Annotated in this window: 49 protein-coding genes (2 of these 49 cut by a window edge); 33 read left to right on the top strand and 16 right to left on the bottom strand. The window is 73.6% G+C overall.

The window, feature by feature from the left end:
* A protein-coding gene (ptsP, locus tag ACFSBI_RS05030) for a phosphoenolpyruvate--protein phosphotransferase (protein ID WP_377932744.1) crosses the window boundary here: on the top strand, positions 1-447 show its final stretch. The gene continues 1,215 nt to the left of window position 1, outside the view; 447 of the gene's 1,662 nt are visible here — the last part of the coding sequence; its start codon lies off the left edge, out of view; it ends in the stop codon at positions 445-447.
* A 78-nt stretch (positions 448-525) separates the two neighbouring features.
* Here the strand turns inward: ptsP and ACFSBI_RS05025 are convergent, their stop codons facing one another.
* Entirely contained in the window at positions 526-2,313 is a 1,788-nt protein-coding gene (locus tag ACFSBI_RS05025) for an NHL repeat-containing protein (RefSeq protein WP_377932654.1), read from the bottom strand.
* Between the two features lie 190 nt (positions 2,314-2,503).
* Here ACFSBI_RS05025 and ACFSBI_RS05020 point away from each other — a divergent pair, with 190 nt between their 5' ends.
* The gene (locus ACFSBI_RS05020) at positions 2,504-3,997 is read left to right on the top strand and encodes an alkaline phosphatase PhoX (RefSeq protein WP_377932653.1); all 1,494 of its coding nucleotides are present in this window, start codon (positions 2,504-2,506) and stop codon (positions 3,995-3,997) included.
* A 75-nt stretch (positions 3,998-4,072) separates the two neighbouring features.
* Here ACFSBI_RS05020 and ACFSBI_RS05015 read toward each other — a convergent pair whose 3' ends face one another.
* From ACFSBI_RS05015 to sdhC, 5 genes are all read right to left on the bottom strand, one after another.
* Complete coding sequence (locus tag ACFSBI_RS05015) at positions 4,073-5,293, bottom strand: hypothetical protein (RefSeq protein WP_377932651.1); 1,221 nt, start codon at positions 5,291-5,293, stop codon at positions 4,073-4,075.
* Between the two features lie 127 nt (positions 5,294-5,420).
* The gene (locus tag ACFSBI_RS05010; protein ID WP_377932742.1) at positions 5,421-6,182 is read right to left on the bottom strand and encodes a succinate dehydrogenase iron-sulfur subunit; all 762 of its coding nucleotides are present in this window, start codon (positions 6,180-6,182) and stop codon (positions 5,421-5,423) included.
* A 47-nt stretch (positions 6,183-6,229) separates the two neighbouring features.
* Entirely contained in the window at positions 6,230-8,050 is a 1,821-nt protein-coding gene (gene sdhA / locus ACFSBI_RS05005; RefSeq protein WP_377932740.1) for a succinate dehydrogenase flavoprotein subunit, read from the bottom strand.
* Positions 8,051-8,160: 110 nt separating this feature from the next.
* A complete protein-coding gene (locus ACFSBI_RS05000; protein ID WP_377932649.1) occupies positions 8,161-8,616 on the bottom strand; it encodes a succinate dehydrogenase hydrophobic membrane anchor subunit in 456 nt (151 codons plus the stop codon).
* Positions 8,616-9,050: a succinate dehydrogenase, cytochrome b556 subunit gene (gene sdhC / locus ACFSBI_RS04995; RefSeq protein ID WP_377932647.1), complete on the bottom strand. Its 435-nt coding sequence runs from the start codon at positions 9,048-9,050 to the stop codon at positions 8,616-8,618. Before sdhC ends, ACFSBI_RS05000 begins: the two co-directional genes overlap by 1 nt.
* 142 nt (positions 9,051-9,192) lie before the next feature.
* Between sdhC and ACFSBI_RS04990 the strand changes: the two genes are divergently transcribed.
* The 10 genes from ACFSBI_RS04990 to ACFSBI_RS04945 all read left to right on the top strand — a co-directional run bounded on the left by ACFSBI_RS04990 (position 9,193) and on the right by ACFSBI_RS04945 (position 19,981).
* Complete coding sequence (locus tag ACFSBI_RS04990; RefSeq protein ID WP_377932645.1) at positions 9,193-10,344, top strand: mannose-1-phosphate guanylyltransferase; 1,152 nt, start codon at positions 9,193-9,195, stop codon at positions 10,342-10,344.
* A 44-nt stretch (positions 10,345-10,388) separates the two neighbouring features.
* Positions 10,389-10,802: a cytidine deaminase gene (locus ACFSBI_RS04985; protein ID WP_377932643.1), complete on the top strand. Its 414-nt coding sequence runs from the start codon at positions 10,389-10,391 to the stop codon at positions 10,800-10,802.
* A gap of 309 nt (positions 10,803-11,111) precedes the next feature.
* Positions 11,112-12,218, top strand: a complete 1,107-nt coding sequence (locus ACFSBI_RS04980; RefSeq protein ID WP_377932641.1) for a BMP family lipoprotein — start codon at positions 11,112-11,114, stop codon at positions 12,216-12,218.
* A gap of 93 nt (positions 12,219-12,311) precedes the next feature.
* Positions 12,312-13,826, top strand: coding sequence for an ABC transporter ATP-binding protein (locus ACFSBI_RS04975; RefSeq protein ID WP_377932639.1), 1,515 nt, complete (start codon positions 12,312-12,314; stop codon positions 13,824-13,826).
* Entirely contained in the window at positions 13,823-15,115 is a 1,293-nt protein-coding gene (locus ACFSBI_RS04970) for an ABC transporter permease (RefSeq protein WP_377932637.1), read from the top strand. The genes ACFSBI_RS04975 and ACFSBI_RS04970 overlap by 4 nt, the downstream gene beginning before the upstream one ends.
* Positions 15,112-16,398: an ABC transporter permease gene (locus ACFSBI_RS04965; RefSeq protein WP_377932635.1), complete on the top strand. Its 1,287-nt coding sequence runs from the start codon at positions 15,112-15,114 to the stop codon at positions 16,396-16,398. Before ACFSBI_RS04970 ends, ACFSBI_RS04965 begins: the two co-directional genes overlap by 4 nt.
* Positions 16,399-16,518: 120 nt before the next feature.
* Positions 16,519-17,193 carry a DUF4232 domain-containing protein gene (locus tag ACFSBI_RS04960; RefSeq protein ID WP_377932633.1) on the top strand — a complete coding sequence of 225 codons (675 nt, stop codon included), beginning with the start codon at positions 16,519-16,521 and terminating at the stop codon, positions 17,191-17,193.
* Positions 17,194-17,232: 39 nt separating this feature from the next.
* On the top strand, positions 17,233-18,525 hold the full coding sequence (locus tag ACFSBI_RS04955) for a thymidine phosphorylase (RefSeq protein ID WP_377932631.1): 1,293 nt from the start codon (positions 17,233-17,235) through the stop codon (positions 18,523-18,525).
* A 41-nt stretch (positions 18,526-18,566) separates the two neighbouring features.
* A complete protein-coding gene (locus ACFSBI_RS04950) occupies positions 18,567-19,694 on the top strand; it encodes an adenosine deaminase (protein WP_377932738.1) in 1,128 nt (375 codons plus the stop codon).
* Positions 19,695-19,702: 8 nt separating this feature from the next.
* Positions 19,703-19,981 (top strand): PTS sugar transporter subunit IIB, encoded by a 279-nt coding sequence (locus tag ACFSBI_RS04945; protein ID WP_377932629.1) that lies wholly within the window; start codon positions 19,703-19,705, stop codon positions 19,979-19,981.
* 61 nt (positions 19,982-20,042) lie between these two features.
* Here the strand turns inward: ACFSBI_RS04945 and ACFSBI_RS04940 are convergent, their stop codons facing one another.
* Together ACFSBI_RS04940 and ACFSBI_RS04935 are read right to left on the bottom strand one after the other, a co-directional pair.
* A complete protein-coding gene (locus tag ACFSBI_RS04940; protein WP_377932736.1) occupies positions 20,043-21,716 on the bottom strand; it encodes a phospho-sugar mutase in 1,674 nt (557 codons plus the stop codon).
* Positions 21,713-22,552 (bottom strand): purine-nucleoside phosphorylase, encoded by an 840-nt coding sequence (locus ACFSBI_RS04935; RefSeq protein ID WP_377932627.1) that lies wholly within the window; start codon positions 22,550-22,552, stop codon positions 21,713-21,715. Before ACFSBI_RS04935 ends, ACFSBI_RS04940 begins: the two co-directional genes overlap by 4 nt.
* 85 nt (positions 22,553-22,637) lie before the next feature.
* On the opposite strand from ACFSBI_RS04935, the gene ACFSBI_RS04930 reads away from it, so the two are divergent.
* Positions 22,638-24,074: an NAD(P)H-quinone dehydrogenase gene (locus tag ACFSBI_RS04930; protein WP_377932625.1), complete on the top strand. Its 1,437-nt coding sequence runs from the start codon at positions 22,638-22,640 to the stop codon at positions 24,072-24,074.
* Positions 24,075-24,150: 76 nt separating this feature from the next.
* Here the strand turns inward: ACFSBI_RS04930 and ACFSBI_RS04925 are convergent, their stop codons facing one another.
* Positions 24,151-25,980 (bottom strand): acetyl/propionyl/methylcrotonyl-CoA carboxylase subunit alpha, encoded by a 1,830-nt coding sequence (locus ACFSBI_RS04925; RefSeq protein WP_377932623.1) that lies wholly within the window; start codon positions 25,978-25,980, stop codon positions 24,151-24,153.
* An 86-nt stretch (positions 25,981-26,066) separates the two neighbouring features.
* Positions 26,067-26,690, bottom strand: coding sequence for a Maf family protein (locus ACFSBI_RS04920; RefSeq protein WP_377932621.1), 624 nt, complete (start codon positions 26,688-26,690; stop codon positions 26,067-26,069).
* 209 nt (positions 26,691-26,899) lie between these two features.
* Here ACFSBI_RS04920 and ACFSBI_RS04915 point away from each other — a divergent pair, with 209 nt between their 5' ends.
* From ACFSBI_RS04915 to ACFSBI_RS04900, 4 genes are all read left to right on the top strand, one after another.
* Complete coding sequence (locus tag ACFSBI_RS04915) at positions 26,900-28,054, top strand: class I SAM-dependent RNA methyltransferase (RefSeq protein WP_377932619.1); 1,155 nt, start codon at positions 26,900-26,902, stop codon at positions 28,052-28,054.
* Between the two features lie 136 nt (positions 28,055-28,190).
* Positions 28,191-28,850: a response regulator transcription factor gene (locus ACFSBI_RS04910; RefSeq protein ID WP_377932734.1), complete on the top strand. Its 660-nt coding sequence runs from the start codon at positions 28,191-28,193 to the stop codon at positions 28,848-28,850.
* Entirely contained in the window at positions 28,840-30,093 is a 1,254-nt protein-coding gene (locus ACFSBI_RS04905) for a sensor histidine kinase (RefSeq protein WP_377932617.1), read from the top strand. The genes ACFSBI_RS04910 and ACFSBI_RS04905 overlap by 11 nt, the downstream gene beginning before the upstream one ends.
* Entirely contained in the window at positions 30,090-31,115 is a 1,026-nt protein-coding gene (locus ACFSBI_RS04900) for a hypothetical protein (protein ID WP_377932615.1), read from the top strand. The genes ACFSBI_RS04905 and ACFSBI_RS04900 overlap by 4 nt, the downstream gene beginning before the upstream one ends.
* A gap of 452 nt (positions 31,116-31,567) precedes the next feature.
* Here the strand turns inward: ACFSBI_RS04900 and ACFSBI_RS04895 are convergent, their stop codons facing one another.
* On the bottom strand, positions 31,568-31,768 hold the full coding sequence (locus ACFSBI_RS04895) for an acyl-CoA carboxylase subunit epsilon (protein ID WP_377932613.1): 201 nt from the start codon (positions 31,766-31,768) through the stop codon (positions 31,568-31,570).
* A complete protein-coding gene (locus ACFSBI_RS04890) occupies positions 31,765-33,366 on the bottom strand; it encodes an acyl-CoA carboxylase subunit beta (protein WP_377932611.1) in 1,602 nt (533 codons plus the stop codon). Before ACFSBI_RS04890 ends, ACFSBI_RS04895 begins: the two co-directional genes overlap by 4 nt.
* Before the next feature lie 86 nt (positions 33,367-33,452).
* On the opposite strand from ACFSBI_RS04890, the gene ACFSBI_RS04885 reads away from it, so the two are divergent.
* Positions 33,453-34,226, top strand: coding sequence for a biotin--[acetyl-CoA-carboxylase] ligase (locus ACFSBI_RS04885; protein ID WP_377932609.1), 774 nt, complete (start codon positions 33,453-33,455; stop codon positions 34,224-34,226).
* A gap of 3 nt (positions 34,227-34,229) precedes the next feature.
* Positions 34,230-34,763, top strand: coding sequence for a PH domain-containing protein (locus ACFSBI_RS04880; protein ID WP_377932607.1), 534 nt, complete (start codon positions 34,230-34,232; stop codon positions 34,761-34,763).
* Between the two features lie 2 nt (positions 34,764-34,765).
* Here ACFSBI_RS04880 and ACFSBI_RS04875 read toward each other — a convergent pair whose 3' ends face one another.
* Complete coding sequence (locus ACFSBI_RS04875) at positions 34,766-35,224, bottom strand: GtrA family protein (protein ID WP_377932605.1); 459 nt, start codon at positions 35,222-35,224, stop codon at positions 34,766-34,768.
* Between the two features lie 99 nt (positions 35,225-35,323).
* Here ACFSBI_RS04875 and ACFSBI_RS04870 point away from each other — a divergent pair, with 99 nt between their 5' ends.
* From ACFSBI_RS04870 to ACFSBI_RS04855, 4 genes are all read left to right on the top strand, one after another.
* Entirely contained in the window at positions 35,324-36,442 is a 1,119-nt protein-coding gene (locus ACFSBI_RS04870) for a 5-(carboxyamino)imidazole ribonucleotide synthase (protein ID WP_377932603.1), read from the top strand.
* 124 nt (positions 36,443-36,566) lie between these two features.
* A complete protein-coding gene (gene purE / locus ACFSBI_RS04865; protein WP_377932601.1) occupies positions 36,567-37,067 on the top strand; it encodes a 5-(carboxyamino)imidazole ribonucleotide mutase in 501 nt (166 codons plus the stop codon).
* 170 nt (positions 37,068-37,237) lie between these two features.
* Entirely contained in the window at positions 37,238-38,629 is a 1,392-nt protein-coding gene (locus tag ACFSBI_RS04860) for an LCP family protein (RefSeq protein WP_377932599.1), read from the top strand.
* A gap of 82 nt (positions 38,630-38,711) precedes the next feature.
* A complete protein-coding gene (locus ACFSBI_RS04855) occupies positions 38,712-39,839 on the top strand; it encodes a hypothetical protein (RefSeq protein WP_377932597.1) in 1,128 nt (375 codons plus the stop codon).
* A 57-nt stretch (positions 39,840-39,896) separates the two neighbouring features.
* On the opposite strand, the gene ACFSBI_RS04850 is transcribed toward ACFSBI_RS04855, so the two are convergent.
* Positions 39,897-41,987 carry a DUF6541 family protein gene (locus ACFSBI_RS04850; RefSeq protein ID WP_377932595.1) on the bottom strand — a complete coding sequence of 697 codons (2,091 nt, stop codon included), beginning with the start codon at positions 41,985-41,987 and terminating at the stop codon, positions 39,897-39,899.
* A gap of 131 nt (positions 41,988-42,118) precedes the next feature.
* On the opposite strand from ACFSBI_RS04850, the gene ACFSBI_RS04845 reads away from it, so the two are divergent.
* The 7 genes from ACFSBI_RS04845 to ACFSBI_RS04815 all read left to right on the top strand — a co-directional run bounded on the left by ACFSBI_RS04845 (position 42,119) and on the right by ACFSBI_RS04815 (position 51,494).
* Positions 42,119-42,649, top strand: coding sequence for a hypothetical protein (locus ACFSBI_RS04845; protein WP_377932593.1), 531 nt, complete (start codon positions 42,119-42,121; stop codon positions 42,647-42,649).
* The gene (locus ACFSBI_RS04840; protein ID WP_377932591.1) at positions 42,646-44,637 is read left to right on the top strand and encodes an LGFP repeat-containing protein; all 1,992 of its coding nucleotides are present in this window, start codon (positions 42,646-42,648) and stop codon (positions 44,635-44,637) included. Before ACFSBI_RS04845 ends, ACFSBI_RS04840 begins: the two co-directional genes overlap by 4 nt.
* Positions 44,638-44,789: 152 nt before the next feature.
* Positions 44,790-45,770 (top strand): glycosyltransferase, encoded by a 981-nt coding sequence (locus ACFSBI_RS04835; RefSeq protein ID WP_377932589.1) that lies wholly within the window; start codon positions 44,790-44,792, stop codon positions 45,768-45,770.
* On the top strand, positions 45,767-46,609 hold the full coding sequence (locus ACFSBI_RS04830) for a glycosyltransferase (RefSeq protein WP_377932588.1): 843 nt from the start codon (positions 45,767-45,769) through the stop codon (positions 46,607-46,609). The genes ACFSBI_RS04835 and ACFSBI_RS04830 overlap by 4 nt, the downstream gene beginning before the upstream one ends.
* 192 nt (positions 46,610-46,801) lie before the next feature.
* Positions 46,802-47,959: a UDP-galactopyranose mutase gene (gene glf / locus ACFSBI_RS04825; protein WP_377932586.1), complete on the top strand. Its 1,158-nt coding sequence runs from the start codon at positions 46,802-46,804 to the stop codon at positions 47,957-47,959.
* Positions 47,956-49,773, top strand: coding sequence for a CDP-glycerol glycerophosphotransferase family protein (locus ACFSBI_RS04820; RefSeq protein ID WP_377932584.1), 1,818 nt, complete (start codon positions 47,956-47,958; stop codon positions 49,771-49,773). The genes glf and ACFSBI_RS04820 overlap by 4 nt, the downstream gene beginning before the upstream one ends.
* Positions 49,770-51,494, top strand: a complete 1,725-nt coding sequence (locus ACFSBI_RS04815) for a hypothetical protein (RefSeq protein ID WP_377932582.1) — start codon at positions 49,770-49,772, stop codon at positions 51,492-51,494. The genes ACFSBI_RS04820 and ACFSBI_RS04815 overlap by 4 nt, the downstream gene beginning before the upstream one ends.
* 98 nt (positions 51,495-51,592) lie before the next feature.
* Here ACFSBI_RS04815 and ACFSBI_RS04810 read toward each other — a convergent pair whose 3' ends face one another.
* Positions 51,593-52,996 (bottom strand): SDR family NAD(P)-dependent oxidoreductase, encoded by a 1,404-nt coding sequence (locus tag ACFSBI_RS04810; protein ID WP_377932580.1) that lies wholly within the window; start codon positions 52,994-52,996, stop codon positions 51,593-51,595.
* 147 nt (positions 52,997-53,143) lie between these two features.
* Between ACFSBI_RS04810 and ACFSBI_RS04805 the strand changes: the two genes are divergently transcribed.
* Both ACFSBI_RS04805 and ACFSBI_RS04800 read left to right on the top strand, forming a co-directional pair.
* A complete protein-coding gene (locus tag ACFSBI_RS04805) occupies positions 53,144-54,460 on the top strand; it encodes a UDP-glucose dehydrogenase family protein (RefSeq protein WP_377932578.1) in 1,317 nt (438 codons plus the stop codon).
* Between the two features lie 89 nt (positions 54,461-54,549).
* Positions 54,550-56,535 carry a glycosyltransferase family 2 protein gene (locus ACFSBI_RS04800; protein ID WP_377932576.1) on the top strand — a complete coding sequence of 662 codons (1,986 nt, stop codon included), beginning with the start codon at positions 54,550-54,552 and terminating at the stop codon, positions 56,533-56,535.
* A gap of 3 nt (positions 56,536-56,538) precedes the next feature.
* Here the strand turns inward: ACFSBI_RS04800 and ACFSBI_RS04795 are convergent, their stop codons facing one another.
* The gene (locus ACFSBI_RS04795) at positions 56,539-56,970 is read right to left on the bottom strand and encodes a type II toxin-antitoxin system death-on-curing family toxin (protein WP_377932574.1); all 432 of its coding nucleotides are present in this window, start codon (positions 56,968-56,970) and stop codon (positions 56,539-56,541) included.
* 131 nt (positions 56,971-57,101) lie between these two features.
* Here ACFSBI_RS04795 and ACFSBI_RS04790 point away from each other — a divergent pair, with 131 nt between their 5' ends.
* Positions 57,102-57,254: the beginning of a DUF6630 family protein gene (locus ACFSBI_RS04790; protein WP_377932572.1), read on the top strand. The gene runs 276 nt beyond the window's last position; only the first 153 of its 429 coding nucleotides appear in the window; it begins with the start codon at positions 57,102-57,104; its stop codon lies beyond the right edge, outside the window.

The raw sequence follows: 57,254 nt of genomic DNA, 5'->3' as shown, positions 1-57,254 counted from the left end.
GGCTCCATGGTCGAGGTGCCGTCGGCGGCGCTGCTGGCCGGCCAGATCCTCGAGACCAGCGACTTCGTCTCCATCGGCACGAACGACCTGACCCAGTACACGCTGGCCGCCGACCGGCTGCTCGCGAGCGTCGGGCACTTCCAGGACCCGTGGCACCCCGCCGTGCTGCGGCTCGTCGCGGAGGTCGGCAAGGCGGGCGCCGAGAGCGGGAAGAGCGTCGGCATCTGCGGCGAGGCCGCGGCCGATCCGGCGCTCGCGGTCGTGCTCGTCGGGCTCGGCGCGAAGAGCCTCTCGATGACGCCGGCGGCGCTCGCCGACGTGCGGGCGGAGCTGCTGACGGTGACGATGGAGCAGGCGCAGGCCCGCGCGCAGGCGGCCCTCAGGGCGTCGAGCGCCGCGGCCGCGCGCGAGGCGGCGTCCGCCGCCGCGGAGCCCGCGAACGCCTGAGCGGGCGTCCTCGCCGCCCGGTGACGTCTTCGGTCCTGCTCGGAGCCGAGGACGTCACCGCGCGGCGAGCTCCGCGGGCTACTCGTCCGCGACGAGCTCGAGGACGCCCACCCGGTTGCCGCCGTGGGCGCCGACGTACGTGCTGCCGTCGCTGAACGCGAGCCCCTCGCCCTCGCCGGGGTTCATCAGGTCGAACGCGGCGGTGCCCGTGCCGGCCGCGACCACCGCGCCGTCGGTCACGGCGAAGCGGGCGATCCGGTTGCGGCCTCGCAGGCTCGTGTAGACCCACAGCTCGCCGTCGATCATCTGGAGCCCCTGCGGGAGCCCGGAGATCGAGATCGACGCCGTGCGCTGGATCGTGCCGTCGAAGCCGACCGACGACAGCGTGTAGGCGCCCTTCGTGCCGGCGAAGACGAGCAGGCGACCGCCCGCGTCGTCGACGGCGACCATGCCGTTCGGGCCGAGGATCGTCAGGTCCCCGACGGTCCGCTTCACGGCGAGCGCGGGATCGGTCGCCCCCGGGTCCAGCTCGTACACCGTCGTCGGCGACGTCGGGCCGCCGTTCGCGGCGTACAGCTGCCCGGTCGTCGTCGAGAAGCTGAGCGCCGCCCCGTGCCCGATCGGCAGCACGCCGAGGGTGCGCACGATCGTGCCGCGTCCGTCGTAGACGTCGATGCGGGAGGAGCCCGACCCCACGTCCGTCGCCACGTAGAACAGGCCGTCGTGCACGGCGAGACCCTGCTGGTTGCCGGCCGCGACGGCGAAGAGGTCGCGGACGCGGTACGGCAGGTGGTCCTTCGAGACGGTCAGCGTCCTGGTGCGGGTCGTCGTCGGGCCCTCCGGGCCGCGCAGCCTGAGCGTGACGGTGTAGATCCCGGGCACGATCGCGCCCTGCACCCGCCCGTCCCAGACGAAGCGCCGGGCGGCGCCGTCCGGCACCTTCCACGATCTGACGACTCCGGACCGCCCCTCGATCGTCAGCCTGCCCGTGACCTTCGCGGAGGACCCGCCGCTCGCGGTGCCGGAGGTCGTGAGGGTGACGGCGTCCAGCAGGCCGTCGACGACGGGCTGCACGGTGTCGGCGGAGCGGGCGAGGCGGAGCGCGCCGACGCCGGTGGGCGCGAGCGCCACCGTCGTGGTCCGCTTCGCAGCACCGGCCGGTCCGCGCACCGCCGCGGAGAGCCGTCCCGACCCGAACGGCATCGTCGTGACGGGGATGCGCGCCCGCCCGCCGTGCAGGGTCCGGGTCCGGTGGCGCGCGCCGACGTCGAGCCGGAGCGCCCCCCGCACCGGCAGGGCGGCGCCCGTCTCGTCAGTCGCGACCACGGTCGCGTCGACGGCGTCGAGCACGCCGTCGCGGTAGGGGTAGACCGTGCGGGCGACCGGCTTGATCGCGACCGACACCGGCTCGCCCGAGCCGACGAGGACCGAGGTCCTCGAGCGGACGGCGGGCTCGGCGACGCGTCGGGCCTCCAGGCGCCAGCGCCCCTCGGTCAGCTTCCCGACCGGCACGCGGACGGTGCGCTGCCAGCCCGCGCCCGTCCGCTTCAGCGCGACCGTGCTGATGGGCACGTCGCGGGCGCCGCGGTGCGCCACGACCTCGACCCGCCCCTCCTGCCCGGAGCGCACCCGCAGCGGCACGGAGTCGCGCAGCCCGTCTCGGGCGGGCAGCGTGAGCACGGCCTCGCCGAGCACCGCGGTGCTCAGCCCGGTACCCGCGGGCCACCTCTGCGGGGCGGCCGCCGGCGTCGCGCTCGGGCTCGGGGTCGGTGCCGCCTCGGCCGGGACGGCGGTCAGCAGGGCGAGGCCGAACGCGAGCACCGTCGCCGCGATCGCCCCGGTCGCGCGTTCCGGTCGTCCCACCATGGTCCGGTCACGGTAGGGAGCGGCCCGCACTCAGGGGGTGTGCCACGCGGAGGGGGCGGCGCATCGCGGCCCGCTCCGGGTTCACCCGTCGGGCGCGGCGAGGACATCGGCCGTTCACCCGGCGGCGGAACCGTTGCCGCCGCTCGAGGCCGGCCCGACGGGGGCGCCGGCCGGGACACCTGGAGGATCCATGTCGTTCGACCGACGTCAACTGCTGTCCGGGGGCGCGCTGCTCGGCGCTTCCGCCGTCGCCGGCACCGCGCTCGGCGCGGACGCCGCGCAGGCCGCGCCGCTCGCGGCGGGCAAGCGCTCCACCATCGCGAAGCTCTTCCCGCCGCTGACCGAGTACGCCGCGGGCGGGAAGCTCGTGCTCCCGCGCGGTTTCAGCGCCGAGGTGGTCGCGCAGTCGGGCGTGACCGACCTGCAGGACGGCCGCGGGAAGACGATCGGGAAGACCCCGGACCGCCCGGACGGCACGGTCGCGGTGCGCTCCGGCCAGCGGCTGCGCCTGATCCAGAACCACGAGATCTCCTCGAAGACCGGCAACTTCGTGCCTGCCGTCGCGGGCACCGTCTACGACCCGGGCGCCGAAGGCGGCGGTGTCACCGTGATCGAGACCACGACCACCGGGCGGCGCGTCGCGGAGTGGGTCGGGCTGTCGGGCACGGTCAGCAACTGCGCGGGCGGGCCGACCCCGTGGGGATCCTGGCTCACCTGCGAGGAGACGGAGGCGAAGGCCGGCACCGGCTCGTTCACGAAGGACCACGGCTACGTCTTCGAGGTGTTCGCGGACCGGCCCGACCAGCAGGTGCCGAAGCCGATCGAGGCGTGGGGCCGCGCGCCGCACGAGGCCGTCGTCGTCGAGCCGAGCCGCACCCGCGTCTACCTGACCGAGGACGCGAGCAGGCCGACCGGGCTGCTCTACCGCTGGACCGCGCCGACCGGCTACCGCCTCCGGCCCCGCATCGCCGAGTCGCTCGGCCGGGACGCGGGACGGCTGGACGCGCTCGCCGTGCTGACGAACGACGGCAGCGTGCTGCCGGACCTCGCCTACGTCACCTCGGCGGAGATCGGCCGCCCCTTCCGGACCAGCTGGAAGCGGGTCCCGGACCGCCACGCCACCACCACGTCGCTGCGCAAGCAGTTCCCGGACGGCGAGATCACGCACTCGAAGAAGCTCGAGGGCGCCTGGGGCGACCGGCGCGGCATGTACTTCGTCGCGAGCTTCGCCTTCGCCGCGGGCGACCTGCCGACCGACGCGACGAAGCACGACGGGCAGGTCTGGTACTACGACTACGCCGACGAGACGCTCACCCTGAAGGCGTACTTCCCGTACAACGAGCAGCTGCACGTGGAGACGGCGGGCTGGGAGGAGTCGCTCGGCCGCAGCCTCGACCTCGCGTTCGACGGGCCCGACGGCTGCCACGTGTCGCCCTACGGCGACCTGATCCTCACCGAGGACGGCAACACCGCGAACCACGTGCTCGCCTGGAACGCGACGACGGGCGCGCAGGCGATCGCGCGCAACGCCATCGTGCAGGAGCAGAGCGAGGCGAAGGGGAACGTCTACAGCGAGATGACCGGCCCGGCCTTCAGCCCGGACGGCACCGTGCTGTTCGCGAACGTGCAGGAGCCGGGCCACGTCTTCGCGATCCGCGGACCCTGGCGCACCTACCTGGGCTGAACCGCGGACGGGGTCGGGGACCTGCGGTTCCTCGACCCCGTCCTGCTGCGCGGCGGGTACCGGCCGGACCGCCGGTCAGCGCTTCACGACGCGGTCGACCATCCGCCTCGACGCGGTCGACGCGCGGCGCGACACCCGCTCGGCGAGCGCGCGCGCGAGCGAGGACGCCGGCACGTCGTCGAGCGACCTGGCGGGCACGTCGCCGAAGTCGTTCCCCCGGCCCAGCCCGGCGGAGAGCATGCCGAGCACCGCCTCCGCGGCGGCGTCGACCGCGACCTCGGCGGGCGCCTCGGCGCCGTCCGACGAGGCGACCGGCGTCGCGAGGTGCGCCAGGTCGCCCACCACCCGCACGCGGCGCCGCCGCAGCGCCTCGATCTGCTGCTGCGCGTACCCGACCATGCGCTCGACCGCCCAGGCCGGCGGCACGATCCGCTGCTCGTGCGGGCCGGGGACGCGCAGGTCGAGCAGGCGGTCGACCATGCCGCCCCGCACGAGTCGCTCGTAGTCCGGCCAGCGCACGTCCCGGTCCCGGATGCGCCGGTTGATCTCCCGGAGCAGCTCGGCCTCGCCCCAGGTGAACGAGCGGTTGACCCCCGTGACCTCGTCGTGCGGCTCCAGCATGCCGCTCGGCAGCGCCAGGGTCGACTCGAATGCCCGGGGCAGCAGCGCGCGGTCCTGCGGGTCGAGCACGACCAGGGTGACGCGCTCCTCCCCGACGAGGCCGGCCCACTTGCCGACGAGCGCGTCGACGTCGCTGCGCACGCGGAAGCTCTTCGTCACCTTCGGCGTCCGGCCGTCGTCGAGCACCTGCCGGAGCCAGGCGTCGAAGCCGGTCGTCAACCCCGACTTCAGGTACTGCTGCCAGGACGAGGCGAGCTGGGCGGGGAGGCTGCGGAGGGTCAGGACGACGTGCGCCTCGCCCTTCAGCTCCTCGAGGATCCGGCGCAGCCCGTCGGCCGGGCTCTCGCTCAACGTCTCCACGCTGATGAGCACCCGGTTGCTGCGGTCCGCCGCGACCTCGTCGACCAGTCGCGTCCACCGCTCGCGGCCGGGGACCACGTCGTCGCGCCCGCTCCAGCTGAGCGGCCGGTCGAGGGCCGCGTAGAGCGCCCGCCGGTGGTTGAAGGAGGTCGCGGAACCGGGGTAGCGAGTCCCGTGCGCGAGGAGCTCGCCCCGCTGCGCGGCGAGCGTCCGCTGCAGCGCGGTGGTCCCGGTCTTCGGCATGCCGGCGTGGAACACGCGGCTCCCGAGCGGCACCTCGAGCCGCGGGTCGTCCGGGGCGAGCTCGACGGTCATGCGCGCCGGATCCCCGCGTCGTCCATGCCCGAGCCGGTCATCGTCGTCCCCCGATCCTCCGCGAGCCGGTCGGACGGTGGGACGTCGCGCCCGGCTCGCGGAGGGTCGAGGGCGCGACGTCCGCCGGTCACGCGATGCGGACGGCCTCCGGGCTGCGCATCATCGCCGACTTGACCTCGCTGATCGCCTTCGTGATCTCGATCCCGCGCGGGCACGCCTCCGTGCAGTTGAAGGTCGTGCGGCAGCGCCACACGCCCTCGCGGTCGTTCAGGATGTCGAGGCGCACGTCGGCGGCGTCGTCACGGCTGTCGAAGATGAAGCGGTGCGCGTTCACGATCGCGGCCGGGCCGAAGTACTGGCCGTCGGTCCAGAACACCGGGCAGCTGGTCGTGCACGCGGCGCAGAGGATGCACTTCGTCGTGTCGTCGAAGCGCTCCCGGTCCGCCGAGGACTGCAGGCGCTCGCGGCCGCCCTGCGGCGCGGTGCCCGCCTGCAGGAACGGCTGCACCTGCCGGAACGACTCGAAGAAGGGCTCCATGTCGACGACGAGGTCCTTCTCGAGCGGCAGGCCCTTGATGGCCTCGACGTAGATCGGCTTCGACGTGTCGAGGTCCTTCACCAGCGTCTTGCAGGCCAGCCGGTTGCGGCCGTTGATCCGCATCGCGTCGGAGCCGCAGACGCCGTGCGCGCACGACCGGCGGAAGGTCAGCGACCCGTCCTGGTCCCACTTGATCGCGTGCAGGGCGTCGAGGATGCGGTCGGTCGGCAGCACGTCGACGTCGTAGTCCTGCCAGCGCGGCTCGGTGTCCACGTCGGGGTCGAACCGGCGGATGATCAGCGTGATCGTGGCGAACCCCGCGGCCGGCCTCCGCTTCACCGCCGGGTTCATCACGGCGTCGGTGACCCCGGGCATGGCCACGGTCTGCGTCGTCGTCATCAGTACTTCCGCTCCATCGGCTGGTAACGCGTGATCACGACCGGCTTCCAGTCCAGCTGGATGTGGTCCTCCGCGGTCGAGCTGTGGGGGTCCCCGGTCAGGTACGCCATCGTGTGCTTCATGTAGTTCTCGTCGTCGCGCTTCGGGTAGTCGTCGCGCATGTGCCCGCCGCGGCTCTCCTTGCGGTTGCGCGCCGAGTAGACGACCACCTCCGCGAGGTCGAGCAGGAAGCCGAGCTCGATCGCCTCGAGCAGGTCGGTGTTGAACCGCTTGCCCTTGTCCTGGATCGCGATGTTCCGGTACCGCTCGCGCAGCCCGTGGATGATCTCGGTCACCTTGGCGAGCGACTCGTCGGTGCGGAACACCTGCGCGGACGCGTCCATGTTGTCCTGCAGCTCGCGCCGCAGGTCCGCGATCCGCTCGGTCCCCGTCGAGGATCGCAGCTGCTCGACGAGCTCGAGGATGCCCTTCGCCGGGTCCTTCGGCAGCGGGATGAAGGACGCCGTCCGCGCGTACTCGACCGCGTTGTTGCCGGCGCGCTTGCCGAACACGTTGATGTCGAGCAGGGAGTTCGTGCCGAGGCGGTTCGACCCGTGGACCGACACGCAGGCGCACTCGCCGGCGGCGTACAGGCCCGGGACGACGGTGTCGTTGTCGGACAGCACCTCCGCCTTCACGTTCGTCGGGATGCCGCCCATCGCGTAGTGCGCGGTCGGCATGACGGGCACCGGCTCGACGACGGGATCGACGCCGAGGTAGGTGCGGGCGAACTCGGTGATGTCCGGCAGCTTGGTCTCGAGGACCTCCGCGCCGAGGTGCGTGCAGTCGAGCAGCACGTAGTCCTTCAGCGGGCCGGCACCGCGGCCCTCCGCGACCTCCTGCACCATGCACCGGCTGACGATGTCGCGCGGAGCCAGGTCCTTGATCGTCGGCGCGTAGCGCTCCATGAACCGCTCGCCCGACGCGTTGCGGAGGATCGCGCCCTCGCCGCGGGCGCCCTCGGTCAGCAGGATGCCGAGCTTCGCGAGGCCGGTCGGGTGGAACTGGAAGAACTCCATGTCCTCGAGCGGCAGGCCCTTGCGCCAGATGATCCCGACGCCGTCACCGGTGAGGGTGTGCGCGTTCGAGGTCGTCTTGTAGACCTTGCCGAACCCGCCGGTCGCGAACACGATCGACTTCGCCTGGAAGACGTGGATCTCGCCGGTCGCCAGCTCGTACGCGACGACGCCGGACGGCCGCTTCACGAGCTTCCCGCCCTCCATCACCTCGGTCATCGCGAGGTCGAGGGCGTAGTACTCGTTGTAGAAGTCGATGCCCGCCTTGACGCAGTTCTGGTAGAGCGTCTGCAGGATCATGTGGCCGGTGCGGTCCGCGGCGTAGCAGGCCCGGCGGACCGGGGTCTTGCCGTGGTCCGCCGTGTGGCCGCCGAAGCGGCGCTGGTCGATCTTCCCCTCGGGCGTCCGGTTGAACGGCAGCCCCATGTTCTCGAGGTCGATGACCGCGTCGATGGCCTCCTTCGCCAGGATCTCGGCGGCGTCCTGGTCGACCAGGTAGTCGCCGCCCTTCACCGTGTCGAAGGTGTGCCACTCCCAGCTGTCCTCCTCCACGTTCGCGAGCGCGGCGGCCATGCCGCCCTGCGCCGCGCCCGTGTGGGAGCGGGTGGGGTAGAGCTTCGTGATGACGGCGGTCTTCGCCTTGGGGCCGGCCTCGATGGCGGCGCGCATGCCCGCGCCGCCTGCGCCCACGATCACGACGTCGTGCCGGTGGTAGTGGATCCCGTCGATCGTGCGCTCGTCGGGGCCGTCGTCGGTCCAGGACATGGTCTCCTGCGGGTCGCGCTGCCGCCCGGCCGGGCTCGACTGCCGGTCCTGCGGGCCGAGACGCGCAGCGACCTTCCTAATGGGGCCCGTCCAGTCCGGGCGCGCGGCGGTCATCGCGCCACCGCCGAGCAGAAGGCGGGCAGGTTCTCCGCCGTGCCGTTCGCGGGGCACGGGTCGAAGGTGAAGACGACCATCGTGCCGAGGACGATGAGCAGCGCCGCCGCGACCGCGATGGCGCCCTTCAGCAGCCGGTTCGCGGCCGGGGCCACGACGTAGTCGTTCGTGATGGTGCGCATGCCGTTGGCGCCGTGGATCAGGGCCAGCCACAGCATCAGCACGTCCCAGACCTGCCAGAACGGCGTCGCGTACTTGCCCGCGATGAAGGCGAAGTCGATCTGCTTGACCCCGTCGCCCGAGATCAGGTTCACGAAGAGGTGGCCGAAGATCAGCACGACCAGCACGACGCCGGAGACGCGCATGTAGATCCAGCCCCACTTCTCCACGTTGAACCGGCGGTTCGGGTGCGTGGGAGCGGGGGAGCGGGGGGCGGCGTAGGTCGTCGCCATCACTGCACCTCCGAGATGATCACGAACAGCTGGCGCGGCACGAAGCCCGCCATGACGACGACCCAGAGGCCGATGACGATCCAGAACATCTGGCGCTGGAACCGCGTGCCCACGCTCCAGAAGTCGACCAGGATGATCCGCAGGCCGTTGAAGGCGTGGAAGACGATGGCGCCGACGAGCGCGATCTCGCCGAGGCCCATGATCGGGTTCTTGTACTGAGCGATGACGCCGTTGTACGCCTCGGGGGAGACGCGGATCAGCGCGGTGTCGAGCACGTGCACGAGCAGGAAGAAGAAGATCGCGATGCCCGTGATGCGGTGCAGCACCCAGGACCACATGCCCTCGTGACCGCGGTAGACGGTGCCCGCCGGGGGCCGCGGCAGCCGATCGCTGCGCTTGGTCACCGGCGGCGGTGACGGCCTCAAAGACACCATCTGTTGCACCCTCCCTCGTCGGACCCGTGCGGCAGACGATCTTACGGCGGCGCGCCGACGGCGACGGCGCCCCCGGCCCTGATGGCGCGCCCCCTTGACTGGGAAAGGTCCGGGCGACGGGCCCGTCACTACAGTGGCGCCCATGACGGACGGGACGATGCGCTGGGCCGGTCGCGGCACGGAGCCGGAGGCGGTCGAGCGGTTCTACGCCGTCATCCCGGCGGGCGGGATCGGTTCGCGGCTCTGGCCGCTCTCCCGCGCCGACGCCCCGAAGTTCCTCCACGACCTGACGGGCAGCGGCCAGACGCTGCTGCGCGGCACCTGGGACCGCCTCGCGCCCATCGCGGGCCCCGACCGGGTCATGGTCGTGACGGGCCGCGCGCATCGCGCCGCCGTCGAGCAGCAGCTGCCGCAGCTCGCCGACCGCAACGTCGTGCTCGAGAGCGAGCCCAAGGACTCGTCCGCCGCCATCGGGCTGGCCGCCGCGATCCTCGAGCGCCGCGAGCCGGGCGTCATCATCGGCTCCTTCGCCGCGGACCACGTGATCAACGACGTGCGCCGCTTCCGCCGCGCGATCGTCGAGGCGATCTCGGTCGCGGACGCCGGCTACATCGCCACCATCGGCATCGTGCCCACCGAGCCCGCGATCGGCTTCGGCTACATCGAGGCCGGCGAGCGCCTGGAGGTGCCGGGCGCCCCGAGCGCCCTCGCCGTCACCCGCTTCGTCGAGAAGCCCGACCTCGAGACCGCGCGGCAGTACGTGGACTCCGGCCGCCACGTCTGGAACGCCGGCATGTTCATCAGCCGGGCGGACGTCCTGCTCGACGAGATGGCGAAGACGAAGCCCGACCTCGTCGCCGGGCTGCGCCGCCTCGCGGAGGCGTGGGACACCCCCGAGCGCGGCGCCGTCGTCGACCAGGTGTGGCCGGGGCTCGAGAAGATCGCGATCGACTACTCCGTCGCCGAGCCCGCAGCCGCCGAGGGGCGCCTCGCGGTCATCGAGGGCGACTTCTCGTGGGACGACGTGGGCGACTTCGCCTCGATCGCGAAGATGCAGTCCGGCGGCCGGACGAGCGACCTCGCGATCCTCGGGGAGCACGCCCGGGTGCTCGCCGACTCGTCGAGCGGCGTCGTGGTGACCGACCGCGACCGGCTCATCACACTGATCGGCGTCGAGAACATCGTGGTCGTCGACACCGAGGACGCGCTGCTCGTCACCACGAGCGAGCACGCGCAGCGGGTCAAGAGCGTCGTCGACGCGCTGAAGATCTCGGGCCGCACCGACGTCCTCTGATCCGACCCGCTCCGCCGCGAGGCGGATCCGGGCAGGATGTGGGCATGACGGACGTGGACTGGGACGGGCTCCGGGAGGCCGCGCGGGCGGCGATGGCGCACGCGTACGTGCCCTACTCGCACTTCCCCGTGGGCGCCGCGGCGCTCGTCGAGGACGGGCGCGTGGTCAGCGGCTGCAACGTGGAGAACGCCTCGTACGGCGTGACGCTCTGCGCCGAGTGCTCGATGGTGTCGCAGCTGGCCATGACGGGCGGCGGCCTGCTCACGGCCTTCGCCTGCGTGGACGGGGAGGGGCGCACGCTGATGCCGTGCGGCCGCTGCCGTCAGCTGCTCGCCGAGCACGCCGCCCCCGGGATGCTGCTCGACACCGTCAGCGGCATCCGCACCATCGCCCAGGTGCTGCCCGACGCCTTCGGCCCGCGCCAGCTCGACGAGTACGCGGACCGCACCACCTCCTGACCGAGCGGGCGAACGCATCCGCTCCGGGCTCGACGACGGCAGGACCGCTTCACCGCTTGGTCCGAGGGCCCGGGGCGGGGCACGGTCGGGAAGACACCGGCCGCGAGGACCGGCCAGCGAGCGGCTCCGGGAAGAAGACAGCCGCGCACGGCGCCCTCCAGGATCAGCACAGTAACGATGCGGTAAGCATCCGCGGCCCGGACGCCGTCCTGGTCGACGGCGGAATCACGGCGCGGCTACCCTGACCGGCGGCCCGCGCCGCCCATCCTCGCGCGCGGGCTCCTCCAGCACCTGACGAAGGGGTACCCCTTGCACGCTCTCACCAAGCGCATCGGCCTCGGCGCCGTGTCGACGCTCGGCGTCGTCGCCCTGCTCACCGGCTGCGGCCAGGCTCCGGCGCCCGCGGCCTCCGGTTCCGGCGCGGCGTCCGGCAGCGCCGCCGCCACCTCCGACTACCTGCCCTGCATCGTGTCCGACCAGGGCGGGTTCGACGACCGCTCCTTCAACCAGCTCGGCCTCGAGGGCGTCAAGGCCGCCGCGAAGGACCTGGGCTCGCAGTACAAGGAGGTCCAGTCCGCGACGGCGAACGACTACGCCTCGAACGTCGACAACCTCGTCGCGCAGAACTGCAACATCATCGTCGCGTCCGGCTTCCTGCTCGCGCCCGCGATCAAGTCGTCGGCGACGAAGAGCCCCTCGACCGACTTCGCGATGATCGACGACACCTCGATCGACCTGCCGAACGTGAAGAACGTGGTGTTCAACACGAACGAGGCGGCGTTCCTCGGCGGGTACGCCGCGGCGGCCTACTCGAAGACCGGGACCGTGGCGACCTGGGGCGGCATCGCCATCCCGCCCGTGACCATCTACATGGACGGCATCGCGGAGGGCGTGAAGTACTACAACCAGCAGAAGAACAAGAACGTGAAGCTGCTCGGCTGGAACGCGGACACGCAGAAGGGCACGTTCGTCGGCAACTTCACCGACCAGAACAAGGCGAAGACGATCTCGACGAACTTCCTCGGTCAGAACGCCGACGTGATCATCCCGGTCGCCGGCAGCCTCTACCAGGGCGCGGGCGCGGCGATCAAGTCCTCCGGCAAGCAGGCCGTGATCGAGGGCGTGGACGCCGACATCTACAACACGGACACGACGGGCGCGAAGGACCTCGTGCTCGTGTCGATCCTGAAGAACATCTCCGTCGCGGCTCAGGACGTCGTCGAGCAGTCCGCGAAGGAGAAGACGTTCGACAACACCCAGTACGTCGGCGACCTGAAGAACGGCGGCGTCGGCCTGTCCTCGTTCCACGACTACGAGAGCAAGCTGCCCGCCGGTCTGACCGACGAGCTCGACAAGATCAAGGCCGGCATCATCGACGGCTCGATCTCGGTCAGCTCGAAGGCCGCCTTCAACTGATCGGTGCATCCCGCACGGACTGCGGGATCATCGACCGACGGGTCACGGCGTCCGCCGTGGCCCGTCGGCCCCGTTCTGAGAGGATCTCGGGCGATGAAGCTTGAGCTGCGCGGCATCACGAAGCGCTTCGGCGCCCTGACCGCGAACGACCACATCGACCTCGTCGTCGAGCCCGGGGAGATCCACTGCCTGCTCGGCGAGAACGGCGCGGGCAAGTCGACGCTGATGAACGTGCTCTACGGCCTGTACCGGCCGGACGAGGGCGAGATCCTGCTGGACGACGAGGTCCAGCGCTTCTCCGGCCCGGGCGACGCGATGCGGGCGGGCATCGGCATGGTGCACCAGCACTTCATGCTCGTGCCGGTCTTCACGGTCGCCGAGAACGTGATGCTCGGGCACGAGTCGACGAAGGCGGGCGGGCGGCTCGACCTCGACGCCGCCCGGGCGACCGTGCGCGAGATCTCGGACCGCTTCGGGTTCGACGTCGACCCGGACGCGCGGATCGAGGACCTGCCCGTCGGGATCCAGCAGCGCGTCGAGATCATCAAGGCGCTCTCGCGCGACGCCGGGGTGCTCGTGCTCGACGAGCCGACGGCCGTGCTGACGCCGCAGGAGACCGACGAGCTGATCGGGATCATGAAGCAGCTGCGCGACGGCGGCACCGCCATCGTGTTCATCAGCCACAAGCTGCGGGAGGTCCGCGAGGTGGCGGACCGGATCACGGTCGTCCGGCTCGGCAAGGTCGTGGGGCAGGCCCTGCCGACGGCGAGCAGCACCGAGCTCGCCTCCCTGATGGTGGGGCGCGCGGTCGAGCTCACGGTCGACAAGGCGCCGGCGGCGCCCGGAGCCGACGCGCTCGTGATCGAGGGCGTGCACGTCTACGACGGCAACGGCGTCCCCGTCGTGAACGGGGTCGACCTCACGGTGCGGGCGGGGGAGATCCTCGCGATCGCCGGGGTGCAGGGCAACGGGCAGACCGAGCTGACCGAGGCGATCTTCGGGCTGCAGGCGGAGGTCACCGGCCGGATCCTGCTGCACGGCGAGGAGCTGACCGGCCGCACGCCGAGGCAGGTGCTCGACGCGGGCGCCGGGTTCGTGCCGGAGGACCGGCAGCACGACGGGCTGGTGCCGGAGTTCACCATCGCCGAGAACCTCATGCTCGACCGCTCCGACGGGGAGCCGTTCGTGCGCAGGGGCGCGCTGCGGCTGAAGCGGCTGGCGGCGTTCGCGGAGGAGCGGCTCAAGCGGTTCGACATCCGCGCGCAGGGCATCGGCACCCCGGTCGGCCGCCTGTCGGGCGGCAACCAGCAGAAGGTGGTCCTCGCCCGCGAGCTCTCCCGCGACCTGCGGCTGCTCGTGGCCGCGCAGCCGACCCGCGGGCTCGACGTCGGCTCGATCGAGTTCGTGCACCAGCAGATCGTCGCGACCCGCGACGCCGGCGTGCCGGTGGTCGTGGTCTCGACCGAGCTGGACGAGGTCGTCGCGCTCGCCGACCGCATCGCGGTGATGCACCGCGGCCGGGTCGTCGGCGTCGTGCCGGCCGACACCCCGCGCGACGTGCTCGGCCTGATGATGGCCGGCGAGGCCCCGCAGGCGGTGGCCGCATGACGTTCCGGGAGCCGCAGGGCGGCGCGCAGGAGACGACGGATCAGCCGGTCCCGGTCGCCGACACCGGCACGGAGCAGGCGGGGCTCGACCCGCAGCAGGACCCGGGGCAGCAGCGGCCGGAGGCGGCCGAGTCGAGCGCGCGCCGCGTGCTGCGCGACGTCCTGTCCGGCAGCGCGCTGCTCAGCGTGCTGGCCGTGGTCGTCTCCCTGCTGATCGGCGGCGTGCTCATCGCGGTGACCAACCCGCAGGTCATCACGGCGTCGGGGTACTTCTTCGCCCGACCGGGCGACACGATCGTCGCCGCGGTGCAGGCGGTCGGCAGCGCCTACGGGTCGCTCTTCCGCGGCGGGCTGATCGACTTCTCCGCCGTCGGCTTCGTCGCGGGCATCCAGCCGCTGCTGCGCAGCCTCGGCTTCGCCACCCCGCTGATCGCCGCCGGTCTCGGCATCGCGATCGGCTTCCGCACCGGCCTGTTCAACATCGGCGGCCAGGGCCAGATCCTCATCGGCGGCGCGCTCGCCGGCTGGGTCGGGTTCACCCTGCCGCTGCCGGGCGCCCTCCACCTCGTCGCGGCGCTGGTCGGCGGCCTCGTCGGCGGGGCGCTCTGGGCCGCGATCCCCGGGGTCCTGAAGGCGCGCACCGGAGCCCACGAGGTGATCGTCACGATCATGCTCAACTACATCGCCTTCTACTTCATCGACTACCTGCTGGGGACGCCGGTGCTGCAGGCGCCCGGATCGAACTCGCCCGTGTCCGCGCCGACGCCGACCTCCGCGCAGCTGCCGCAGCTGTTCGGCTCGCCGGTCAACCTCGGCTTCCCGCTCGTGGTCCTCCTCGTCCTCGCAGCCGCGTACCTGCTCGACCGCTCGAGCCTCGGCTTCAAGCTGCGGGCGGTCGGAGAGAACCCCTCCGCCGCACGCACCGCCGGCATCGACGTCAAGCGGATGACCATCGCGGCGATGGTGATCTCCGGCGTCTTCGTCGGGTTCGCGGGCGCCTACCAGGTGCTCGGGCAGACGACGAGCGGGTTCAGCAACGCCTTCGACGCCGGCATCGGCTTCAACGCCATCACCGTCGCGCTGCTCGGGCGCTCCCGGCCGTGGGGCGTCTTCTGGGCCGGCCTGCTCTTCGGCGTCTTCCAGAACGGCGGCTACACGATGCAGGCGGCGAACGCGGTCGACCTCAACGTGGTGTCCGTCGTGCAGTCGCTGATCGTCCTCTTCATCGCGGCGCCGCCGCTGGTGCGCGCGATCTTCCGCCTGCCTGCACCGAGGGGGGCGCGCGCATGACGACGCTCGAGACCAGCGAGACCGGCGCGCTCGTCGGCACGACGGGCCCGCGGCGGTCCTGGCGCGTCGTGTGGATCTACGGCGTGCTGACGGTCGCGGCCGCCGTCGCCCTCATCGGCTTCAGCCGCCCCGGCTCGGCCACCTTCGGCCTGCAGAGCTCGACGGACCTCGTGTCGCTGCCGCCGCTCGTGCTGCCCGCGCTGCCGACCGGTGTCGTCGCCTCCCTGATCGCGGCCGCCTGCACCGGGGTCGCCGTCATGCTCGTGCGGCTGGACCGCCGGCAGCCGCTCTGGCTGCCGATCGTGTTCGCGCTCGCGCTCGTCGTCGGGCTGCTCACCTGGGCGACCGCCGGCTCGCCGCAGACCGTGCCGCTGCCCGGGTTGCTGGCCGGGTCCCTGGCGCTCGCCGTGCCGCTGATCTTCGGCGCGCTCGGCGGCGTGATCTCCGAGCGGGTGGGCGTCGTCAACGTGGCCATCGAGGGGCAGCTGCTCGCCGGCGCCTTCACCGCCGCGGTAGTCGCGTCGCTGACGCGATCGCTGATTGCGGGGCTGATCGCCGCCATGGTCGCCGGCATGCTCGTGTCGTTCGTGCTCGCGGCCTTCGCGATCAAGTACCTCGTCGACCAGGTCATCGTCGGCGTCGTGCTGAACGTGCTCGTGCTCGGGCTCACGAACTTCCTCTACTCGCTCGTGCTCGTGCCGGCGTCGGCGACGCTGAACAGCCCGCCGCAGTTCACCCCGATCACGATCCCGCTGCTGTCCGCGATCCCGGTGATCGGCCCGGTGCTCTTCCGGCAGACGGTGATCGTCTACCTGATGTACGTGGGCGTGGTCGCCGTCACCATCGGCCTGTTCCGCACGAAGTGGGGCCTCCGCCTCCGCGCCGTCGGGGAGCACCCGCAGGCGGCCGACACCGTCGGCATCTCGGTCGGCGGCACCCGCTTCTGGAACGTGAGCCTCGCCGGGGCGATCGCCGGGCTCGGCGGCGCGTACCTGACGCTCGCGGCCGTGCCGTCGTTCACCCGCGACGTCACCTCCGGCGCCGGCTTCATCGCCCTGGCCGCGGTGATCTTCGGGCAGTGGAACCCCGTGAAGGCGACGCTCGCGGCGCTGCTGTTCGGCTTCGCGAGCAACCTGCAGAACGTGCTCGGCATCGTCGGCAGCCCGGTGCCGCCCGACTTCCTGCTGATGCTGCCCTACATCGTGACGATCTTCGCCGTCGCGGGGCTCGTGGGGCACGCGCGCGGCCCGGCGGCCGCCGGCAAGCCGTACGTGAAGGGCTGACCCGGACCTCCTCCTCCCCCGCTTCTTCGGCGCCCGGAGACGGATACGCCCGCCGGCAGCGGCGCATGTGTCACGGAGCGCCGAGGAAGCGCTCTCGACGGGCGGGCGTAGCGTGCGGGCGTGCGACGAGTCGGGGGAGCGGCCGCGGCCGCGGCGCTGCTGCTGGTGCTGACGGGGTGCGGGTCGCAGGTGACCGCGCCGACGATCACGCCGACCGTCACGGTCGCCCCGACGCCCTCGAGCACGCCCTCGTCGAGCGCGAGCGCGAGCGCGTCATCGTCGGCCCCGACCGCCTCCGCCTCGAGCACGCCCGCATCGTCCGGCGCCTCGGCGGCCGGCGATCCGGGACGTCCTGCGGACCAGTGCGCCGATCAGGACCTGGGCGTCACCATCACCCGGGACAACGGCGGCGGCGGCGCCGGCAGCGAGGTCTACGACGTGCTCTTCACGAACACCGGGGGCGGCTCGTGCGTGCTGCGGGGCGCTCCCGGCGTCTCCGTCGTCGGAGGCGGGAACGGCACGCAGCTCGGCGAGCCGGCCGCCCGCAACCAGGCGGACGCCGTCGACGTCCGGCTGGCGCCCGGACAGGCGGCCGGAGCGCCGCTGCAGGTCGTGGACATCCGCGACGGCGGCGGCCCGCTCGGGTCGGCCTGCCGGGTCCGGAAGGGCGACGGCTTCCGCGTCTACCCGCCGCACTCGAAGAAGGCGATCTTCGTGAAGTCGGACGACGCGTACGCCTGCACCTCGTCCGAGGTCTTCATGACGGTGCGCACGGTGGTCCGCTTCACGGACTGAGCGCTGCGGCCGCAGTGCGCCGACGGATAGCGTGATCCGGTGACCGAGCCCTTCGACGCCGTGGACGTGATCGTCGCCAAGCGGGAGGGCCGGCCCCTCCCGACCGAGCAGATCGAGTGGCTCGTCGACGCCTTCACGCGCGGCGCGGTCGCGGACGAGCAGATGTCGGCCTGGGCCATGGCCGTCCTGCTGAACGGCATGGAGCGGCGGGAGATCCGCGACCTCACCTTCGCGATGATCGCCTCCGGCGAGCGGATGTCGTTCGAAGGGCTCGGGCGCCCCACCGTCGACAAGCACTCCACCGGCGGCGTGGGCGACAAGATCACCCTGCCGCTCGCGCCGCTCGTCGCCGCCTTCGGCATCGCCGTGCCGCAGCTGTCGGGGCGGGGGCTCGGCCACACCGGGGGCACGCTCGACAAGCTCGAGTCGATCCCGGGCTGGCGGGCCGACGTCGGCTCTGCCGAGATGCGGGCGCAGCTCGCCGACGTCGGCGCGGTGATCTGCGCGGCCGGGGCCGACCTCGCCCCGGCCGACAAGCGGCTCTACGCCCTGCGCGACACGACCGGCACGGTCGAGTCCATCCCGCTCATCGCCTCCAGCATCATGTCGAAGAAGATCGCCGAGGGCACCGGCGCCCTCGTGCTGGACGTGAAGTTCGGGTCCGGCGCCTTCATGCCCGACCGGGAGCGCGCGGAGACGCTCGCCCGCACGATGGTCGAGCTCGGCGCCGACGCCGGGGTGGAGTGCGTCGCGCTGCTCACCGACATGTCCGTCCCGCTGGGGCTCGCCGTCGGCAACGCGGTCGAGGTGGCGGAGAGCGTCGAGGTGCTGTCAGGCGGCGGCCCGGCGGACGTGCGGGCGCTGACGCTCGCGCTCGCCGGCGAGATGCTCGCGCTCGGCGGCCAGCCGGACGCCGACCCCGCGGCGGCGCTCGACGACGGGCGGGCGATGGACGTCTGGCGGCGGATGATCCGCGCGCAGGACGGCGACCCGGACGCTCCGCTGCCGGAGGCCCGGGAGACGCACGTCGTCACCGCCGAGCGGGACGGCGTGCTCGCCGAGCAGGACGCGCGCGCCGTCGGCGTCGCCGCATGGCGCCTCGGCGCCGGGCGCGCGCGGCAGGGGGAGTGCGTGCAGGCGGGCGCCGGCGTGCTGCTCCACGCCAAGCGCGGGGACGCGGTGCGGGCGGGGCAGCCGCTGGCGACGCTCCGGACCGACGACGAGGGCCGCATCCCGCGCGCCCTCGAGGCGCTCGCCGGCGCCCACGTCATCGCACCCGCCGGTACCGGGGTGCCCGAGCGCCCGGTCGTCGCGGGGCGGATCACCGCCTGACCCCGGCGGGGTCCGGCGGTACCCTGAGCGGCGTGGGGGACCTGCGAGACCGCGACGACGAAGACGACGACCTGCTGCTCTGGGGCGACGTCGACGCGCGCACCCTGCCGAAGGTGTCGCTGCACGACCACCTCGACGGCGGGCTGCGACCGGCGACCGTGGTCGAGCTGGCAGACGAGGCCGGCGTCGAGCTGCCGGAGGGCGATGCCGACGCGCTCGCCGACTGGTTCCACGACCAGGCCGACTCCGGCTCGCTGGTCGACTACCTGAAGACCTTCGACCTCACCACCGCGGTGATGCAGACCGAGCCGGCCCTGACCCGCGTGGCCCGCGAGTTCGTGCTCGACCTCGCCGCCGACGGCGTCGCTTGGGGCGAGGTGCGCTGGGCGCCCGAGCAGCACCTCGCGAAGGGCCTCACCCTCGACGCCGCCGTGGAGGCGGTGCAGGCCGGCCTCGAGCAGGGCGTCGACGAGGCCCGCCGAGGCGGCTGGGACCTCCGCGTCGGCCAGCTCGTCACCGCGATGCGGCACGCCGACCGCGGGCTCGAGATCGCCGAGCTCGCCGTCCGCCACCGCGACCGCGGCGTGGTGGGCTTCGACATCGCCGGCGCCGAGGCCGGCTTCCTGCCCGCCCGGCACCGCGTCGCCTTCGACTACCTCGCCGAGCACTGGTTCCCCGTGACGGTCCACGCCGGCGAGGCGGCCGGGCTCGACTCCATCCGCAGCGCCCTGCTCGACGGCCGCGCGCTGCGCCTCGGCCACGGCGTGCGGATCGCGGAGGACCTGACGGTGCGCGAGGACGCCGGCCGCTCCTACGTCACCGTCGGCCGATTGGCCCGCTGGGTGCGGGACCGGCAGGTGCCGCTCGAGCTGTCGCCGTCCTCCAACCTGCAGACCGGCGCCATCGAGGCCTGGGGCGACGACCTCGCGGACCATCCGTTCGACCTGCTGTTCCAGCTCGGCTTCAAGGTCACCGTCAATACCGACAACCGGCTGATGAGCGACACCTCCCTGTCGCGGGAGCTGGTGCTGCTCGCCGACGCCTTCGACTACGACCTGGACGACCTGCTCACGTTCCAGCTGAACGCCGCCGAGTCGGCGTTCCTGCCGCTCGAGGAGCGCGAGGCGCTGGCCGACCGCATCGCGAGCGGCTTCGAGGCGATCGACTAGGGGCGGCCGTGGCGATCAGGATCCTCACGCTCTGCGGAGCGGGCATCGGGACGAGCGAGATCCTGCGGGTCTCGGCGCAGCGGGCGCTCGGCCGGATCGGCATCGCCGCTGAGGTGTCGGCGACCGACGTCGCCCGGGTGCGGGAGCAGAGCGAGGACGCGCAGGTGATCCTCACGAGCCCGGAGCACGTCGCGACCATCGGCCGCACGAGCGCGCAGGTGATCGTGATCGACAACATCCTCGACCAGGCGGAGCTCGAGGCGAAGCTCTCCGACGCCCTCGACTAGCGGTGCTCCGTTCCGAAGGTGATCCGGTGCCGCCGGATCACCTTCGAGACGGACTCGTGCGTCAGCGGGCGAGGAGGGCGTCGACGCCGGTCCGCAGCGCGGCCAGCGCCGCATCGGTCTCCCGCCGGCGCTCCTCCGGCGTCGCGACGTCCGAGACCACGTCGAGGTAGACCTTCAGCTTCGGCTCGGTACCCGAGGGGCGCACGATCACGCGGGCGCCGCCGGTCAGCCGGTAGCGCAGCGCGTCCGTCGGCGGGAGGTCGTCGCTGCCGCCGGCGAGGTCGTCCACCGACTCCACGGCGAACCCGCCGATCTCGGCCGGCGGGTCGGCGCGGAGCGAGGCCGTGATGGCGGCGATCCGCGACAGGTCCTCGACGCGCAGCGACACCTGCGCCGAGTCGAAGCGGCCCACCGCCGCCTCGATCTCCGCGAGCAGATCCGCGAGGCCGCGCCCCTCGGCCGCCTGCTCGATCGCGGCGGCGAGCACCGCGACCAGCGCGCTGATCCCGTCCTTGTCCCGCACGACCTCCGGGTCGACGAGGTAGCCGAGCGCCTCCTCGAACCCGAAGAGCAGGGCGGGAGCCCTCGAGATCCACTTGAAGCCCGTGAGGGTCTCGGTGTGGAGGAGGCCGAAGCGCTCCGCGATGCGCGCGAGCCCCGGCGTCGACACCACCGAGCAGGCGAGCGTGCCGCCTGACGCCGTCGTGCCGGACGCGATGCGCCAGGCGAGCAGCAGCCCCACGTCGTTGCCGGTGAGCCGCCGCCAGCCGCGCCGTCCCGAGGCGCTCGAGGCGGGGCCGTCGGGGATCGCGACCGCGAGCCGGTCCGCGTCGGGGTCGTTGGCGAGGATCAGCGTCGCGCCCGTGCGCTCCGCGAGCGCCGTCGCGAGGTCCAGCGTGCCGGGCTCCTCCGGGTTCGGGAAGGGCGCGGTCGGGAACGCCGCGTCGGGCTCCGCCTGCTCGGCCACGACCGCGGGCGCCGGCAGGCCCGCGGCGGCGAGCACCGCCCGCACCGTCTCGAGGCCGACCCCGTGCATGGGCGTGTAGACCCAGTCCAGGTCGCCGCTGGCGTCGGTCACGGCCGCCGTCGCGGCGACGTAGCGCTCGACGACGCCCTCGTCGGCGAGGGGAGCCTCCGTCGATCGCGCGGGCAGCGCCCCCGTCGCGACGACGCGCTCGATCTCCGCGAGCACCGCGGCGTCCGCGGGGGCGACGAGCTGCGAGCCCTGGTCCGGGCCGCCGAGGTAGAGCTTGTAGCCGTTGTCGGGCGCCGGGTTGTGGCTCGCGGTGATCATCACGCCCGCGTCGGCGTCGAGGTCCCGCACCGCGAAGGCGAGCACCGGGGTGGGGAGGGCGCGGGGCAGCAGCACCGTCTCCACGCCGGCGGCGCGCAGCACCCCGACGGCGTCCTCCGCGAAGACCCGGGAGTTCCGGCGGCCGTCGTACCCGACGACCGCGGTCGGACGGTCCGTCCGACCGCGGAGGAAGGCGGCGAGCCCGGCGGAGGTCTGCTGCACGACGACGCGGTTCATCCGGTTCGGGCCGGCGCCGAGCGCGCCGCGCAGCCCCGCCGTGCCGAAGACGAGGCGCTCGCCGAAGCGGTCCTGCAGCCCGGCCTCGTCGGCGCGGTCGAGCAGGTCCTGCACCTCCGCCCGCGTCTCGGGATCGGGGTCGAGGGCGAGCCAGGCGCGGGCGTCGTCCTCGAGCGCCGGGCGGGGTCCCTCGGCCACGCTCAGGCCACCGATTCGGCGATGCGTCCGACGATGCGGGACAGCAGGCCCGCGAGGTGCTCCTCGGCGTTGCGGCCGGCCTCGAGCACCTCCTCGTGGTTCAGCGGGCTGTCCGAGATGCCGGCCGCGAGGTTCGTGATGAGGCTGATGCCGAACACCTCGACGCCGGCCTCGCGCGCGGCGATCGCCTCGAGGGCCGTCGACATACCGACGATGGTGCCGCCCATGGTGCGCGCCATCCGCACCTCCGCCGGGGTCTCGAACTGCGGGCCGCGGAACTGCACGTACACGCCCTCGTCGAGCGAGGGGTCGACCTCGCGAGCGAGCGCGCGCAGCCGCGAGGAGTAGAGGTCGGTCACGTCGATGAAGGTCGCGCCCTCGAGCGGCGAGGCGGCCGTCAGGTTGATGTGGTCGCTGATCAGCACGGGCGTGCCGGGGGACCAGGACGGGTCGATGCCGCCCGCGCCGTTCGTCAGCACCATCACCTTCGCGCCGGCGGCGGCCGCGGTGCGGACGCTGTGCACGACGCGGCGGACGCCCCGGCCCTCGTAGAAGTGGGTGCGGGCGCCGATCACGAGCGCGTGCAGGCCGTTCGCGAGCCGGATGGAGGTGAGCTGCCCGGAGTGCCCCGGGATGCCGGATGCGGTGAAGCCGGGGACCTCGTCGGCGGGGACGCGGGCGACGATCTCGCCGAGGCGCTCGGCGGCACGGCCCCAGCCGCTGCCGAGCGTCAGCGCGATGTCGTGGCGCTCCACGCCGGTGCGGCGCACGAGCTCGGCCGCGGCCAGCTGGGCGACGGCGGTGGGCGGGGTCTCGGGGGCGTCGAGGTCGAGGTCCGGCATGTCTGCAGCGTAGGGGGCCGCCCCTCTCCGGGGAGATCCGGCTGCGCCACGGGCCGACGCGCCCGAAGACCTTCAAGATGGACCTGTGAGCCATGAGTTCGAGCGCAACCACCGCATCGTCGTGCTGGGCGGCGGCCCCGGCGGGTACGAGGCCGCGCTGACGGGGCGGCAGGAGGGCGCGGAGGTCGTGCTCGTCGAGCGGGCCGGCGTCGGCGGCTCGGCGGTGCTGACGGACGTCGTGCCGTCGAAGACGCTCATCGCCACCGCGCAGGCGACCGGTGCGATCGGCCGCATCGCGAAGCTCGGCGTGCGCTACAGCGTGCCGAACGGATCGGGCCGGCCGGTGCAGCCCGACGTGGCGGTCGACCTCCGCGCCGTGAACGCGCGGCTCCGCAAGCTCGCCCGGCAGCAGTCCGACGACATGCGGACGCAGCTCGAGGAGGCGGGAGTGCGCATCGTGGAGGGCGTCGGGCGCCTCGACGGGCCGGGCCGCGTGATCGTCTCGTCCGGCCGCGGGCGCACCGCGCACGACTTCGACGAGATCGAGGCGGACACGACCGTCGTCGCCGTGGGTGCCAGCCCCCGGCGGCTCCCCACCGCGATGCCGGACGGCGAGCGCATCCTCACCTGGACGCAGCTGTACGAGCTCGACGAGGTGCCGGAGCACATCATCGTCGTCGGCTCCGGGGTGACGGGGGCGGAGTTCGCCTCCGCCTACATGCAGCTCGGCAGCGAGGTGACGCTGATCTCGAGCCGCGACCGCGTCTTGCCCGGCGAGGACGAGGACGCGGCCCGGCTGCTCGAGGAGGTCTTCACCCGCGGCGGCATGCACGTGCTCGGGCGCAGCCGCGCGGTGAAGGTGGAGCGGCAGGGCGACGAGGTCGTCGCGACCCTCGACGACGGGCGCGAGGTCCGGGGCAGCCACTGCCTGATGGCGGTCGGCTCCATCCCGAACACGGCCGGCATCGGGCTGGAGGAGGCGGGCGTGCAGCTGGACGCGTCCGGGCACATCCGGGTGAACCGGGTCGGGTCGACCTCCCGCCCCTCGATCTACGCGGCCGGCGACTGCACGACCTTCCTGCCGCTCGCCTCGGTCGCGAGCCAGCAGGGGCGCACCGCGGTGTTCCACGCGATGGGCGATGCGGTCACCCCGACCGAGCTGCGGAACGTGACGAGCAACATCTTCACGGCGCCCGAGATCGCGACCGTCGGCTGGACGCAGAAGCAGATCGAGGACGGGATCGCGCAGGGCGAGATCTACAAGCTGCCGCTCGCCTCGAACCCGCGGGCGAAGATGCTGTCGCTGCAGGACGGCTTCGTGAAGCTCTTCGCCCGCACCGGCTCCGGCACGGTGATCGGCGGGGTCATCGCGTCGCCGCGGGCCAGCGAGCTGATCCTGCCGATCGCGCTCGCGGTCGAGCACCGGCTGACGGTCGACCAGCTGGCGCGCGCCTTCAGCGTCTACCCGTCGCTCTCGGGCGCGATCACGGACGCCGCGAGGGCGATGCACATCGTCGCGTAGCGCGGCGTCCCGCCGGTGCTCCATCTTGTAGGCGGATCTCGGCCAGGGACCGAGATCCGCCTACAAGATGGAACGCTCAGTCGACGATCTCGAGCAGGGCGGTGCCGGAGCTGACGGTCGTGCCCGGGGTCGCGGCGAGGTTCGCCACGACGCCGTCGCGGTGCGCGGTGAGCGGCTGCTCCATCTTCATCGCCTCGAGCACCACGAGCAGGTCGCCGCTGACGACGCGCTGGCCGTCCTCGACCGCGACCTTCACGACCGTGGCCTGCATCGGCGCCTTCACCGCGTTGCCGCTCGAGGTGCCCGCGCGGGACGCGGCACCGCGGCGGCGCGGGGGAGCGGCCGCCGGGGCCGGCTGGCCCGCGCCCGGCACCGCGAGCGCGGCGGGCAGCACGACCTCGAGGCGCTTGCCGTTCACCTCGACCGTCACCTTGCGGCGGTCGTCCGGCGTCGGACCGGTCGGCCCCTGGTCGCCGAGCGACCCGCTCCACGGCTCGATCGTGTTGTCGAACGCGGTCTCGATCCAGTTCGTGTAGACGCCGAACCGGCCGTCCTCCGCCGTGAAGGCGGGGTCGTCCACGACCACGCGGTGGAACGGCATGACGGTCGGGAGCCCCGCGACCTCGAACTCGGCGAGCGCGCGGCGCGAGCGCTCGAGCGCGTCCGCGCGATCGGAGCCGGTCACGATCAGCTTCGCGAGCAGCGAGTCGAACGCGCCCGAGACGACGTCGCCGGTGGTCACGCCGGAATCGACGCGCACGCCGGGGCCGCCCGGCACCCGGAACGACTGCACGGGCCCCGGGGACGGCAGGAAGTTCCGGCCCGGGTCCTCCCCGTTGATGCGGAACTCGAACGAGTGCCCGCGCGGCTCGGGGTCGCCGTAGCCGAGCGGCTCGCCCTCCGCGATGCGGAACTGCTCGCGCACGAGGTCGATGCCCGTGACCTCCTCGGACACCGGGTGCTCGACCTGCAGGCGCGTGTTCACCTCGAGGAAGGAGACGGTGCCGTCCGCGCCGATCAGGAACTCGCAGGTGCCGGCGCCGACGTAGCCGACCTGCTGCAGGATCGCCTTCGACGAGCGGTAGAGCAGATCCCGCTGCTCGTCGGTGATGAAGGGGGCCGGGGCCTCCTCGACCAGCTTCTGGTGCCGGCGCTGCAGCGAGCAGTCCCGCGTGGAGACGATGACGACGTCGCCGAACGCGTCCGCGAGGCACTGCGTCTCGACGTGCCGCGGCTTGTCGAGGTACTTCTCGACGAAGCACTCGCCGCGCCCGAAGGCGGCGACCGCCTCGCGGGTCGCGGAATCGAACAGCTCCGGGATCTCCTCCATCGTGCGGGCGACCTTGAGGCCGCGCCCGCCGCCGCCGAAGGCGGCCTTGATCGCGATCGGCAGGCCGACCTGCTGCGCGAAGGCGACCACCTCGTCGGCGCCCGCGACCGGGTTCAGGGTGCCGGGCGCCAGGGGGGCGCCGACCGACTCGGCGACGTGGCGCGCGGTCACCTTGTCCCCGAGCGCCTCGATCGCCGAGGGCGGCGGGCCGATCCAGATCAGGCCGGCGTCGATGACCGCCTGGGCGAAGGCGCTGTTCTCGGCGAGGAAGCCGTAGCCCGGGTGCACCGCGTCCGCGCCGCTGCGCCGCGCTACGGAGAGGAGCTTCTCGATGACCAGGTAGGTCTCGGCGCTCGTCGTGCCGCCGAGCGCGTAGGCCTCGTCCGCGAGCCGCACGTGGCGGGCGTCGCGGTCCTGATCGGCGTACACCGCGACCGACGCGATGCCGGAGTCGCGGGCGGCCCGGAGGATCCGGACGGCGATCTCACCGCGGTTGGCGACGAGCAGCTTCGCGATCCGCCGCCGGGTGGGCGCGTCCTCGCCGGTCGGAGCGGCCACGTCGGCGGAAAGCGTCATGGATCCATAGCCTATTCACGGCCCGAGGCGCCTCCTTGGTGACCTCCCACAGACCTCCGGTCGCATCCAGTGGCGGGGTCCACAACTCAGCGGTTCCAGAGCGCCGGCCAGGGGGTGCCGGTGGCGGTGACGAGGCGGCGGAGCGCGGGCAGCGACAGCCCGACCACCGTCGACGGGTCGCCCTCGATCCGGTCGATGAAGGCCCCGGCGAGCCCGTCGATCGTGAACGCCCCCGCGACCTCCAGCGGCTCGCCCGAGGCCACGTAGGCCTCCAGCTCCGCGTCCGCCAGGTCGCCCGCGAAGCGCACCTCGGCCGAGGTCGCCGAGCCCGACCCGGTGCCGTGCCGGGCGTCGACGAGCCAGTGCCCCGAGTGCAGCACGCCGGAGTGACCGCGTTGGGCCCGCCAACGCGCCAGCGCGGCCGCCGGCGTGTGCGGCTTGCCGAACACCCGCCCGTCGAAGGCGAAGGCCGAGTCGCCGCCGAGCACGAGCGCGTCGGCCGTGCCGAGCCGCTCAGCGACGGCCTCGGCCTTCAGTCGCGCGAGCAGCAGGACCAGCTCCTCCGCCGGCAGGGCGCGCCCCAGCCGCGCCTCCTCGGCCGCGACCTCGGCCTCCTCGTCCACGCCGGGCGGCACCGCCTCCGGCTCGATCCCGGCGGCGCGCAGCAGGGCCAGCCGGGCGGGGGACGTCGAGGCGAGCACCAACCGCACCCCGTCACGCTAGCCACCCGCCCCGCGCGCCCTCCGGGGGTTGCCACTTCTGCGCCCCCGGAAGCGCGGAACGGGGACGGAAGCGGCAAGTCCCGCAGCACGCTCTTGGGCTGTTGCGACTTCTGTACCGCTGGGGGCGCATGCAGGGGGCGAAAGCGGCAAGGCCGGTCGAGCGTCGAGGGAGCCCCGGCGTGCGAGAGGCTGGAGGGGTGGCGGAGGTCGAGCTCGAGGTGCTGCGCATCGCGCACGGCGGCGTCGCCGTCGCGGAGCTGGAGGGCCGCGTGGTCTTCGTCGCGGACACCCTGCCGGGGGAGCGGGTGCGCGCGCGGATCACCGACGACGCGCACGACCGCTTCTGGCGCGCCGAGACGCTCGAGGTGCTGCGCGCGTCGCCCGACCGGCAGCAGCACGTGTGGGCCGCGGCGGCGCTCGACCGTGCCCCCGAGCAGCGGGCCGGCGGCGCCGAGTTCGGTCACATCGCCCCGGAGCGCCAGCGGGCGCTGAAGACCGAGGTGCTGCGCGACGCCCTGCAGCGCACCGGCGGCCTCGACCCCGCCGGCCTCGACGTCGCGGTGCGCGCGGTGCCGGGCCGGGCCGACGGCACCCGCAGCCGGACCCGGGTGCGCCTGCTCGTCGACGACGCCGGCCGCGTCCGCCCGTACGCGGCCCGCAGCCGCACCGTCGTGCCGGTGGCGGACCTGCCGCTCGCGGTCGAGGCGGTGGAGGCGGTGCTGCCCGAGCGCGCGACCGGGCGGGCGCTCGACCTCGTCGCGACCGGCGGCCGCGCCTTCGCCGCCCGGCGCAGCGATCCGCCGATCGTCGAGCGCGTGGGGGAGCGGGCCTTCTCGCTCGAGGCGACGGGCTTCTGGCAGGTGCACCCCGCGGCGCCGAGGACGCTGCAGCAGGCGGTGCGGGACGCGCTGGACCCGGCCGCCTTCGACCCCGACGCTGACAACCTGGACCTCTACGGCGGCGTCGGCCTGCTCGCCCCCGCGCTCGGCGACGCCCGCGTCGTGCTGCTCGAGTCGGACCGGGCCGCGAGCGGGCACGCGGCCGGCAACCTCGGCCCGCGGGCCCGGGCGGTGGCGGCCCGGGTCGACCGCTTCCTCGCCCGGCCGCGACGCCGTCCCGGAGCGACCGTCGTGCTCGACCCGCCCCGCAGCGGTGCGGGCGCCGAGGTGGTGCGGGCGATCGCGGCGTCCGAGCCCGCCCGGATCGTCTACGTCGCCTGCGACCCCGTCGCGCTCGCCCGCGACCTCCGCACCTTTTCCGGGCTCGGCTGGCGACCGGTGCGGCTCGAGGCCTTCGACCTGTTCCCGAACACGCACCACCTCGAGGCGGTCGCCGCCCTCGCGCCCGCCTGACACCCCTCCAACTGGGGTGCGGGCTCACCCGATCGGGGTCCGGCGGCGAGGTCGCGCCCATTCGTACGATCGCAGGGTCCGTCGTCCAGAAGGAGCCCGCGTGACCATCACCGCCCCGCCCGAGCAGTCCGCCGGGCTGGTCCGCGTCGCCGTGGTCGACGACCACGAGTCCGTCAGGCTCGGACTGCTCGCGGCCTGCATGCGCGAGGGCTATGACTTCGTCGACGAGGGCGCGAACGTGAAGGAGCTCGTCGACAAGCTGGCGGGCCGCGAGGTCGACGTCGTCGTGCTCGACCTGTCGCTCGGCGACGGCATCTCGATCACCGACAACGTGAAGGCCGTCCAGGCGACCGGAGCCGGGGTGCTGATCCACTCGATCGCCGACCGCGCCGCCGGCGTGCGCGAGGCGCTCGCCGCCGGCGCCGCGGGCGTCATCCCGAAGTCCGCCGCAACCGCCACCGTCATGGCCGCGATCAAGGTCGTCGCCCGCGGCGAGGTGCTGAACAACCTCGAGTGGGCGTCCGCGATCGACGCCGACGTCGAGTTCGCCAAGGCGCAGCTCGGGCGCCGCGAGCGCGACGTGCTGAACCTCTACGCCTCGGGCCTGCCGCTGCGCATGGTCGCCGAGCAGCTCGGCATCGCGCCCTCCACGGTGCGCGAGTACCTCGACCGCATCCGCGTCAAGTACGTGGAGGTGGGCCGTCCGGCGCCGACGAAGGTCGACCTGCTGCGCCGGGCCGTGGAGGACGGCATCCTGCCGGGGCTCGACCCCGAGCGTGCCGGTGATGACGACTGAGCCGTCCGGTCGCGGCCTCGCCGCGCAGGTCGCGTCGCCGGTCGGCTCGCGCCGCGTCGAGGAGACGCTGCGGCACATGACGGCGGTCTTCGGGCTGCTCTTCACCCTGCAGACCGTGCCGCTGCTCGTCACCGGCTGGCCCGAGGCCGGGTCCCCGCTCGGGCTCGCGATCGTCGTCGCGATGGGCGGCGTGGTCCTCACCGCGGCGCTCGCGGTGGTGCTGCACCAGTGGACGAAGCCGGTGTTCATCGCCGGCGCCCTGACCTACCTCGTGGCGCTCGCCGCCTGGCCCGCCTCCGTGGTCGGCCCCTGGCCGCCGGAGCAGATGCCGTGGCTGCTCGCCGCGGCGGGCGTGCCCTGCGGCCTCATGGTCGTCGCGACCCGCGGCGCGCTGCCGGTCGTCTACCTCGTCGTCACCGCCGCCGCCGTCGGCCTGCTGCGCACGCTGCCGAGCGGCGGCTCGCTCACCCCGGTCGGCGCCGCGAGGGACGGGGCGGTCGTGCTGCTGCTCGGGCTGGCGCTGCTCTTCGTCGTCGCGGTCATCCGCCGCGCCGCCCGGAACGTGGACGACGCGCAGGGCACCGCGCTCGGCAGCTACGCGAACGCGCAGATCGACGAGGCCATCGAGTCGGAGCGGGTGCGCACCGACGCGCTCGTGCACGACTCGGTCCTCACGACCTTCCTCTCGGCCGCCGCCGCGGGCACTCCGGAGGGGCGCTCGCTGGCCGCCCGGATGGCGCAGAACGCGATGACCGTGCTCTCGCGGGCCACCGTCGCCTCCCACGTCGGCCCCAAGGTCGCCGTGGAGGGGCTGCTCGACCAGGTGAAGCGCGACGCCGCCGGGGTCGGGGACCGGTTCGAGTTCCGCATGCAGCGGGTCCGCGACCACTTCCTGCCCGACGCGGTCGCCGACGCGGTCGTGTCGGCGACCGTGCAGGCGATGACGAACAGCGTGAAGCACGCCGGCGGCCCCGAGGTGCCCCGGACGGTCGTCGTCGAGGGCGTCGAGGGCGGCGGCGTGCGGGTCGCGATCGCCGACCGCGGCCGCGGCTTCGACCTGTCCGCGGTCGCCTCCGAGCGGCTCGGGCTGCGCGTGTCGATCATGGAGCGGATGCGTCGCGTCGGCGGCGAGGTCGCTCTGACGACCGCCCCGGGCGAGGGCACCGAGTTCGTGCTGTCCTGGCCGGCCGCGTCCCACCCCGGGGTCGAGGTCGCGGAGCGCGGCGAGGCGGTGCCCGCGTGATCCTCGCCGCCCGCTCGCTGGTCGACGCGCTCGCCGCCCTGGTCGCGGTCTACTCGCTCACGACGGGCGCGCTCGCGCTCCCGCAGTCGCTGCACCCGGACCGCAGCGTCGTCGCGATGGCGCTGTTCGCCGTCTGCTTCGCGCTGTCGCTCCTCCTCGCCCGGCGGCGCGACATGCCGCCGTGGCTCGCCGGGCTGAACGTCGGGGCCTCCTTCGCGGCCGCCCTGCTGTGCGCCACCTCGATCCCGAACCCGAACGACGCCGGCGACCTGCACTGGTACGTCGGCGCGACCGGCTGCCTGCTCGTCGTGACCGCGCTCCGCCGCCAGGCGGCCTTCGCCTGGCTCGGCATCGGCATGGTCGCGGCGCAGACGCTCGTCTGGGCGGGGCTGCCGGGCATGTGGCAGGCGAACGTGCCCGTCGTCGCCCTCTGGATCGCCGTGACGTTCTTCGGCACCCGAGCGCTCGACCGGGCGATGCGCGACGTGCAGCAGTTCGCGCGCGCGGAGCGCGAGGCCGTCGAGTGGCAGGCCGCGCAGGAGGCGCACCACTCGGAGCGCCAGGTGCGCCTCACGCAGACCAGCCGCGTCGCGCTGCCCATGCTGCGGCACATCCTCGCGACGGGCGGCGAGCTGGACGAGCCGGCGCGGCAGGAGTGCCGGGTGCTGGAGCAGACGATCCGCGACGAGATCCGCGGTCGCCGGCTGCTGAACGCCGCGGTGCGCGACCAGGTCATCGCCGCCAGGCGGCGCGGCGCCTTCGTGCAGGTGCTCGACGACGGCGGCCTCGACGACCTGGAGGCCTCGGCGATGGAGCCCGTGCTCGACCGCGTCGCCGAGGCGATCGCGGGCGTCCGCTCCGACCGCATCATCATCCGGACGGCGCCGAAGGGCTCCGACAAGGCGGTGACGGTGGTCGGGATCTCGATCGACCCGACCGCGGCGGCGCTGGGCCTCGAGGACGAGGGCGAGGAGGTCGACCTCTGGCTCGAGCTCGACCGCCCCGAGCCCGCACGGGTCTGATCCGCGCGCGTCCGACCCGTTGAGGGCGCGCGCTCGAGGCGAGCCGCGCACCGCTGCGACCGCGTCACGCGGTGCTCCCGCCTCGTCGCGCGGTACGAGCGTCCCCGCGCGGTAGGTGGGCCGACCGCGCGGCGGCGCTGCTACCGCGCGAGGTGCGCGAGTCCCGCGGGTCGGGCGATGCACGGCACGGCACGGCACGGGCCGGCACGGGCCGGAGACGGGAGAAGGGGCCGGCCTCCCCAGACCGGCCCCTCTTCACCCCCATGCGGCCGCGGCGACCCGAACGCCGACGGCCGGTGGACGCTCCAGGCACCGGGTCCCCCGACCCGGTGCACGTCCTGAGCGACGCCGTGGGTCGACGCCGCGGACCCATTCTCGCGGGGATCGCTGCCGCGCGCAGTCGGGCGGATGGGGGACATTCGGGGTACAAAATCCCGAAGATCCGCCGCTGATCAGTGGTTCCAGGCTCCTCGGGGCAGCGGTGCGCGCAGGCCGCGCGCGGATCGCTGCCATGCCGACGGGACGTCCTCCTCCTCCGGGAGCGGCAGCGTCGACGCCGCCCGCTCGAGGCCGACCTCGGTCAGCACCGCGGCGACCGCCGCGACCTCCTCGTCGCTCGGCGACCCGCCGACGACCCCGACCCCGTCGCTCACAGCGGGATGTTCCCGTGCTTCTTCGGGGGCATGGCCGCTCGCTTGGTCCGCAGCGCCCGCAGCGCCTTGATGACGGTGATGCGGGTGGACGCGGGCTCGATGACGCCGTCGAGCTCGCCGCGCTCGGCCGCGAGGAACGGGCTCGCGACGTTGTACGTGTACTCGTTCGCGAGGCGGGTGCGCACCGCGTCGACGTCCTCGCCGGCCTCGGCCGCCTTTCGAATCTCGCCGCGGTAGAGGATGTTGACGGCGCCCTGGCCGCCCATCACCGCGATCTCCGCGGTCGGCCAGGCGTAGTTCAGGTCCGCGCCGAGCTGCTTCGACCCCATGACGATGTAGGCGCCGCCGTAGGCTTTCCGCGTGATGATCGTGACGAGCGGCACGGTCGCCTCCGCGTAGGCGTACAGCAGCTTCGCCCCGCGCCGGATCACGCCGGTCCACTCCTGGTCGGTGCCGGGCAGGTAGCCGGGCACGTCGACGAGCGTGATGATCGGGATGGAGAACGCGTCGCAGAACCGCACGAACCGGGCGGCCTTCTCGCCCGCGTCGATGTTGAGCGTGCCCGCCATCGCGGACGGCTGGTTCGCGATCACGCCGACGCTGCGGCCCTCGACCCGGCCGAAGCCGACCACGATGTTCGGTGCGAACAGCGGCTGCGTCTCGAGGAAGTCGCCGTCGTCCACCAGCGTCTCGATCAGGTCGTGGACGTCGTACGGCTGGTTCGGGCTGTCGGGGATCAGCGTGTTCAGGCGGCGGTCGTCGTCCGTGACCTCGAGCGCGGCGGTCGTCGCGTAGCGCTTCGGGTCGGCCAGGTTGTTGTCCGGCAGGAACCCGATCAGGGTGCGGGCGTAGTCGAGGGCGTCGTCCTCGTCGGCGGCCAGGTAGTGGGCGACGCCGCTGCGCGTGTTGTGCGTGAGCGCACCGCCCAGCTCCTCCATCCCCACGTCCTCGCCCGTGACCGTCTTGATCACGTCGGGGCCGGTGACGAACATCTGCGAGGTCTTGTCGACCATGATAACGAAGTCCGTGAGGGCGGGGGAGTACACGGCGCCGCCGGCCGCCGGCCCCATCACGATCGAGATCTGCGGGATCACCCCGGACGCGGCCGTGTTCCGGCGGAAGATCTCGCCGTACTTGCCGAGCGCGACGACGCCCTCCTGGATCCGCGCGCCGCCGGAGTCGAGGATGCCGATGATGGGCACGCCCGTCTTCAGGGCGTGGTCCATGACCTTGATGATCTTCTCGCCGGCGACCTCGCCGAGGCTGCCGCCGAAGATCGTGAAGTCCTGCGAGTAGACCGCGACCTGGCGTCCGTGGATCTCGCCGATCCCGGTGACGACCGCGTCGCCGTAGGGGCGGGTGCGGTCCATCCCGAACGCGGTGGTGCGATGGCGGACGAACTCGTCCAGCTCCACGAAGGTGCCGTGGTCGAGCAGCTGCTCGATCCGCTCCCGGGCGGTCTGCTTGCCCTTGGCGTGCTGCTTCGCGACCGCCTGCTCGCCGCTCGCCGTCACGGCCTCGTGGTAGCGGGTCTTCAGGTCGGCCAGGCGCTCGGCCGTCGTGGCCGGGGCGGGCGCCGACAGGGGGGTGTCCGTCACGCCGAGGAAGCCTAGCCGCGGGCCCGGTCGCCCGGCCGCGAGGGGCGGCGCCCGGTGGCGACGCGCCCGCTCCGTAGGCTCGGCGGATGCTGCAGCTGCCGCGCTCCGCCGCGCTCGTCGCCCGGCTCGAGGTCGTCGAGCGGGCCGGCTCGACGAACGCGGACCTGGTCCGGGCCGCCGGCGACGACCCGGAGGCGTGGCCCGCGCCCGCCGTGCTGGTCACGGACCACCAGACCGCCGGGCGCGGCCGGCAGGGGCGGACCTGGAGCGCCGGCGCCGGCGACTCCCTCGCGATCTCGGTGCTGCTGGACCCCGGCGTCCCGCGGGAGCGGCTCGGCTGGCTGTCGCTCGCGGCCGGCGCCGCGATGACCCGGGCGCTCCGCGGTCTCGGGGTCGAGGCGAGCGCGAAGTGGCCGAACGACGTGCTGATCGGCGGGCGCAAGGTCTGCGGCGTCCTCGCGGAGGCGCTGCCCGACGGCCGGCGCGTGGTCGTCGGCGCCGGGCTGAACCACGCGGGCCGTGCGGCGGACCTGCCCGTGCCCACCGCCACGTCGCTCGCCGTGGAGGGCGGTCCGACCGACCCCGACCTGCTGCTCGCCGCCTACCTGACGGAGCTGCTGGCGCTGTCCGCGGACCTCGCCGCCGCGGGCGGCGACCCGGACCGCGGGCTGCGCGAGATCGTCCGGCGCGTGTCCGGCACGATCGGCCGCCGCGTCCGCGTCAGCCTGCCGGACGGCTCCGCGCTCGAGGGGGAGGCCGTGGACGTCGACTCCGAGGGGCGCATCGTGGTCGATACCACATCGATACACGGGCGCACGGCCGTTCCCGCGGGCGATGTCGAGCACCTGCGGTACACATAGACCGTGCCGGTCGGGATCGGGGGTTCCACGCGGGTGCGCACCGAGCGCCGCCCGACGTCGGTGCCGCCCGTCCGCGAGTCGCCCGAGCACGTCGTCGTGCGCCTGCGCCGCAGCGGCCGCCATCTGGTCTGGCCGGCGCTCTGCTTCGTCGCGATCTGCTTCGGTACGGGCTACTGGTGGCACCGCACCCCGTGGGGCTGGCTGAACACCGCCCTGCCGTTCCTGGCCGGGGGCCTCGCGGTGATCCTGTCGGTGCTGCCCCTGGTGTTCTGGCTGAACCGCATCACGATCATCACGACGCGGCGGCTGATCGTGCAGCAGGGGTTCCTCGTGCGGGAGCGCACCGAGTTCGCGCTCAGCCACGGCGAGGAGGCGGTGCTGCGCCGCGGCCCGCTGCAGCTGCTCACGGGCAGCGGCGACGTGATCGTCCGCGCCGGCGCGGAGGGCACGATGATCCTGCGCGACCTGCCGCGGGCCCGGCTCGTGCACCGCGCGATCGCGGACCTGCTCGACCGCGCCGCGCCCGCCCGGGGCTGAGCTCAGTCGGCGACGACCGCGCCGACGCGGTTCCGCCGGCGCGGGTGGTACACCCAGTGCCGGTAGAGCAGGAAGCGCAGCGCGGAGCCGAGCACCAGGCCGACGACGTTGCCGGAGATGTTGTCCGCGAGGATCGTGCGGAAGCCGAGCACGTAGTGCGAGACGGCGAGGCAGGCGAGCGCCACCAGCATGCCGAGCACGCTGACGACCCCGAACTCGACCGCCTCCATGAAGCCGCGCGTGCTGCGGTGCGGACCGAAGGTCCAGTACCGGTTGCCGATCCAGTTCGCGACGATCGCGAGCACCGTGGAGATGATCTTCGCCTTCAGCGGGCTGCCCTCGAACGGCGGGGACAGGCGCAGCAGCGTGAAGGTCGTCACGTCCACCACGAAGCCGACGCCGCCGACGAGCGCGAACTTCGTCAGCTGCCCGACGACGGCGCTCCTCGCGAGCGTGCGCATACGCTTCTCCCGTCGGCCGGCCGATCCGCCGGTGGTGGCGGGGATCCGCACTCTACGACTCGAATCGGGAGTCGGCCCTGCGGAGCCGAAGGGAGTCCTGTGCGCGTCGGAGTGATCGGGGGCGGCCAGCTCGCCCGGATGATGGTGCCGGCGGCGATCGCCCTCGGGGTCGAGATCCGCGTCCTCGGCGAGGGGCCGGAGTCGTCGGCGCGGCTCGCGATGACGGCGACGGGCGAGCCGGGGGATCTGGACGCGGTGCGCGCGTTCGCGCGCGCCGTGGACGTCGTCACCTTCGACCACGAGCACGTGCCCCAGCCGGTGCTCCGCGCCCTCGTCGAGGAGGGCGTCGCGGTGCGGCCCGGACCGGACGCGCTGCGCCACGCGCAGGACAAGCTGGTGCTGCGACGCCGCCTCGACGACATGGGCCTGCCCCAGCCGGCGTGGGCGGAGGTCGCCGACGCGGACGGGCTCGGCGCCTTCCTCGAGCGCGCGGGCGGCCGCGCGGTCGTGAAGACGCCGACCGGCGGGTACGACGGGCACGGCGTGCGGGTCGTCGACGACCCGCACGGCGCCGACGACTGGCTGGCGGAGCGCCCGCTGCTCGCCGAGGAGCTGGTGCCCTTCCGGCGCGAGCTGGCGCAGCTGGTCGCCCGGCGCCCGGCCGGCGACGTCGCGGTCTGGCCGCTGGTCGAGACCGTGCAGGGCGGGGGCGTCTGCCGCGAGGTCTTCGCCCCCGCGCCGCACCTCGCCGCCCCGACCGCCCGGCAGGCGCGGGAGATCGCGCACCGGATCGCCACCGAGCTGGGGGTGACCGGCGTGCTCGCGGTCGAGCTGTTCGAGACCGAGGACGGCCGCGTGCTCGTGAACGAGCTGGCGATGCGCCCGCACAACAGCGGCCACTGGACCATCGACGGCGCGGTCACGAGCCAGTTCGAGCAGCACCTGCGCGCGGTGCTCGACCTGCCGCTCGGGGACGTGGCGGCCCGCGCGCCGTGGACCGCGATGGTGAACCTGCTCGGCGGCCCGGCCGACGGCGACCTCGACGCCCTCGTACCCGCCGCGATGGCGGACCAGCCGGCCGTGAAGCTGCACCTCTACGGGAAGGCGCCGCGACCCGGCCGGAAGATCGGCCACGCGACCGCGGTCGGCGACGACCTCGACGACCTCGTCTTCGCCGCGCGCTCCGCCGTCACCCTCCTGCACGGCGACCCCGCCTGACCTCCGTTCGGCCGCCGCGCCGTCGGTCGAGGTGCGAGCGCAGCGATGGGCCCCACGGCCGGTGTTCCCGGCCGAGGGACACGGGGCCACCCGCGCCCGGGAGCCGCCCCCTAGCATCGGAGCCGTGACGGAGCCCGCCCAGCCCCCGGTCGTCGGCATCGCGATGGGCAGCGACTCCGACTGGCCGACGATGCAGGCGGCCGCGGCGATGCTCGAGCGCTTCGCCGTGCCGTACGAGGCGCGGGTGCTGTCGGCGCACCGGACGCCCCGGGCGATGCTCGACTGGGGGAGCGCTGCGGCCGGACGCGGCCTGAAGGTCGTGATCGCGGGTGCCGGCGGCGCCGCCCACCTTCCCGGGATGCTCGCCGCCGCGACGACGCTCCCCGTGATCGGGGTCCCCGTCGTGCTGAAGACGCTGGACGGCCTCGACTCCCTGCTCTCGATCGTGCAGATGCCGACCGGCGTGCCGGTCGCGACCGTCGCGATCGGGAACGCGGCGAACGCCGGCCTGCTGGCGGTCCGCATCCTCGGCACCTCCGACGAGCGCCTCGCGACCGCCCTGGCGGACTACGCGGCGGACCTCGAGGCCCAGGTCGCCGCGAAGGACGCCGCCCTGCCCCGCTGACCCGCTCCGAACCGCGGACTTGCCGCTCGTTGCGGTTCGCGCCCGCGTGTCGTGACAAGAAGTGGCAAGTCCGCGGTTCGGCGAGTCCGCGGTGCTGCAGGATCAGCCGCGCGGAGGACGCCCGACCCGCCGACCGGCGCGTACGCTCCCCGCGTGCACGGGGAGCAGCGATGAGCGCCTTCGCGATGCGCCGCGCCGCGCCCGCCCCGCCCTCGGCCGCGGGCACTCCGCTGCGCGACCCCGACGTCCTCGACGAGCGGATGATGACCCGTCGCGGCGTCTGGCTGACGGTGCTGCACCTGCTGATCCCGGGCAGCGCCCAGGCGCTCGCGGGCGACCGCCGCTTCGGGCGGCTCGCCCTCGGCGTCTGGCTCGCCGGCGCGATCGCGCTGGTCGCCGCCGCGGTGCTGTGGTTCGTCCTGCCGCAGCTGCTGCTCACGCTGCCGACGAACGCCGTCGGGCTGACGGTGGTGCAGCTGCTCCTCGCGGCCTGGGCGGTCTGGTGGCTGGTGCTCACCGTCGACACATTGCGGCTGCTGCGCCTGGTGCGGGTCGCGCCCCTGGCGCGCGGGTTGCTCGGCGCGGTGCTCGCGGTCGCCCTGGTGCTCGGGCTCGGCGGCGCGGGCTGGGGCGCGTGGGCCGCGGGCGTCGCGCGCGGCACGATCGGAACCGTCTTCGGCAGCGGTCGCTACGCGATGCCGGCGGACGGCCGCTACAACATCATGCTGCTCGGCGGCGACGCGGGAGCGGGTCGGCTCGGGCTGCGCCCGGACAGCATCTCGGTGATCAGCCTGGACGCGCTCACCGGGGACATGGTCACCTTCGGGCTGCCCCGCGACCTGGACCCGATCCCGTTCAGCGCCGGCTCCCCGATGCTCGCGAAGTACCCCGACGGCTACGGCGCTCACGGCCGCTGCAACGTCGACGTCTGCCAGCTGAACTCCATCTACACGGAGGTCGAGCTCAAGGACCCGCAGCTGTACCCGGAGGCGAAGGCGCAGCACTCCCGTCCCGGCATCGAGGCGACGCGCGATGCGGTGGAGGGCGCGCTCGGCATCCCGATCCAGTACTACGTCCTGGTCGACATGGGCTCGTTCGAGCACCTGATCGACGCGCTGGGCGGCGTCACCATCGACGTGAAGCAGCGGCTCCCGATCGGCGGCGGGGTCGCGGCGGACGGCACCCCGACCGGCGTCAAGGTGTGGATCGAGCCCGGGAAGCAGCACCTGAACGGCAACCGGGCGCTCTGGTACGCGCGCAGCCGGCACGGCATCGGCAACAGCGACTACAAGCGGATGGCGCGCCAGCGCGAGCTGCAGCAGGCGATCCTGCGGCAGGTGAACCCGCTGACCGTGCTGACCCGCTTCGAGCGGGTCGCGAAGGCGGGCTCGAAGACGGTGGACACCGACATCCCGCAGGGGCTGCTGGGCGAGTTCGCGGGGCTCGCGGTGAAGACGCGCGGGCAGAAGACGAAGACGATCGAGTTCGTGCCGCCGGACTACCCGCAGGGGCACCCGGACTACGAGCGCATCCATGCCGTCGTCCAGAAGGCCCTCCGCTGACCCGCGGATCCGTGACGAGGGCGGGGCGGGAAACGCGCACGGACCTGCTCGCAGCGGCGCGACACGCCGATACCCTGCTGCCGTGAGCCTCGCGACCCGCGCGCGCGCCACCGCCGCCCAGGTGCACGCGCCCCGCACACGTTCGGACGTGCTCGTCGCCGTCGCCGTCGGGCTGCTGCTGGCGGTGCACGCGGTGATCTTCGTCGCGACCCTGCTGCTCGCCCCCGTCACGGCGGTGGAGGCCCGCAGCCTCGAGCTGCTGCAGCTGCCGGTGGAGGCGGCGCGGGCGCTGATGCTGCCGTTCCACGCGCTGCTGCTCGGCTGCCTGTTCGTGCTGGGCCGCCGGGTCGCCGGGCGCTGGGCGGGCTTCGGCTCGATGCTCGCCGTGCTCGCGCTCGACCTGCGGGCGGACCCGGCGGACGTCGTCTACGGCCCGGCGGTCGCGACCGGCGGGTGGGCGGCCGCCGCCGTGCTCGCGCTCGTCTTCGCCGTGCTGCCGCGTCGCCCCCGTGCCGCCGCCGCGCTGATCGGGGCCGCCTCGGGGCTCGCCTGGCTCGTCGTGCTCGCGCTCCCGGCGCTGCTGGTCGCCCTCGCGCTGCGGCCCGCCGCCTCCGGCGCCGCCCGCGCGCGCCTGCTGCTCGGCGCGACCGGTGCCTGGACGGCGACCGCCGCCGGCATGCAGCTGATCTGGCTCGCCCGCCTCGGCGCCGCCGGCTGGCTCGCGCGGGCCGACGCCTACCTCGCCGAGCTGCGCCCGCACGCGCTCGTGCCGTGGCTCGAGCAGCAGACGATCGTGTTCGGCGCCTGGCACTTCACGCCGCTCGTCACCGTCTCCCTCGCCGCGTTCCTCTTCCTCGCCGCCGGGACCGGAGCGGTGCGCTACCTCGTCGTGCCGCTGCCCGGCGAGCAGGGTCCGGCCGTGCTGCGGGTGCTCCGCCGATTCCCGGTGGAGCTGACGACCGCGTTCCTCACGATGCTCGCGTTCGGCACCTGGTGGGCGCTGTCGGGCGAGACCGTCGTCGTCGAGCCGATGCTGCCGGTGCTCGGCGCCGTCGCCCCGCTGATCACGGCGCTCGCGTACCGCGGCGCCAAGTGGCTGCTGACGGTGAACCGCTTCTGGGCGCTCTGCGCGGTGGTCTACCTGACGGGCCTCATCGCCGCGCGCTCGACGCAGCTGGTCATCACGCTCGTCCAGTCCTTCCGCCCGTGACTTCCATCTTGTAGGCGGATCCGGCGCTCAGCGCGAGATCTGCCTACAAGATGAAGGTCAGGACCAGCAGGCGGTGAGGCGCCAGAGCTTCGCGGAGCCCGACGACGCGACCAGCTCGGCGGCGCCCGGCTCCTTCACGACGCGGGAGATCGACTGGAAGGCCCGCGCGGCCTTCTTGTCCCCGCGCATCAGCCCCGAGTCGGTGATGACCCACCGCACGTCCAGCCGTCGCACCGCCGGGCAGACCTTCGGATCGGTCCGGTAGTCGTCCAGGTGGCGCTTGATGCGGTTCGCGTCCGTGCCGAAGTAGCCGCCGAGGTGGGGGAAGAGCACCTGCCGGCCGCCGAGCGTCCAGGCCATCGCGGAACCGTTCCAGGGGTTGCCGGCGATCAGCTGCCCCTTCGGCACGAACCGCCCGACATCGCTGAGCAGCGCGGTCTCCTGCGCGTCGAGCAGCCGGCCGTCCTTCGACGACTCCGGCAGGGCGAAGACCGTGCCGATCGCGGCGCTGACCCCGCCGAGCGCCGGGCCCGTCCACGTGACGGCGCCGACGACGAGCGCGACGGCGACCGTCACCCCGGCCACGAGCGGGACGGACCGGTCGCGGTGCGTCCGCCTGCGCAGGGTGGCGAGCAGCTCGGCGGTGCCCGCGCAGATCGTCCAGGCGACGAGCGGCACCCCGATCGAGGGCAGCATCGCGAGGATGCGGAACTTGTCCTTGTCCCAGAGGCCGGTGGCGATCTTCGCGAGGTCGCTGTCGCTGCCCGCGGCGAACGCGTAGAGCAGCACGATCGCGAGGTACGTCACCGGCACCCAGCGCAGCCCGGGGCGGAACGCGGCCGCGATGAGGCCCGCGAAGGCGACGACCGCGAGCAGGATCGACGGCGGCAGCGCCGCCTGCGAGGGGGAGACGAGGCTGGTCGCGAGCAGCCCCTGCAGCAGCGCGTTCGCGAACGTCTCGCGCGCCCTCGCCGGGCCGCCGGTGAGCCGGTCGGCGATCGGTTCGTTGGCCACGTCGTAGTAGTGGAAGACGAACGCGACGGCGGCTGCGACGAGCACGACGGCGCCGACGACGACGAGCAGCCAGCCGAGCCGCGCGCGGCGCCGTCCAGTCTCGCCCGTCGCGGCGACCGCCGACATCCGGGCGGCGAACCAGGCGACCACGATCGGCGTCGCGAGCACGAGGATCGCCACCACCGAGCGCGGGTGCGAGAAGCCGGCGGCGACGAACCAGCCGAGCAGCAGCACCGCCGTGCGCCACCGCGGTGAGGGGGTCTCGGGCAGCCACGCGCTGCGCGCCGGCCACGGCAGCACCGCGGCGACGAGCGCCATCCCGACCGGGAGGATCGTGTAGGCGAGCCCGTTCGGGTAGAGCGTGCCGAAGTCGAGCAGCAGGTACGGGAACGCCACGAACATGGAGGCCGCGAGCGCGCCCGCCGTCGCGACGAGCACCCGCTGCACCGGCGCCGCGGCCTCCCGGCGCAGGCCCGCTCCACCGAAGAGCACCGCGGAGGCGAACGCGCACGACAGCGCGAAGACCGGCCCGGCGGTCGACATCCAGGTCGCGTTCGCCGCGGCGGGGATTCCGACTCCCGTCGTGCCGGCGATCAGCGCGGTGATGCTGTGCCACACCGCCGGGTAGTAGGCGATGTCCTTGCCGACGTGGGTCAGCCGGTACAGGTGGAGGCTGGAGGCGTCGCCCGACTGCAGGATGTGCGTCGCCGCGTTCAGGTGGAAGACCGCGTCGTAGGTCTGGGAGATGCGGTCGGGGGAGTCGACGTGCGCGTAGGCCACGCCCCAGACGACGGCGCTCGCGGCCGCCGCCGCGAGCAGCACCGGCAGCCAGGCGGTCGGTCGCCACGAGTCCCAGGCAGGCAGCGGGCGCCCCACCGCCCGTGCGCCGAGCCGCAGCAGGAGGGCGATCACCGCGAGCGCGGCGGCGCAGACCGCCACCGGGAGGAGCCCGAAGGGCACGTGGACCGCGGCGGCGACCACCCCGGTCAGCCCGATCGTCGCGTAGCCGAGCGGACCGGCCAGCCCGAGCGCGGCGACGCCGCGGAGGTTCGCCGCGGCGGCGATCACGAGACCCGGCACCAGCACGACGGCGATGCCCACGGCGACGGGCAGCCACACGGCGGTCCAGGTCATGTCGCGGCGACGCTACACGGCGTGGCGCGTCCCGCCGCGCGCACACGCAGCCGACCCGTGCCCCGGACTGGGTGAGCGGACACGCCGCGGGGCCGGAGCGCGAACCGCTCGACCCTCCTTACCGTGTCCGCGTGGGGGAATTCAAGTCGAACCGTCCTGCGCGCCTCACGGCCGCGCTGTCCGTCTTCGCCGTCGCCGGCGTGCTGCTGACCTCGTGCGCGGGCACGGGAACGGCGGGCTCGGCGGTGGAGCCGACCGAGAGCGCGCCCGCCGCGAGCCTGTCCGCGACGGCCGTGCCGACCCCGGTCGAGACGACGGCGACGCCGACGCCCGTCGCGACGCCCGAGCCGTCCGCGTCGGCTGAGAAGACGTCGGTCGAGCCCTTCGTGACCAGCGCGACGTCGAGCAAGGACGGGATCGACGTCGGCGCGCTCGTGCCGAAGATCGTCGAGTCCGACGGCACCTGCACGGCGTCCGCCGAGCGGGACGGCGTCACCGTGCAGCGCTCCGGCAAGGCGGTCGCCGCGTCGTCGTACACCGGCTGCCCGCAGCTGCTGCTGAAGGGCGACCAGCTCGCGCCCGGCACCTGGACCGTGACCGTGACCTACGTCTCCGACACCTCCGCCGGCACCTCGCAGCCGAAGACGGTGACCGTCGGATGACCGCACCCGCCCGCCGCTCCCTCGTGAAGCGGTTCACGGGCGCCGGGCTCGCGATGCTCATCATCGGGTCGGGCCTCACGGCGATCGTCGCCGCCGAGCAGCCCGCCTCCGCGGCGACCGCGACGGAGATGCTGCGCGGCTTCGACCCCGCCGACATCATCAGCGACGGCGTGATGTTCAACCCGTCGACGATGTCCGCCGCCGCGATCCAGACCTTCCTGAACGGGAAGGTCGCCACCTGCCGCAGCGGGTACACCTGCCTGAAGGACTACCGGCAGGACACGACCGACAAGGCCGCCGACCCGATGTGCAAGGCCTACACCGGCCGCAAGGCTGAGACGGCGGCGCAGATCATCAGCCGCGTCGGGGCCGCCTGCGGCGTCAACCCGCAGGTGCTGCTCGTGACGCTCCAGAAGGAGCAGAGCCTCGTCACGGACACGTGGCCGGGCGCGCGCCAGTACCGCAGCGCCACCGGCTACGGCTGCCCGGACACGGCGCCCTGCGACAGCGACTACTACGGCTTCTTCAACCAGGTCTACAAGGCGGCGTGGGCCTTCAAGCGCTACACGTCGCCTCCCGGCACCGAGGGCGCCGGCTGGACGAAGTTCAACTGGTTCCCCGTCGGCAAGGCGACCGGCGTGCTGTTCCACCCGAACGCGGCGTGCGGCGCCCGATCGATCACGATCAAGAACAAGGCGACCGCCGTCCTCTACTACTTCACGCCCTACCAGCCGAACGCCGCCGCGCTCGCCGCCGGCTTCGGCATCGGCGACTCGTGCTCGGCGTACGGCAACCGCAACTTCTTCCTGTACTTCACGAGCTGGTTCGGCAGCACCCACTACGCGGTGAGCAGCGGGATCGCGGCCTACTGGCGGTCGACCGGCGGCACCACCGGTTCGCTCGGCGAGCCGCTGGCGAACGCCAAGAAGAGCAGCGCGGCGGGCGGCGGCATCACGCAGCGGTTCACCCGCGGCACCGTCTACAGCTCCGCAGCCGGCACGGCGACCCTGCGCGGCGCCTCCCTCGCCGAGTACACGTCCCAGGGCGGGCCCGCCGGTGCGCTCGGCTGGCCCACGGCCGACGCGGTGACCCGCAAGGATCACGGCGGCGGCAAGGTCCAGGCGTTCCAGCACGGCGCGGTCTTCGCCGGCGCCGCGGGTGCGTTCGCCGTCACGGGCGGCGTCTACGACCGCTACGACGCCGAGTCGTTCCAGGCGGGCGACCTCGGCTGGCCGACGGCGGATGCGGTCACCTCGCAGGCCGGCGGTGGCGGCGTCTGGCAGGCGTTCCAGGGCGGCCGCATCGCGGTGACGCCGAAGGGCAGCAACGTCGTGACCGGCACGATCCTCGCGAAGTGGCTGCAGCGCGGCGCGGAGGCCGGCTCGCTCGGCTGGCCGACCGCTGATGCGGGCTCCGTCACGGCGAACGGCCGGACCGGGATCGTGCAGCAGTTCGCGACGGGTCGGACGATCGTGCTGGGCCGCAAGGTCTACACGGTCACCGGCGACCTCTACCGCAACTGGCGCTCCCACGGCAGCCAGGCGGGCTCGCTCGGCTGGCCGCGGGGCGCGGCGGTGAAGTCCGCGAAGAACGGGGGCGGCTGGTCCCAGGTCTTCGAGAAGGGCGCGGTGCTCTACTCCGACGCCGCTCGAGCCCACTACCTGAACGGCAAGGAGTACGCGCTGTACGTCAAGCGCGGTGGCACCGACGGCTCCCTCGGCTGGCCCGGAGCGCGGGTGCGGTCGAGCGCGGGGACCGGCGGCTACATCACCCCCTTCACCAACGGCGCGATCTACCGCTCCAAGCGGGGCACGGTCGCGGTGGTCGGCTTCATCGGCGTGAAGTACCGGGCGAAGGGCGGGCCGTCGAGCGTGCTCGGCTGGCCGACCGGCGCCGCCAAGCGCGAGAAGGGCGTGATGACGCAGCGCTTCGAGGGCGGGCGGATCAGCTGGACCGCCGCCGGCGGCGCCAGAGCGAGCCGCCGATGAGCCTCCGCCTCGACGGGGCGCAGCACCCCCCGTTCGGGGCGGATCAGCGGGACGCCCCGACGGTGATACCACCGCGCCCGGGAGACCGGGGGCATGGTTTCATTGATGACGCCGTAGCCCGCGGCGCCGCAGTACCCGGATGCGAGACCCCTGTGACCGCGAGTGAGCGCGTGCCCGACGCGGGCCACCCGTCCGTGGTCGCCGTCGTCGTGGCGTACAACCGGAAGGCGCTGCTGCTCGAGTCGCTCGCGGCCCTGCGCACCCAGTCGGCGCCGCTCACCGCGGTGATCGTCGTCGACAACGCGTCCGACGACGACTCGGCCGCGACGGCGCTCGCGTTCTGGCCGGAGATCGAGCTCGTCCGGCTCACCCGGAACACGGGCGGCGCCGGCGGCTTCGCGACCGGCATGGCGATGGCCATCGCGCGGCACGACCCCGACTGGGTCTGGGTGATGGACGACGACACGATCCCGACGGAGACGGCGCTCGCCGAGCTGCTCGTCGCCGTCGACCAGCCCGGCGTCGTGCTCGCGGGCAGTCGCGTCGTGTGGACCGACGGCAGCGACCACCCGATGAACACCCCGCGCCGCAACCCCTTCGCGAAGAAGGAGGAGCTCCGCGAGGCGGCGGAGCGCGGGGTCACCCCGGTGCGCTCGTCCAGCTTCGTATCGATGCTCGTCTCCGCCGAGCGGGTGAAGGAGGCGGGGCTGCCGATCGCGGACTACTTCATCTGGAACGACGACTTCGAGTTCTCGACCCGGATGCTGCGCGGCGGCCGCGGGCTGTTCGTGCCGGAGAGCGTCGTCGTGCACAAGACGAAGGCCCGCGCGAACACCGACGCCGACCCGGGCGCCCGGTTCTTCTTCGAGGTGCGCAACAAGATCTGGCTGATGCTCTTCAGCCACGGGCTGAACCCGTTCGAGAAGGCCGTCTACCTGGGCTCGACGCTGCTGCGCTGGTTCCGCACCTTCCGCTCCTCCCGGCAGCGCGGCTTCCTCTTCACGCAGCTGCGCCGCGGCCTCGTCGCCGGGTTCCGCAGCCGGCCGCGCCTGAACGCTGACGCGCTGTCGGACCTCGGCGCGGTGACGGAGGCGGTCGTCAAGGTGGAGGCGCCCGCGCGCCGCGCGGCGTGACCGAGCCGTTCTCGCTGCTGCTCCCGGTCTACGCGAAGGACGACCCGGGCCAGCTGACGCGCGCGTTCCGCAGCGCGGTCGACGAGCAGGTGCTGCGGCCGGACGAGGTCGTCGTCGTGCGCGACGGACCCGTGCCGGGCGGGCTGCAAGTGGTGCTCGACGATCTCGTCGCGACGTCGCCCGTGCCCGCGCGGGTGCTCGCCCTGCCGGTGAACGTCGGGCTCGCGGAGGCGCTGACGGAGGGGCTGGCCGCGTGCGCGCACGACGTCGTCGCGCGGATGGACGCGGACGACGTCGCGCTGCCGGAGCGCTTCGTCCGCCAGCTCGCGCTGATCGGCGAGGGCTACGACCTGGTCGGCGCCGGCCTGCTCGAGTTCGTCGACGACGAGGCCGTGACGATCGGCAGGCGGACGCCGCCGGTGGGGGAGGCGCACATCCAGCGCTACGCCCGCTTCCACGACCCCTTCAACCACCCGACGGTCGTCTACCGCCGCGACGCCGTGCGGCGGGCGGGCGGCTACGTGGCCGTCGGGCTGATGGAGGACTACTGGCTCTTCGCCCGGATGCTGCACGCGGGAGTGCGCGCCGAGAACCTGGCCGAGCCGCTCGTGAAGTACCGCGTCGGCGCGGGCGCCTACAAGCGCCGCGGCGGCGTCGCGCAGCTGCGGGCGGAGATCCGGCTGCAGCGCCTGCTGCGGCGCATCCGCTTCACCACCAGGCGTCAGGCGATCCGCAACGTCGCGGTCCGCGGCGGCTACCGCCTCGTCCCGGAGGCGATCCGCAAGGCGGCCTACCGCACCCTGATCCAGCGCGGCTTCCGCAGCGGCGCCTCCCGCTGACCCGCGGCGGTCGGCCCGCTCCGCACCTCCCGCTGGTCGAGGTGCGACGAAGGAGCCTCGAGACCACCCCTGCCGCTGCCCGATCGTGACGACGTCCGGTGCGCGACATCCGCGGAGGCGCGCGGATGAGCCGCCTCCTCCATGCCTCCGCCGGTACGCTTCTCACCCGATGCGATTCGGGGTGGTGCGGCCATGACGGACCTGCTGGTCGTCGGCTCCGGCTTCTTCGGGCTCACCGTGGCCGAGCGCATGGCGGAGGAGCACGGGCTCGACGTGACGGTCATCGACCGGCGTGACCACATCGGCGGCAACGCCTACAGCGAGCGCGATGCCGAGACGGGCATCGAGATCCACCGCTACGGCGCGCACCTGTTCCACACCTCGAACGAGCGGGTGTGGGCGTACGTGAACCGCTTCAGCGCCTTCACCTCCTACGTGCACCGCGTCTACGCGAAGCACCGCGGCGAGGTGTTCCCGCTGCCGATCAACCTCGGCACGATCAACCAGTTCTTCCGGGCCGCCCACGGGCCGGGCTCCGCGCGCGCGCTCGTGACGGAGGAGGCCGCGGAGCTCGGCGACTCGACGCCGCAGAACCTCGAGGAGAAGGCGATCAGCCTGATCGGGCGCCCGCTCTACGAGGCGTTCATCCGCGACTACACGGCGAAGCAGTGGCAGACGGACCCGAAGCGGCTGCCCGCGGACGTGATCAGCCGGCTCCCCGTCCGGTACACGTACGACAACCGCTACTTCAACGACACGCACGAGGGCCTGCCCGTCGACGGCTACACGGCGCTGCTCGAGCGGATGGCGGACCACCCCCGCATCACCGTGCACCTCGAGACCGACTTCTTCACCTCGTCGGAGTTCGGGAAGGCGAGCACCGTCGGGAACGTGCCGATCGTCTACACGGGGCCGGTCGACCGGTACTTCGACTCGAGCCTCGGCGACCTCGCGTGGCGCACGCTCGACTTCGAGCGCGAGGTGCTGCCCGTCGGCGACTTCCAGGGCACCTCCGTCATGAACTACTCGGACCTCGACGTGCCCTACACGCGCATCCACGAGTTCAAGCACTTCCACCCGGAGCGCGACAGCCCGGCGGACGCGACGGTGATCATGCGCGAGTACTCGCGCTTCGCGACCGGTGCCGACGAGCCGTACTACCCCGTGAACAGCCCGGACGACCGTGACCGCCTGCTCCGCTACCGCGAGCTGATGCCGCAGGAGCCGGACGTGTTCTTCGGCGGCCGGCTCGGCACCTACCAGTACCTCGACATGCACATGGCGATCGGCGCCGCGATCTCGACGGTCGAGAACCGCCTCGTGCCGCGGCTCGTCGGCGGGGATCGATGAGGGGCCGGCAGCGCCGCATCGCCCCGGTCCGCTTCGGGCAGGAGTCGAGCGACGTCGTCGACCTCGGGCTCGTCGCGCTCGCGGTGCTCGCCGCGATCGTCGCGCTGCTGACGGGCCTCTGGGCGATCTCGATGGTCGGCGCGGTGCCCAGCCTCGCCGCCGACATCGCGCGCGGCGAGCGCTCGCCGCGGCTGCGGCGCATCGCCCGCCGCATCCTCCTCGACCGGCCGGAGCGGTCGCTCGTGCGGAACGGCTCGGTCGCCGCCGCGGTCGCCGCGACCCCGCCGCAGCTCGCGTTCTTCTCGCTCGCGGTCCTGCTGATCACGGTGCTCGCGCTGCACCTGGCGCTCACGGTCTACACCGCGCTCGGCGTGCGCCGGTCCGCGCGCGAGCGGGCCGGCATGACGTGGCGCCACCTCGACGTCCCTTCGACAGGCTCAGGACAGCGGGACGGCTCCGAGCAGGGGCCGGGCCCGCTGCCGGACCCCGTCCAGGACGTCCTGCCGGTCGACGGCCTGCGTCTGATCACGACCACCGAGGTGCTGGTCCTCGCCGGGTTCACCCTCGCCGCCGCAGGCATCGGCTCCGTGCCCGTGCTGCTCGCCGCGCTCGCGCTCCTCGTCGCCTTCAGCGCCGTCGGCCTCGCACTCGCCGCGTGGGGGCCGCGCGGCTCCCACCCCGTGCGCATCACGGACACGACGCTCGCCGAAGCGGTGCGGGAGTACGCGCCCGAGGTCGTCTTCTCCTTCTCGTCGCCCGCCTCCGGCACCTACGCCCTGGGCGTCTGGGCCAGCGTGATCAACGCGATGGAGCGCCCCGTGCTGGTCGTGCTGCGCGAGGCGGTGCACCTGGACGGGGTCGAGACGATCACGAAGCCGACCGTCGTGGCGCCGTCGGTGGGCGACCTGCTGTCCGTCATGCCGCGCTCGGTGCGGGTGGTGCTGTACCCCACCAACGTCGTGAAGAACAACGAGACCATCCGCATCCCCGGCCCCATGCACAGCTTCATCGGGCACGGCGACAGCGACAAGGTCGGCAGCTTCAGCCCGCTGAACCGCATGTACGACGAGATCTGGGTCGCCGGCCGCGCCGCGGTCGAGCGGTACGCCGCCGTCGACGAGGGCATCGACCTGAACGTGGTCCGGCCGGTCGGTCGGCCCCAGCTCGCGGACATCCGCCGGGCGCAGCCGGACGACCACCAGCCGGGCGACCGCTTGACCGTGCTCTACGCGCCGACGTGGGAGGGCTTCTTCGACGAGGCCGACTACTCCTCGGTCGCCACGATGGGGGAGCGGATCGTGCAGACCTGCCTCGAGACCGGGGCCCGGGTGCTGTTCAAGCCGCACCCGCTGACCGGGCACCGCCTGCCCGCCGCCGGGCGGGCCCGCGAGGCGATCGACGAGGCCGTGCGCCGCGCCGGGAACGGCAGCCAGGTCGTCGCTCCGACGCCGAACTCGCTGTACGAGGCGTTCAACCGCGCGGACATCCTGATCAGCGACATCTCGAGCGTCATCACCGACTTCCTCGCCAGCCGCAAGCCTTACGCGGTCACCAATCGCCGGGACCTGCCGGAGGCGGAGTTCCGGGCGCTCTTCCCCTCCTCCGGCGCGGCGGTGCTGCTCGGCAGCGACTGCGCGGGGCTGCCGGAGGCGCTCGCGGACGCGGCGGGCGCGGACCTCCGCCGCCCGCAGCGCGAGGCGCTCGCCGAGCACCTGCTCGGGCCCGAGGGCGACCCGATGGCCGTGTTCCTGCACGAGGTCGACCTGTTCGTCGAGCGGGCCGACGCCCGCCTCGCCGCGGCGCGCGTCTCGTGAGCCGCCTCGTCCGGCTCGTCGTCACGGCGGGCCTGCTCGCGGCGTACCTGGTCCTGCTGGTCTCCGCGGTCGCGGCGCTCGCGCTGCCGTTCCTCGTGGCCGCGATCGTCGTCGTGGTGCTCGAGCTGCTGCTGTCCCGCCGAGCCCCCCACCTGCTGCCGGAGTCGCTGGCATCGGTGCTCGACGTCCGCTTCCGGCTGCTGTCGCTCGACGTGCTGACCGCGCTGCTGGCCGCGAGGCTGCTGCCGGACGCCGGGCCGATCGTCGCGCTCACCGTCGTCGCGGTGCTGCTGCTCGCGGGCGGCCGCGACCTCGTCCTCGTCTTCGCCCGCCGGGTGAACTGGCGGCGTGCCGGCGGCCCGGTCAGCTGGCGGAACCTCGCGGTGCCGGGACTGCCCGCACCGCAGCCGCTGCGCCCGATCGCGGAGCCCGACGGCCCCTTCACGGTGCTGACCCTGCTGATCCCGCTCGGCTACACGATCGGCGAGGCGACTGACCGCTACGGCGCCGCGCTCGTGGCGCAGTGGATCGTGATCGCGGTCGTCCTGCTGGTGCTCGCGGGCCGAGCCCTGCAGTACCGGGTGCTGAACCGCCGCGCGCCGGACGAGGTCCGCGAGACCGTCCGCGCCGCGCTCGAGGCGCACGCGCCCGAGGTCGTCCTGCACCACAGCGGCCGCCGCGGCACCGTGGAGCAGGTGCAGCTGTGGGTGCCCGCGCTGCTCGCGCTCGAGCGGCCCTGCATGATCCTCGTCCGCGAGCAGAGCCACCTCGACGCCCTCGACGGCTGCGGCGTCCCCGTCGTCTGGGCGCCGCGCAGCCAGGACGTCGAGCTGTTCATGGTGCCGACCGTCGACCTCGCCCTCTACCCGAGCGACTCGACGAACATCAACAACCACCTGCTGCGGGTGCCCGGCGTCTACGACGTCCTGGTCGGGCACGGGGACTCCGACGAGCCGGAGTCGCGCAGCCCGATCGCCCGCATGTACGACGAGATCTGGGTGGCCGGGCCGGCCGGCGCCGCCCGCTACGACTACCCGGTCAGCGGGGTGCCGGCGTCGAAGGTGAAGCAGATCGGCGCCGTCCGGCCGCCGCTCGCCGAGCCGAGCGCGCCCCGCGAGGGGAAGCCGGTCGTGGTGTACGCCCCGACCTGGGAGGCGCCGGTCGACGCCGTCGACGTCTCCTCCCTGCTCACCCGCGGTCGCCGGATCCTCGACGCGCTGCTCGCACGCCAGGACGTCCAGGTGCGGTTCGTCCCCGCTGCGCCGACCGGCGCGCGGCTGCCGACGGTCGCGACCGAGCTCGACCGGCTCCGGCGCCTCGTGTCGGCCGCCGGGCCCGAGCACGCGGTCGTGCCGACCGAGCAGCTGCGCACCGTCCTGAGCGTGGCCCGCTTCGTCGTCGCGGACGTCTCCCCGGCGCTGACCGAGGCCGTCCGGGCCGACGTGCCCTATGCCGTGCCCGCGATCGGCTCGCTCTCCGACGAGGCGATCCGCACCTCCTTCCCGATGGCGGCGGCGGGCACGATCCTGCGCCGATACCCGGAGGACGTGTTCACGGCGCTCGACGACGCCCTCGGTGCCGACGCGCACGCGGCCGATCGCCTCGCGCTGGGCCGCACCCTCGACTCCGCGGGCGACTTCGAGCGCCGCTTCCGCACCTCGGTCGACGAGGCGATCGCGACGCAGCGCCGCCGCCGCGCCTTCGCCCGCCCCGGCGTCTGACGGACGTCCCCCCAGCACGCCGCGCGCGCCCCTCGCCGTCGGTCGAGGTGCGAGCGCAGCGAGCCTCGAGCCCACCCGAGCCCGCGCGCCCGACGCGCTCAGGCGGGCTGCGGAGCCTTGTCCCGCCGGCGCACGTCGACGATCTGGCCGGTCACCGTCGACAGCAGCGTGTCGATCGAGGCCATCGCGACCGTCTCCGCGGCGAGCAGGGTGCCGGCCGGCTCCTCGCCGAACGCCTTCGTGCGCATCCCCGTCGCGGTCCGCTCCGGGTTGATGCAGTTCACGCGCACCCCGTGCTCGGCCCACTCCTCGGACAGCGACTGCGTCAGGTTCACCGTCGCCGCCTTCGTGGCGGAGTACATCCCGTAGTTCGCCCGCCCCCGCGTGTAGCTGGAGGAGGTGAAGTAGAGCAGCTGCCCCTTGGTCTCCTTCAGCGCCGGCAGCGCCTCCTGGGCGATGATGATCGGCCCCATCAGGTTCACCTGGATCGTGTTCTTCACGGCCTGGTGGCTGAAGGTGTCGAGCCCGCCCATCTCGAGGATGCCCGCGGAGTTCACGACGTAGTCGATCCGCCCCGTCGCCTCCAGCGCCTGGTCGAGCGCGGCCCGCACCCGCTTGCGCTTGCGGATGTCGGTGCCGGTCGCGGAGCGCGAGAACGGGAACACGGAGGCGCCGAACCGCTGCGCCGCGTCCGCGATCGCAGCCCCGATGCCCTCGCTGCCGCCGAACACGACGACGGTCTTGCCCTCGAGCGCCCGCTCCCGGTCCGCGGTCGACAGCCCGTCCGGGGTCGCGGACTTCAGCTGGAACAGCTTGTCGGCGATGAAGACGTCGATCGACTCGGTGATCTTCATGTTCTCGTCGGAGCCGGCGACGACGGAGATCGGCACGTCGGGCGTGTACTTCAGCACGACGGTGCAGTCGTCCGTGGCGACGAAGTTCTTGTCCCTGCCCGCGCGCTCGTAGGCGCGGCGGATCGCGGAGGCGAGGAACGCCTGCGGCGTCTGCCCTCGGCGCAGCAGCGCGCGCGGCGGCACGTCGACCAGCACGTTCGTCTCGGTGTTGATCTGGATGATCGTGTCGGCCGATGGGATGGCGACGTCGACGGCGCCGTAGTGGTCGAGCGCGTCGACGCAGTCCTGCAGGATCCGCTCGTCGACGAACGGACGCACCGCGTCGTGGAACAGCACCTTGCACTCGTCCTCGCCGAGGCGCTCGAGCGCGAGGCGGGTCGTGTCGTTGCGGGTCTCGCCGCCGGGGTAGACGCCGGTGAGCTTGCCGTAGCGGGGGATCAGCTCCTCGACCGCCGGCATGTGGTTCGGCTCCATCATCACGAAGATCTCGTCGATGCAGTCGGCCGCGTCGACGGCGGCGATCGTGTGCTCGATGATCGGCTTGCCCGCGATCCGCGCCAGCTGCTTCGGCATCCCGAGCCCGGCCCGCACCCCGACACCGCCCGCCAGGATCACCGCGACGGTCTTCAGGCGCCCCTGCTCTGCCATGGCGGGCAGCCTAACCGGGGGTGCGGGCGGATCGGCAGCCGCCACGGAGCCTCCGGCCGCGTGTTCCATGGCCGACGACCATTGTTCTGCCAGGCTCGTCCTGATCCGTGCGCCACCCAGCGCCCCTGCTCTCGAGAGGTGTCCTCCATGCGTCTTTCCGTGATCGGCTGCGGCTACCTGGGCGCGGTGCACTCGGCGTCGATGGCGGAGCTGGGCCACGAGGTGGTCGGGGTGGACGTGGACCCGGGCAAGGTGCAGGCGCTGAGCGCCGGGCAGGCGCCGTTCTTCGAGCCGGGGCTTCCGGAGATCCTGCAGTCGGCCGGGGCGACGGGCCGGCTGTCGTTCACGACGTCGATGGGCGCAGCGGCCGGGGCGCGGGTGCACTTCATCGCGGTGGGGACGCCGCAGGCGCGCGGTTCGAACTCCGCGGACCTGACGTTCGTGGACGCGGCGGTCGACGCGCTGATCCCGCACCTGCAGCCGGGCGACCTGGTGGTGGGGAAGTCGACGGTGCCGGTGGGGACGGCGGCGCGGCTGGCGGCGAAGATCAAGGACTCCGGCTCAGGCGCGCTGCTGGCGTGGAACCCGGAGTTCCTGCGCGAGGGCTTCGCGGTGAAGGACACGATCACCCCGGACCGGCTGGTGTTCGGGCTGCCGGCCGACCCGGAGGACGCCGCGCACGCGAGGGCGCTGCTGGAGGAGGTCTACGCGACCGCGCTCGCGGCGGGGACGCCGTGCGTGGTGGCGGACTACCAGACCGCGGAGCTGGTGAAGGTGGCCGCGAACGCGTTCCTGGCCACGAAGATCAGCTTCATCAACGCGATGGCGGAGATCGCCGAGGTCGCGGATGCGGACGTGACGAAGCTGGCGGATGCGATCGGCTACGACGCGCGGATCGGGCGGCGGTTCCTGAACGCGGGGATCGGGTTCGGCGGCGGGTGCCTGCCGAAGGACATCCGGGCGTTCAGCGCGCGGGCGGAGGAGCTGGGCCGCGGCGAGTCGGTGGCGTTCCTGAAGGAGATCGACGCGATCAACCTGCGTCGCCGCCAGCGGATGGTCGACCTGGTCGTGGACGCGCTCGGCGGGCAGGTGTTCCAGAAGAAGGTGACGGTGCTGGGGCTGGCGTTCAAGCCCGACAGCGACGACGTGCGCGACAGCCCGGCGCTGGACGTGGCGGTGCAGCTGAACGGGCGGGGCGCGCACGTGATCGCCACCGACCCGGAGGCGATCCCGAACTCGATCCGGCTGCAGCCGCAGCTGGGCTTCGCCACTGACACCGCCGACGCCCTCCACGGCGCCGACTGCGTGGTGCTGGTCACCGAGTGGCAGGAGTACCGCGACCTCGACCCGGTGGCGCTGAAGGAGCAGGTCCGCACCCCGCTGATCATCGACGGCCGCAACGTCCTCGATCCCGAGGCCTGGCGCGCCGCCGGCTGGACCTACCTCGGCATGGGTCGTCCCTGACCCGCATCGCACGACGCAGCCCTGCCCGGTAGCGTGCCTGGCGGGTTCCGCACCACCGCGCCCGCTTCCGTCACCGGGGAGGAAACGGCATGGCCCAGCCGCACGAGTCGGCGCCGCGCATCTCGGTCGTGATCGCGGCCTACCGCCCGGGCGAGGGCTTCGACCGCGTGATGCGCTCGCTCGACGCGCAGACGCTGCCGCAGGACCAGTTCGAGACCATCGTCGTCGACGACGGGTCGCCGGACGACACCTTCGAGCGCATCAGCCGCCTCGCCTCCTCCCGCCCGAACATGCGGGTGGAGCGCATCGAGAACTCGGGCTGGCCGAGCCGCCCCCGCAACGTCGCGACGGGCATCGCGCGGGGCGAGTACGTCCTCTACATGGACCACGACGACTCGCTGTACCCCGACGCGCTGCGACGGATGGCGGAGTACGCGGCCGAGACGCGGGCGGACGTGCTGAGCCCGAAGGAGTCGAAGACCTCCGACGCCTGGTGGTGCATGCCGGCGCTCGTGGACGGCAACGTCGCGAACGCGGTGACCGACGGCGGCATCGACCGGCTGCTGCCGATGGTGCCGCACAAGCTGTACCGGCGCGCGTTCCTCGACGAGCACGGCATCCGCTTCCCCGAGGGGCGCCGGCAGCTGTGGGAGGACATCTACCTCAACGTCGAGGCGTGGCGCCACGCGGAGCGCGTTGCCGTGCTGGCGGACACCCCCGCCTACCTGTGGTGGTCGAGCCGGAGCAACAACTCGAAGACCTACGGCCCGCGCACCGAGGAGTTCTGGGACCGGCTGGACGAGCTGTTCGCCTTCATCGACGAGACGCTCGCAGGTCCCGCGCACGAGGCGGCGCGGAAGGCCGCGCTGCTGCACCAGTACCGGGGCCGGGTGCTGACCCGCCTCAGCCGCAACCTGCGGGGCTCGTCGGGCGCCGAGGCCGAGATGGCGATGCGCCGCGCCCGCGCCATCCAGACGCGCTACGTCCCGGAGGAGTGGGACGACGATCTCGGCCCGCAGCCGCGGGCCCGCGCGCTGCTGCTGCGGCAGGAGCGGCCTGACCTGCTGATGGACCTCTGGACCGCGGACGCGAACACCGCGGCGCGCGTGGTCGCCCGGTCCGCGCGCTGGGAGGCCGGGGTGCTGCACCTCGAGCTCGAGGCGCAGTGGCTCGACAAGGCGGGCAAGCGCGTCGCGCTGCGCCGGGTGGACGGCCGCGTGCAGCGCGACCTGTCGCCGCGGCTGCTCGCCGCGCTGCCCGCCGCCGTCACCGACTTCACGGACACGCTCCAGGAGTTCCGGGTCGACCTCGGCGTCCGGGACCGCTTCGGTCACGTCACCTGGCAGGTGCCGACCGTCGGCGCCGCGACGTGGGAGCAGTTCGAGGACGGCCGGGTCGCGCCCAGGCTGACCGCGCACGCCGTCATCGACCCGCGCACCGCGGCGCTCGGCGCACCGCTCGCGGCGGGGGTGCACGACCTCATCGCGGACGTGCGCTGGGCGAGCGCGACCCGCGGCGGCGCCGTGCAGTACGACGGGCCCGCGCAGCCCGCGGTGCTCGGACCCCTGCCGGCGGTGGCCTACAAGACCCGGAACGGCTCGCTGTCGCTCGACCTCGCCGGGCGCCTGCGCAACCCCATCGCCGACGGCGGCCCGGGCACCGGTCATGTGCAGGGCACGATCCGCGGCGGGCTGGCTATCCCGCTGCCGCGAGTCGCGAGCACCGGGGAGTCGCGCATCCAGGCCGCGGTGCGCCTCGTGCCCGACACGGGCGGCGCGGGGGAGGAGCACGTGCTGCGCGGCGACCTGCACGCGACCCCGCAGGGCGCCCGCCTCGAGGTCTCGAGCACCGAGTCGCTGCCGAACGGCACGTACGAGCTGACCTTCGCGACGGGGGAGTACGGCGCCTGGCTCGGGCGGCGCGCGGTGAAGGTGCAGGGCGACTCGCTATCGATCCTCCGGCACTCGCCGTCCGCGCCGGCGCCCGCGTCCGCGGTCTGGAAGGGCCGGGTCAAGCGGATGCGCAAGCGCGGCCGCGCCGTGCTGCGGGAGGTGTACCGCCGGGTGCGGCGGTAGCGCTCAGCCCTGCAGCGGCGCGATGCGCGTGTGCAGGCGGTGCGCCAGCTCGTTGGTCGCGAGGTAGCCCTGCTGCACCTCGCGCAGCAGCGAGAAGATCTCGTTGTCGCTGAAGTGCACCGTCTTGCCGTTCAGCTCGAGGAAGACGTTGGTGGCGAGCCAGGCGAGGCGCTTGTTGCCGTCGAAGAGGGCGTTGCTGCGCGACAGGCTCTCCATGAAGGCGGCGGCCTTCATCTCGAGCGGCGTGTAGACGTCCATCCCGCGGTACTTCAGCGACGGCCGGTCCACGGCGCCGATCAGCAGGCCGAGGTCGCGGACGGCCTCGCGCAGCGGCGACTCGCTGAACATCTCGACGATCTGGACCACGTCGTCGACGGAGAGGTACTCGACCGGCGCCGCCTGCGACGGGCGCGAGGCGTACGGATCGACTGACACCTGACTCCAGACCGGCTCGGCGCGTCCGCGCGGCGGATGGGAGCGACCCGACCGGTCGCCGCCTCCACGATACCCAGCGCGGGCGCTCGCGATCCCGGCCCGCACCCGGGTCCCCGGGGCAGGATCGCTGCATGGCGGGTGCGGGGGACTGGGAGCGGCTGGCGCGGCTGATCGAGGACGACGACGCGGTCGCCGCGGCGGTCCGCGATGCGGTCGAGGGCGGCGAGGACCCGTGGGAGGCGCTGCTCGACGGCCTGGACGAGGCCGGCGCGCTCGCCTACCTG

This window comes from Amnibacterium endophyticum (assembly GCF_042680685.1).
Taxonomy (GTDB): Bacteria; Actinomycetota; Actinomycetes; order Actinomycetales; family Microbacteriaceae; genus Amnibacterium; species Amnibacterium endophyticum.
Note: the sequence above shows the minus strand (reverse complement) of the source record. Positions and strands in the feature narration are given on the sequence as shown.

What these genes read in the sequence shown, in the direction of transcription:
- ACFSBI_RS05025 (WP_377932654.1), bottom strand. Translation starts at nt 2,313, where the DNA reads ATGGTGGGACGACCGGAACGCGCGACCGGGGCGATCGCGGCGACGGTG.
- ACFSBI_RS05020 (WP_377932653.1), top strand. Translation starts at nt 2,504, where the DNA reads ATGTCGTTCGACCGACGTCAACTGCTGTCCGGGGGCGCGCTGCTCGGC.
- ACFSBI_RS05015 (WP_377932651.1), bottom strand. Translation starts at nt 5,293, where the DNA reads ATGACCGTCGAGCTCGCCCCGGACGACCCGCGGCTCGAGGTGCCGCTC.
- ACFSBI_RS05010 (WP_377932742.1), bottom strand. Translation starts at nt 6,182, where the DNA reads ATGAACCCGGCGGTGAAGCGGAGGCCGGCCGCGGGGTTCGCCACGATC.
- sdhA (WP_377932740.1), bottom strand. Translation starts at nt 8,050, where the DNA reads ATGTCCTGGACCGACGACGGCCCCGACGAGCGCACGATCGACGGGATC.
- ACFSBI_RS05000 (WP_377932649.1), bottom strand. Translation starts at nt 8,616, where the DNA reads ATGGCGACGACCTACGCCGCCCCCCGCTCCCCCGCTCCCACGCACCCG.
- sdhC (WP_377932647.1), bottom strand. Translation starts at nt 9,050, where the DNA reads ATGGTGTCTTTGAGGCCGTCACCGCCGCCGGTGACCAAGCGCAGCGAT.
- ACFSBI_RS04990 (WP_377932645.1), top strand. Translation starts at nt 9,193, where the DNA reads ATGACGGACGGGACGATGCGCTGGGCCGGTCGCGGCACGGAGCCGGAG.
- ACFSBI_RS04985 (WP_377932643.1), top strand. Translation starts at nt 10,389, where the DNA reads ATGACGGACGTGGACTGGGACGGGCTCCGGGAGGCCGCGCGGGCGGCG.
- ACFSBI_RS04975 (WP_377932639.1), top strand. Translation starts at nt 12,312, where the DNA reads ATGAAGCTTGAGCTGCGCGGCATCACGAAGCGCTTCGGCGCCCTGACC.
- ACFSBI_RS04970 (WP_377932637.1), top strand. Translation starts at nt 13,823, where the DNA reads ATGACGTTCCGGGAGCCGCAGGGCGGCGCGCAGGAGACGACGGATCAG.
- ACFSBI_RS04965 (WP_377932635.1), top strand. Translation starts at nt 15,112, where the DNA reads ATGACGACGCTCGAGACCAGCGAGACCGGCGCGCTCGTCGGCACGACG.
- ACFSBI_RS04935 (WP_377932627.1), bottom strand. Translation starts at nt 22,552, where the DNA reads ATGCCGGACCTCGACCTCGACGCCCCCGAGACCCCGCCCACCGCCGTC.
- ACFSBI_RS04925 (WP_377932623.1), bottom strand. Translation starts at nt 25,980, where the DNA reads ATGACGCTTTCCGCCGACGTGGCCGCTCCGACCGGCGAGGACGCGCCC.
- ACFSBI_RS04905 (WP_377932617.1), top strand. Translation starts at nt 28,840, where the DNA reads ATGACGACTGAGCCGTCCGGTCGCGGCCTCGCCGCGCAGGTCGCGTCG.
- ACFSBI_RS04885 (WP_377932609.1), top strand. Translation starts at nt 33,453, where the DNA reads ATGCTGCAGCTGCCGCGCTCCGCCGCGCTCGTCGCCCGGCTCGAGGTC.
- ACFSBI_RS04875 (WP_377932605.1), bottom strand. Translation starts at nt 35,224, where the DNA reads ATGCGCACGCTCGCGAGGAGCGCCGTCGTCGGGCAGCTGACGAAGTTC.
- ACFSBI_RS04860 (WP_377932599.1), top strand. Translation starts at nt 37,238, where the DNA reads ATGAGCGCCTTCGCGATGCGCCGCGCCGCGCCCGCCCCGCCCTCGGCC.
- ACFSBI_RS04850 (WP_377932595.1), bottom strand. Translation starts at nt 41,987, where the DNA reads ATGACCTGGACCGCCGTGTGGCTGCCCGTCGCCGTGGGCATCGCCGTC.
- ACFSBI_RS04840 (WP_377932591.1), top strand. Translation starts at nt 42,646, where the DNA reads ATGACCGCACCCGCCCGCCGCTCCCTCGTGAAGCGGTTCACGGGCGCC.
- glf (WP_377932586.1), top strand. Translation starts at nt 46,802, where the DNA reads ATGACGGACCTGCTGGTCGTCGGCTCCGGCTTCTTCGGGCTCACCGTG.
- ACFSBI_RS04820 (WP_377932584.1), top strand. Translation starts at nt 47,956, where the DNA reads ATGAGGGGCCGGCAGCGCCGCATCGCCCCGGTCCGCTTCGGGCAGGAG.
- ACFSBI_RS04810 (WP_377932580.1), bottom strand. Translation starts at nt 52,996, where the DNA reads ATGGCAGAGCAGGGGCGCCTGAAGACCGTCGCGGTGATCCTGGCGGGC.
- ACFSBI_RS04805 (WP_377932578.1), top strand. Translation starts at nt 53,144, where the DNA reads ATGCGTCTTTCCGTGATCGGCTGCGGCTACCTGGGCGCGGTGCACTCG.
- ACFSBI_RS04800 (WP_377932576.1), top strand. Translation starts at nt 54,550, where the DNA reads ATGGCCCAGCCGCACGAGTCGGCGCCGCGCATCTCGGTCGTGATCGCG.